This window comes from Comamonas sp. JNW, from assembly GCF_003105075.1.
GTDB lineage: Bacteria > Pseudomonadota > Gammaproteobacteria > Burkholderiales > Burkholderiaceae_C > Comamonas > Comamonas squillarum.
This window is the reverse complement of the sequence record NZ_QETI01000001.1, coordinates 281,162-338,011: the sequence shown is the minus strand read 5'-3', so window position 1 is coordinate 338,011 and position 56,850 is coordinate 281,162. Positions and strand designations below refer to the sequence as shown.

Here is a 56,850-nt window from a genome sequence, read left to right as displayed (position 1 = left end):
AGGCGCAGTCCCAGCTGCCGGGCACAAAATGGTGGGCTGCTTCTTCCATCACCGCCTGGGCGGCGATCTGCGCGGTTTTCAGCGCCGATTTGCTGAACTCACCCTGGGGGAAATAGCGCAGCGACCAGGCCACGCTGCCCACGGGGAAGGAGGCCACGCGCTGCGAGCTGTAGCGCTGGCCCAGGATCAGCTCGGTGGAGCGGCCGCCGATATCGACCACCAGGCGGCGCTCGTCCGATGGGGGCAGCGAGTGGGCCGCGCCCTGGTAGATCAGGCGCGCTTCTTCCGGCCCGGAGATGATGCTGATCGGGTAACCCAGAATCTGGTTGGCGCGCTGGATGAAGACATCGCTGTTGCGCGCTTCGCGCAAGGTCTGGGTGGCTACGGCGCGCACATGGGCGGCAGGAAAGCCCTGCAGGCGCTCGGCAAAGCGCGCCAGGCAATCCCAGCCGCGCTGCATGGCCTCGGCCGTCAGCAGGCCTTGCTCATCGAGACCGGCGCCCTGGCGGACCATCTCCTTGAAATATTGCACGCGTTCAATATGGCCCGCGGCATAGCGGCCAACTTCCAGGCGGAAACTATTGGATCCCAGATCCACCGCGGCAAGCAAGGTGCCATCAAGCATAAGTGTCGTCATCTATCGGTTCTGCAGTCTAGGCAGGCAGCATAGCACCTGAGCACCCTGTGCAAAGCTCCCTGCCGTGGGCTGTGCGCGGTCTTAGACTGTCCGCGTTCTTCCGCTTGGCGAGGGCTTTGCACAGGATCCCTCGTCTCCTGTGTACGTCCGCTATACAGCGGCATGCTGACAAAACTTAAAAGTAAGTCTTTCCCGTGAATCTAATATGACAATCTTATGCGCTGTTGTTGTGTGACATCGATCCCCTTCAGAGGCAAATGGGGTGAAAAATGTCATGCCAGTGTCATATACATTTTTTACAGTTCACTCCATTGCGTTTCATCACCAACAGGAGTTTTCATGAAAGTGTCCGCGATTCGAGTGCTGGTTGCTGGTCTGGTTGCCGCCGGTGCGTTTGCCCAGGTGCAGGCCGAAGAGGCTACGGGTGCCGGTGCAAGCTTCCCAGCTCCACTGTATTCCAAGTGGGCTGCCGACTACAACAAGGCCACTGGCGTCAAGATCAACTACCAATCGGTGGGTTCGAGCGCCGGCATCAAGCAAATCGATGCCAAGACCGTGGACTTCGGTGCCTCCGACATGCCTTTGAAGGATGAAGAGCTGGCACAAAAGGGTCTGGTGCAGTTCCCCACCGTGATCGGTGGCATTGTGCCCGTGGTCAACATCAAGGGCATCACCCCCGGTCAACTCAAGCTCAACGGCCAAGTGCTGGGCGACATTTACCTGGGCAAGATCACCAAGTGGAATGACCCAGCGATCACCAAGCTGAACCCCGGCGTGTCGCTGCCAGATGCCACCATCGCTCCGGTGCGCCGCGCTGACGGCTCGGGCACGACCTTCGGCTTCACCAACTACCTCTCCAAGGTCAATACCGAGTGGAAGGAAAAAGTGGGTGAGGGCGCTGCCGTGAACTGGCCTACCGGTGCCGGTGGCAAGGGCAACGAAGGCGTGGCCGCCTATGTGGGCCGCCTGCCCAACTCCATCGGCTACGTGGAATACGCCTACGTCAAGCAAAACAAGATGGTCTTCGCCCAGCTGCAAAACGCCGATGGCAACTTTGTCAGCCCGGAAAGCGCCAACTTCAAGGCCGCTGCTGCCGGTGCCGACTGGAACAAGAGCTTCTACCAGATCCTGAACAACCAGCCTGGCAAGGATGCATGGCCTATCACCTCGGCCACCTTCATCCTGATGCGCAAGCTGCAGGAAAAGCCAGCCCAGGGCACCACCTCGCTGAAGTTCTTCGAGTGGGCTTACACCTCTGGTGATGGCACTGCTGACGGCCTGGACTATGTGCCCATGCCAGCCAGCGTCAAGGACATCATCTACAAGTCCTGGGGCGAGATCAAGGACGGCAGCGGCAAGGCTGTGTTCGCCAAGTAAGTCGAAAATGATGGGTCGCTCGGGTAGCGGCCCTTTTCCACACTGAATGGAATCAAACGTGTCGACATCCTTTCCTGTTCAAAACAAAACGGTTGCCGCCGGCAAAGCGCAGATGCAATCCAGCCAACCGCCAACGCGCAAGCCTTGGCTCTCCAACTCCGTCGCTGACGGCTTTTTTGCGTTCCTCGCCCGTGGCGCTGCGGTGCTGACGCTGGCCCTGCTGTTGGCCATCATGGGCTCGCTGATCGTCGGCGCCTGGCCTGCCATCCGTGAATACGGCATCGGATTTTTCTTCAACAGCGAATGGGATCCCGTCCAGAACCGCTACGGCGGTCTGGTGATGATCTATGGCACCTTGGCCACCTCGTTCATCGCGATGCTGATCGCCGTGCCCGTGAGCTTTGGCATTGCGCTGTTCCTCACCGAACTCTCCCCCGTCTGGCTCAAGCGTCCGCTGGGTACCGCCGTGGAACTGCTCGCTGCCGTGCCTTCCATCGTCTACGGTATGTGGGGCTTGATGGTGTTTGGCCCCTTGCTGGCCACCTATGTGCAGCAGCCGCTGCAGAACCTGTTCCAAGGCGTTCCTTATATGGAAGCCTTCTTCTCCGGCCCACCCGTGGGTATCGGTATTTTCTCGGCCGGCGTGATCCTGGCCATCATGGTCATCCCCTTCATCGCATCGGTGATGCGCGATGTGTTCGAAGTCACCCCCGCTCTTCTCAAGGAATCGGCGTACGGCCTGGGCTCGACCACCTGGGAAGTGATGTGGAAAGTCGTGCTGCCCTACACCAAGACCGGCGTGTTCGGTGGCGTGATGCTGGGTCTGGGCCGTGCACTGGGCGAGACCATGGCCGTCACCTTCGTGATCGGTAATATGAACCAGCTCAACTCGCTGTCCATCTTTGAAGCGGCCAACAGCATTACCTCGGCGCTGGCCAATGAGTTCGCCGAAGCCGGTGAAGGCCTGCACCAGGCATCGCTGATCTACCTGGGCCTGGCCTTGTTTTTCATCACGTTCATCGTCCTGGCCTGCTCCAAATTTATGCTGAGCCGCCTGCAAAAGAATGAAGGAGCCCGTTCATGACCACCGGAGAAAGCTTGATCCAGGCATCCGATCTGGCCAGCCAGCGCGCTGCCAAGTACCGAGCACGCAACCGCGTCAACCAGGTCGCGATTGCCCTGTCCCTCGCAGCCATGGCCTTTGGCGTGTTCTGGCTGATCTGGATTCTGTGGGAAACCCTGCGCCTGGGCGTGGGCGGTCTGAGTGTGGCCCTGGTCACCCAGATGACCCCGGCTCCCAATGAAATTGGCGGTATCGCCAACGCCATCTGGGGCTCGCTGGTGATGGTGACCCTGGCCACCTTCGTGGGCACGCCCATCGGTGTGATGGCCGGTGTCTACCTGGCCGAGTACAACAAGACCGGCTGGCTCGCATCGGTGACCCGCTTTGTCAACGACATTCTGCTGTCGGCTCCGTCGATCGTGATCGGTCTGTTCGTCTACTCGATGATCGTGATCCGCTTCAAGAGCTTCTCGGGCTATGCCGGTGTGGTTGCGCTGGCGCTGATCGTGATTCCGGTGGTCATCCGTACCACCGAGAACATGCTGATCCTGGTGCCTTCGAGCCTGCGTGAAGCGGCCTACGCACTGGGCACGCCCAAGTGGAAGGTGATCAGCATGGTGACCTTGCGTGCCGCCCGTGCCGGTGTCATCACCGGTGTGCTGCTGGCCGTGGCCCGTATCGCTGGCGAAACCGCTCCGCTGCTTTTCACCGCACTGAACAACCAGTTCTGGAACACCGACTTGTCCAAGCCGATGGCGAGCCTGCCGGTCACCATCTTCAAGTTTGCGATGAGCCCTTATGAAAACTGGCAGCAACTGGCCTGGGCAGGTGTCTTCCTGATCACGCTGGCCGTGCTGGGTCTGAACATTCTTGCGCGCAGCATGGCGCGCCAAAAATAAGTATTCACAGGTGAACCCTATGTTGACAAAAACCAATGCGGCTAACGCCAGTGCACTGAACTCCAAGATCTCGGTGCGCGACCTGAACTTCTACTACGGCAAGTTCCATGCGCTCAAGAACATCAACCTGGAAATCCCGGAAAACAAGGTCACGGCCTTCATCGGTCCCTCGGGCTGCGGCAAGTCCACCTTGCTGCGCACCTTCAACCGCATGTACGAGCTCTATCCCGAGCAGCGCGCCGAAGGCCATATTGGTCTGGATGGTGAAAACCTGCTGACCAGCAAGCAGGATGTGGCCCTGATCCGCGCCAAGGTCGGCATGGTCTTCCAAAAGCCCACGCCGTTCCCGATGTCCATCTACGACAACATCGCCTTTGGTGTGAAGCTGTTCGAGGACCTGAGCAAGAGCGACATGGAAGAGCGCGTGGAATGGGCGCTGCGCAAGGCTGCGCTGTGGACCGAAGTCAAGGACAAGCTGGGCCAAAGCGGCTCGGGCCTGTCCGGTGGTCAGCAGCAGCGCCTGTGCATTGCCCGCGGTATCGCGATCAAGCCCGAAGTGCTGCTGCTCGACGAGCCTTGCTCTGCGCTGGACCCCATCTCCACGGCCAAGATCGAAGAGCTGATCGCTGAGCTGAAAGACGACTACACCGTGGTGATCGTGACCCACAACATGCAGCAGGCCGCGCGCTGCAGCGATTTCACCGCCTACATGTACCTGGGCAGCCTGATGGAGTTCGGTGCCACTGAGCAGATGTTCTTCAAGCCCCAGCGCAAAGAGACCGAAGACTACATCACCGGTCGTTTCGGCTAAGCCGGCGCGGTCACGCCCTCCACTACAACGAAAAGAGCCTGATATGACGGAAAAACATCTCTCATCACAGTTCGACAGCGAGCTCAACAGCATCTCCTCCCGGGTGATGGAGTTGGGCGGCCTGGTCGAATCCCAGATCCAGCAGGCCATCTACGCGCTGTCGCAGTTCAGCACCGAGGCCGTCGCCAGGGTCGAAGAGCAGGAAAAGCGCGTCAACCAGCTGGAAGTGGACATCGACTACGAACTCTCGACCATCATTGCGCGCCGCCAGCCCACGGCCCGTGATCTGCGCCTGCTGATCGCGTTCTCCAAGGCCACGGCGAACCTGGAGCGCATGGGTGACGAGGCGCACAAGATGGCCCGCATGGTCGGCTCCATCATCGACAGCGGCGCCGCCCGCTCGCTGCCCACGTCGGACCTGCGTGTGGCTGCCGAGCTCGCCTCGGGCCTGCTGCGCAAGACTTTGGACGCCTTTGCCCGCCTGGACACCACGGCGGCCGTGTCGATCCTCAAGGAAGACGACCTGATCGATGCCGAGTTCGACGGTTTTGTGCGCAAGCTCATCACCTACATGATGGAAGATCCGCGCAAGATCTCCCCGAGCCTGGACCTGCTGTTCCTGGCCAAGGCGATCGAGCGCATCGGTGACCACTCGAAAAACGTTGCCGAGCTCATCATTTACCTGGTCAAGGGTATCGATGTGCGCCACACCACCATGCAAGAAATCGAATCGAGTGTTTTGTAGAGTCTGAGTTATGAAAAAACTGCCACGCGTACTCATTGTCGAAGACGAGCCCGCGATTGCCGAGCTGATCGCGGTAAACCTGCGACACAACGGCTGCCTGCCGATCTGGGCAGAGGATGGTGATGCCGCACAGCGCGAATTGGACGCGGTGCTGCCCGATGTGATCTTGCTGGACTGGATGCTGCCGGGCCAAAGCGGCCTGTCGCTTGCGCGCAAATGGCGTGCGGATGCCCGCGTCAAGGGCATTCCCATCATCATGCTGACCGCCCGCGGCGACGAGCCTGACAAGATCGCCGGGCTCGATGCCGGTGCCGATGACTACATCACCAAGCCTTTTTCCACGCAGGAATTGCTGGCCCGCATCCGTGCGGTGCTGCGCCGGCGCATTCCCGAGCAGGTCAACGACAGTGTGACGATTGGTGAGCTGGTGCTGGACGCGGCCACGCACCGTGTCACGTTCCAGGGTGAGCTGCTCAAGCTCGGCCCCACCGAGTTCAAGCTGCTGCACTTTTTGATGAAGCATGCCGAGCGTGTGCACTCGCGCTCGCAGCTGCTCGACAAGGTCTGGGGCGACCATGTGTTCATCGAGGAGCGCACCGTGGACGTCCATGTCAAGCGTCTGCGCGAGGCCTTGGGCGCTGCCAATGTGATGGTGGAGACCGTACGTGGGGCCGGCTACCGCATCACCGGCCAGCCCCAGGCGCTGCAGCGCGCTTAGCTTGCAGCCTGCCTGTGATGCGGGGATACTTCCGCATTCGGGCAGCTTGCTCTTTTTTGTAGGCTGCGCTGGTCGCAGCTTTTTTTGTTTTTGAGCGTTAGGCCTGCATGCTGTTTCGCATTGTCAGTTTTTTGTTTTTTCAGGCCCTGGGCGCGGCCCTGGGCTGGTGGCTGGGGCAGTTGCCCGGCGCACTGTTGGCGGCCATCTTAGGCGCCTGGTGCTGGTTTGTGGTGGATGTGTGGCGCGGCAACAAGGTGGTGGGCTGGCTGCGGCATGGCGACGCGGACAGCGCCCCGCAGCTGATGGGCATGTGGGGCGAGGCGGCCGACCGGGCGCGGCGCCTGGTGCGCCAGCTGCAAAAGAACGAGGCGCAGTCCGATGACCGGCTGCACCAGGTGCTGACGGCCATCCAGGCCTCGCCCAATGGCGTGGTGCTGCTCGACGAGCACAGCCATATCGAGTGGTGCAACCAGACCGCGTGCGACCACTTCGGCTTCAACCTCGAGCGCGACCATATGCAGGTCATCACCAACTTGGTGCGCGCGCCGGAGTTCATCGGCTATTTCAACGCCAACAACTTCAGCAAGGATGTGGTGATGGTCAGCCCGGTAATGCGCGCGGCCAGCCCGATGCGCATGTCGGTGCAGATGTTCCCCTATGGCGGCAACCGCAAGCTGCTGCTCTCGCGCGATGTCACCTCGCTGGAGCTGGCCGATGCGATGCGGCGCGACTTTGTGGCCAACGTCTCGCACGAGATCCGCACGCCGCTGACGGTGCTGACCGGCTTCATTGAAACGCTGCAGACCCTGCCGCTGAGCGCAGAGGAGCGCACCCAGTACTTGGCGCTGATGTCCAACCAGGCCCACCGCATGCAGGGGCTGGTGGTCGATCTGCTGACCTTGTCGCGCCTGGAGGGCAACCCGCCGCCCAGCCTCAACGAATGGGTCAGTGTGGGCAGCCTGCTCAAGCGCTGCGAAGAAGATGCGCATGGCCTGGCACGCATGATCGCCAAGGATGGCGACAAGCCCTTGCAGCTGTTCTTTCCGCAAGAAGATGCCGATGCCGGCCACTACGAGCTCGCCGGTGCCGGCAATGAGCTGCAAAGCGCGCTGTCCAACCTGGTCAACAACGCCGTGCGCTACACGCCGGCGGGCGGCGAAATCCGTGTGCAGTTCACGCGCCAGCCCGATGGCTCGGGGCGGGTCAGTGTGACCGACACCGGCCCGGGCATTGCGCCCGAGCATATCCCGCGCCTGACCGAACGTTTCTACCGCCTCGACCGCAGCCGCTCGCGCGATACCGGCGGCACGGGCCTGGGCCTGGCCATCGTCAAGCATGTGCTGCAGCGCCACGGCGCGCAGCTGCAGATTCGCAGCACGATCGGCAAGGGGTCGGAGTTCAGCGTGGTGTTTCCACCATCGCGCGTGCGCCAGCAGCTGACCGAGGAGCTCGTTTAGGCGCTTTGCCGCACCGCGTTTTTGGTGACGCGCTGCAGCAAGACCAAAAAGCAGGCCGCTGCCAGTACCAGCGCATAGGCCGCACACATCCAAAAAGCGATGGGGGAGTCCATCGCCGGGCGGCCGGCGATGCCGTGGTAGGCCAGCTGAAATCCACCCCACAGGCCTACGCCCCAGAGCAGGCTGCAGTACACCAGCAAGGGCATCACGGTGATGCGGTAGCTGCGCAGCACAAAGATGGACACGGTCTGGCTGGCATCGGCCAGGTGGTAGAGGCTGACCCAGCCCAGCAGGCCCAGCGCGATGGCCGCGACCTCGGGCGTTGCGGTGTAGATGGGCACAATCCAGCCCTTGGCGAGCCAGACCAGCAGCGCCAGTGTGGTGGCCAAGCCCATCGCGGCAAACAGGCCCAGAAACACCACCTGGCGCGCCCGCGCCTCATCGCCCGCACCCCGCCAATAGCTGGCGCGCGCGCTGGTCGCAATGGCGAGTGACAGCGGCACCATGTACATCAGCGCCGTGACATTGGCCGCAATCTGGTGCGCGGCCGACGAAGCCGTGCCCATGCGTGCCACGTAGAGCGCCATCAGCGTGAACGAGGTGATCTCGACCAGGATCGACAGGCTGGCCGGCACGCCCAGCTGCGCAAACTGCGCCAAGGTGGGCCAGTGCGGGCGCTCCAGTGGGCGCCAGATATCGGCAGGCGCATAGACGGACTGGCTGCGCAGCAGCCACCAGCCCAGGCCGCAGAGCAGGAAATTGACCAAGAACGTGGCCCAGGCGCAGCCCAGCACGCCCATCGGTGCCAGGCCCAGGCCGCCAAAGGTGAACCAGATGGACAGCGGCAGCTTGACGAGCAGGGACATGGCCTGCAGCCAGGTGACCATCTTGGGTTTGCCCAGCGACTGGCTCAAGGTGCTGAAAATGCGGAACAGCAGCGCGGCAGGCAGGCTCCAGCCGATGATGGCCAGGTAGCTTTTGACCAGCGACTGCAACTCCTGCGGCACCTCGGTCCAGCGCAGGATGGGCGCGGGATTGAACAGCACGGCCCAGCCCAGCAAGGTGGCGGCCAGGCAGATGTAGAGAGACTGGCGCAGCGATGCGCCAATGTCGCCGTGGCGGCGCGCGCCGTGCATCTCCGACCAGATCGGCATCAGTGCCTGCAAAAGGCCCATCAAAGAGACATAGACCGTCACAAAGATCGCCGAGCCCACCGACAGCGCGGCCAAAGACGCCTCGGCATGGCGGCCGGCAACGATGGTGTCGACCACGCCAAAGCCCATCACGGCGATCTGGCCGACAAACACCGTGCCCGCATGTTTGGCCAGCACCCGCATATCGCGGCCTGCCAGCAGGCGCGTCAACATCTCCCGCATACGCGCCTTCAACCCGGTTGACGACGGTAGATGACGATCTCCGCGTTCTTGTCGGTCGGGCGGGCAACGGCCGCCAGCCGCGTCCACTCAGGGCCCAGCACCTCGTTGCTCGGGGTGCGCTGTGATTCGAGCGGCATGGCCAGCCAGTTGCACGATGCGCTGGTGGGGTCGGTCAAGGTCTTGAGCTGCCAGCCGCCCTGGGCCTGCATGGCCACAATCTGCGAGCGGCTCAGGCCCCAGGCGGCCACGCAGCCGGCCGATGCGGGGGCGGGAAGCACCTTGCCCAGCGCCTGCACCTGGGCGGTGTAGCTGCGGCCATAGTCCAGCATCGGCATCCAGATGCTCATCAGCAAGATCCAGCTGAGCACGGTGCCGCCCGCAGGCAGCACCAGGCTGCGCCAGATCTCGGGCCGGTTGCGGCGCGCGCGCCAGAAGGCCAGTGCGCACCAGGCCAAGGTCGCCAGCACGGCAATGACAAACTGCGGCAGCGAGAACTGCGCGACAAAATCAGGGGCAATGCGGGCCACATTGGCCGCTGGCTTGGCTGGGGTGCCGGTGTAGACCGCCAGCCAGATCACCCAGATGGTGATGGCCGCAGCGCTGAAAAAAAGCAGGGTGAACCAGTCGATCAGCGCCGCCATGGCGCGGCGGAAGGTGGGCAGCGCAAAAGCGGCCAACGCGGCAAACGCGGGCAGGCCCAGCAGCAACGCGCGATCGGACGGGGTGGTGATGACGGTGTTGACCAGCGCCAAGGCGCCCAGCAGGATGGGCAGCCACAGATGGCGGTGCACAAAGCGCCAGTCGGCCACCTGGCGGCGCCAGATCCACAGCGACCACAGCGCCAGCGGCCAGGCCGGCCACACATACCAGACCACCAGCTCAAACAGCGGGCGCAACTGGCGGAAATGCTCGGCCGGCAGGATGCGCCATTGCCACTGGTGCAGGTAGACGGCTAGCAGCAAGGCGGCCACGCCCAAAATGGCAAAGACGCCTGCGGCCTGCAGGCTGCGCGCGCGCAGCTTGGCATCGACGGGGGTGAGCGCCAGGATCAAGGCCACGCCCAGACCCAGGCAGACCGCATAGGTGGGCGCGCCGCTCAGCGCCAGCATCACCAAGCCTACCGCGCCTATGCACAGCGGCGTGCCAAAGCGGATGGGAATACAGGCAGCCGCATAGAACACAAAGCACACGCCCGACAGCTGCACCACGTAGCTGCTGGCCTCGTGCGAGGGCTGGGCCAGGCCCAGGCAGGCAATCAGCGCCAGCAGGCCACCATCGGCCATCGCGCGCGCATAGTCAATCTCGTTGGCTTCGCCGCCAAAGGCAAAGGCCACGGGGCCCGCTCCAGGGCTGCGCGCCAGGTAGTACACGGCATACCAGGTGGCCATCAAGGCCAGCCAGAGCAGGGCGGCAAATGGCAGGCGGCTGGCCAGCTCAGGCGAGATGAAGTCGCCAAAGGCCTGGATGGCCCAGGCGCCCAGCCAGTAGGGGATCAGACCCTCGGTGTCCGGGCTCAGGCCCAGAATCTCCGGCGCCAGCCAGGGGGTCCGGCCTTCTGCCAGCGCCAAGGCGTAGCCATAGCTGGTGATGTCCAAGGTCTTCCAGGGTGCGCGGGCGATAAAGCCGGGCACCACATAGGCCAGGCACAGCAGCAGCAGGAGTGCACGCGGCAGAGGGCGTACAGCGGCTTGGGAGACGATGGCTGGGGTCGGAAAATTCACACGGGCTTACCAAAGGGAGCAAGGCTCAGCAGCTTATCAGGCCCTGCACCAGAAATGTAGGAGAACCGCGCATTGTCTGCGGGTCCGCCAAGCGGGTCAATAAAAAAAAGGCAGTACGGTGTCGCACTGCCTTTGGATTGCACAGACAAAAAGGGCGCCAGGCCTTGCGGCCCGCAGCCCTTTTGCCAAGCAAATTACTTCTTGCCGAAACGGTTGCGGAAACGCTCCACACGGCCGCCCATGTTGTCCACCGACTTTTGGGTGCCGGTGTAGAAAGGGTGCGACTCAGACGAGGTATCCAGCTTGAACAGCGGGTATTCCTTGCCTTCGAAGGTGTCGGTTTCCTTGGTGTTCACGCACGAGCGGGTCACAAACTTGAAGCCGTTGGACAGGTCCACGAACAACACTTCGCGGTAGTCTGGGTGAATGCCTTCTTTCATGATTCTTCCTTAGGTCAAGTGCGGGAGCCGTGCCAAGCCGGATGCAACCTTTGCATCCCAGTAAACTGGGCGTACTTTCCGCAATAAAAGCCCTCCATTATTGCATAGGATGGGTTTTTTTTCAGCAAAACCTGGGGTTTCAGTCGGCTGATGTCCATTTGCGGGATACGCGACGCCATGGCAAAGCCTTGATGGGAAGGCCTTTAGCCCGGCTTGCGCCCCGCATGCAGCCAGACGGGCGCCATCGGGAAATCCAGCCGTCCCAGCGCCTGGGCCTCCTGGCCTGGTGTGATCGAGCCTGCCCGTGCAACCGGGCCGTGGTGTGACCTGGACGGTAGCGGGCACGCACAGGCCAGCGCAGGCATGAAAAAACCCTCCGTGTTGAGCGGAGGGTTGGCAGGCCGGTGGGCGCAGGGCGGGGTTTAGCCGCCGCGGCGCATCATGTCGAAGAACTCGACATTGCTCTTGGTCTGCTTCATGTTCTTGATCATCAGTTCCATGGACTCGATCTCGTCCATGTTGTACATGAACTGGCGCAGGATGCGGGTCTTTTGCAGGATCTCGGGAGCGAGCAGCATCTCTTCGCGGCGCGTGCCGCTCTTGTTGAGCTCGATGGCCGGGAAGACGCGCTTTTCATACAGACGGCGGCTCAGGTGCAGCTCGCTGTTGCCCGTGCCCTTGAATTCTTCAAAGATCACTTCGTCCATGCGGCTGCCGGTGTCGACCAGTGCGGTGGCGATGATGGTGAGCGAGCCACCTTCTTCGACATTGCGGGCCGCACCAAAGAAGCGCTTGGGGCGCTGCAGCGCATTGGCGTCCACACCGCCGGAGAGCACCTTGCCCGACGAAGGCACTACGTTGTTGTAGGCGCGGGCCAGGCGGGTGATGGAGTCGAGCATGATGACGACATCCTGGCCCATTTCCACCAGGCGCTTGGCGCGCTCGATGACCATCTCGGCCACGTGCACGTGGCGGGCGGCGGGCTCGTCAAAGGTCGATGCAATGATCTCGCCCTTGACCGAGCGCTGCATTTCCGTCACTTCTTCCGGACGCTCGTCGATCAGCAGCACCATCATGTGCACATCGGGGTAGTTGGCGGTGATGGCGTGTGCAATGCTTTGCATCATCATCGTCTTGCCGCTCTTGGGGGCCGCGACGATCAGTGCGCGCTGACCACGGCCAATCGGCGCGATGATGTCGATCAGGCGGCCGGTGATGTTTTCCTCGGCCTTGATGTCGCGCTCCAGACGCATCTGTTCCTTGGGGAACAGCGGCGTCAGATTCTCGAACATCATCTTGTGCTTGTTTTGCTCGGGAGGCAGGCCGTTGACCTTGTCGAGCTTGGTCAAGGCAAAGTAACGCTCGCCATCCTTGGGGGTGCGCACTTCGCCTTCGATCATGTCGCCGGTGTGCAGATTGAAGCGGCGCACCTGGCTGGGGGAGATGTAGATATCGTCGGTGCTGGCGGTAAAGCTGGTGTCGAGGCTTCGCAGAAAGCCAAATCCGTCGGGCAGGATTTCCAGAACGCCATCGGCAAAAACCTGTTCACCGGCCTTGGCTCGCTTCTTGATGATCGCAAACATCAACTCCTGTTTGCGCATGCGGCCAGTATTTTCAATTTCAAGCTCTTCTGCCAGCTTGAGGACTTCAGACACATGCAGTGCCTTGAGCTCATTTAAGTGCATGGATAGACTCCAGAACGGAGTAACTGTTAGAGGTAGGGGGGATGCAGAGCCGGTGCAATAAGCGGGAGACCGCGAAGCCGGAGACCATGCTTGATCTATTCTTGGTCGGAATACGATCGGTGATCTAAATGTCGATTATAGACAGGTTGCTGCAGGATCATCCTGCCTGAATTATCAACTATATGTATCAGGCGGGACAGAGAGCGGCTAGGATTTTTGATTTTTTTATAAAAATACAGAAAAATCAAATGCTTGAAAAATGCAAAAAGCACGGCCAAAACCGTGCTTTGTAGGCGATGGCCGCTAGATCTGGCCAGCCATGCCGGGATGCAGACGCGCTGGCTGCGCATCCAGCGGTTCGATTTAGGCCAGTTGCTCGTCCAGGAAGGCCGTCAATTGGGCCTTGTTCAGTGCGCCCACCTTGGTGGCAGCCAGTTCGCCGTTCTTGAACAGCATCAGCGTGGGGATGCCACGGATGCCGAACTTGGCCGAGATGGCGCGGTTTTCATCGACATTGACCTTGGCAATCTGCAGCTTGTCCTTGTAGCTGACCGACACTTCTTCCAGCACGGGAGCGATCTGCTTGCAAGGGCCGCACCATTCGGCCCAGAAGTCCACCAGAACATTGGTGTTGGGTTGCAGAACATCGCCTTCAAAGCTGGCTTCGTTGGTGTGCTTGATCAGGGATTCCGACATGGCAGGTTCCTCGTTAAATTTTGGGTTTTTTGGCGCCAGGGGTTGCGCCATGGACAAAAGTTGAGGCCATTGTGACAGAAAGCAAGGCCGGGTGCAGGCAGCGCGCGCCGCATCTGACGCGTTGTGGGGGCGCCAGATGTCAAGCACAATGCACTCTCAGAGGGACGAGAGGGTCCAGGCATGCACAGCTGCTATGCCGGAGTTTGAAACTATCAATCGCTGCTGCCGCTTGCAAGCGACGGCGGCAAGAGGAGAGGCCATTGGCACTGCTGAACAGGGACAGCGCGTCTGTCTATGACACACCACCGCACGGCGACTTTGTGCGCTATGTGGACCAGCTCATCGCCCGGCAGAACTCCGGTGCCGCTCATACCATGGGCAGCATGCAGCGCCCGGCGCGGCCAGGCCACGGCCAGGCGCCATTGCCATCGGCTGCATCCAGCCACGCGAGCAGCAACCCGATCGCCGACCAGGCCCAGGAGCTGCTCGACCGCATCCGCCAGATGGACCAGACGCGCAAGGGCAGGCGCCAGGGCGCGGCGCAGACGCTGACCACCACAACGCGCAGCAGTTCAGGCGCATCTACCACATCGATTTTTACCTCTGCCGGCAGTGGTACGGCCAGCAAGAAGTCGTTCAGCGGCTTCAAGCTCATCGGGGTGCTGATTGCCGCGATCCTGGGCATCATGTTTCCGCCGCTGGGCATCGTGATGCTGATTGCGGCCTTCAAAAAGGGCTGGTCCCAGAAAGACTAAGCGGCATCCCAGGGCCCGCCAGAATGCGGTCACGGTCTGGGGCGGCGGGTTGCTTGGCGGCTGTGGCTGCAAATCCTTGCATTTGTATGCATACGGTAAATGGCTGTAGGCCGGTGCACCAACTGCGCTGGCGGGCGTTGTGTATATGCTAGCCTTCGCTGCATTGATAGCTGAACCACCACCATGATTGTTGACCTGAAGATTCTCGACCCCCGCATGCAAGCGCAGCTGCCCCAGTACGCCACCCCTGGTAGCGCCGGCCTGGACTTGCGCGCCTGCCTCGATGCCCCCCTGACCCTGCAGCCCAACGCCTGGCAACTGGTGCCCACCGGCCTGGCCATCCATCTGCGCGACCCTGGTTACGCGGCGATGATCCTGCCGCGATCGGGCCTGGGCCACAAGCATGGCATCGTGCTGGGCAACCTGGTTGGCCTGATCGACAGCGACTACCAAGGCCAGCTGATGGTCAGCGCCTGGAATCGCAGCAGCCAGCCCTTTGTGCTGGAGCCGATGGAGCGCCTCGCGCAAATGGTGATCGTGCCCGTGGTGCAGGCGAGCTTTCAGGTAGTGGAAGATTTTGGCGATGTGTCCGAGCGTGGCGCCGGGGGCTATGGCTCCACCGGCACCAAATAGGCCGCCCCACCGTATTGAGACTGGCAGGGCCACGATGGCCTTGACCGCAACGTCATTTTTGTGATCTGAAAGGAGAGCGCAATGTCCCCATCGAATTCAAGCTCGCGCAGCTTGCTGCAACGCGCCAGCAAGCTGGGCCTGGCCCTGGCGGCCACCTCGGTGCTCGCCGCCTGCGTCCAGGCACCGCCCCGTTATGACAACCGCTACCCGCAAGGCCCGGCGCCCCAGCAACAGGGCAGCTACCCGCAGCAGGGCGGCTATCCGCAGCAAGCGCCTTACGGCATGGAATATGGCACCGTAGGCAATATTGAAGAGCTGCGCTCGCAGTCGCGCAGCACCTCCGGCGTAGGCGCCATCTTGGGTGCCGTGGTTGGCGGCGTGCTGGGCAACCAGGTGGGCGGCGGCTTTGGCCGCATGGCCGCCACCGCAGCGGGTGTGGCCGGTGGTGCAGCGGCCGGCAATGCGCTGGAGCAGTCGTCGAGCAGCGGCCGCAGCACCGTCAGCGGCTACCGCATCCATATCAACTTGCAAAACGGCGGCCAGCGCATTTTTGATGTGCCCAACCCCGGCGATCTGCGCCCGGGCGACCGCGTGCAGATCAACCAGGGCCAGATCTCGCGCTATTGATCGGCGCAGCGCCTGCCAGGCTTGGGTGAACCCCGATGGGCAGGCGGCTGGCGCTGGGACACAATGGCGCCGCGTGTCTCAAAAAGCGTGTACACCGCAACGGTGTGCACGCTTTTTTTGCGTGATCTTCCCTCCCGATAGTTGACCCCACCAAGGTGCCACCATGTTCCAGAAGACAACCAACACTCTTGCCGCCATGGCCGTCAGTGCGACGGCGCTTGCGGCCCTGTCGCTGCCTGCCCAGGCGGGCCCCCGGCTCGATGCCATCATGCAGGCCAAGGTGCTGCGCGTGGGCACCCCGGGCGACTACCGCCCCTTTGCAATGAAGGCCGATGGCAAATACGCCGGCCATGACATCGAGGTGGTCGAGGCCATGGCCAAGGAGCTGGGAGTCAAGGTCGAGTATGTGGACACCAGCTGGCCCAAGCTGATGCAGGACCTGCAGGACAACAAGTTCGATGTGGCCGTGGGCGGCATCACGCGCAATGTGGCGCGCCTGAGCAAGGTGCAGATGCTGCCGGGCTACGCGCCGTTTGGCAAGGTGGCCCTGGTGCGTGCGGCTGACAAGGACAAATTCACCACGCCCGAAAGCCTGAACCAGGCCAGCGTGCGCGTGATCAAGAACCCTGGCGGCACCAACGAAGCCTATGTGCTGCAGAACCTGAAGAACGCCCAGGTCAGCACGCATGACAAGAACGCCGAGATTCCGGGCCTGATCGCCGAGGGCAAGGGCGATGCGATGATCACCGAGACCTATGAGGCGCTGCACTACAGCAAGGCCGACCCGCGCCTCTACGCCGCCTACCTGGACAAGCCGCTGACCCCCGTCAACCAACTGGGCTTTATGCTGCCGGTGGACGATGCCGACTACCAGCGCGTGATGCAGTTCACCTGGGATGTGCTGGCACTGCGCGGCGTGCTGCAGCAAGAGGCGCAGAAGTGGCTGAAGTAATCAGCTAGGTGACCTCCACGCTAGCCGACAAGGCACCATAGGGCAGGGCCTGGCCGCTGTTGGTATGAAACCGAGTGGGCCAAGGCCCACTGATTCTTTGGCGGTTGGGTTGGGCCTATTCCAGCGGCTCGTCTTCGGGCGTGCACTGGCGCTTCAAGCTCTGCGCCTCATAGTCCAGCGTCTGCTTCATCGCGCCGCCCAGCAGTGCTGCATCGATGTGCAGATGAAAGTTGTCACCGGTATTGGTTTGCTTGGCCTGGGCGGTCAGCATCTTGCCGCAGGTCACCGTCCAGCTCTTGTTGTTCTTGTCCAAGAGCTTGCTGTCCTTGATGCGGCACTGGCTGAAATGCTTGGACAGGATCAGATCGGGGTAGAGAAAGCCGTCCTTGTCCACCAGTTCGGGGCCGATGCAGCGGTCCTTGGTGCGCGGGGCCTTGGCGGGTTTGTTACCGATGGCCGATTTGGTCTCGGTCACGGAAAAAGCGCCCGGCTGGGCGGCTTGGGCGGACAGGGTGGCCAGCAGCGCGGCACAGAGGCCGGCGCTGGCGATCCAGGTCAATGTTGTGTTCATGCTTGAACTCCTGAGCGGCGGCCCATCCACACGGGGCCGTGATCGCTTGGTTATAGCAGGCGCGCATGCGGCCTGCTGTAAAGCTGTGCGAAGCAAGGGTAACGTTGCGCATCCCTGACGCGCAGCGTTAGGCAATAGCCAGGGGCCATGATGGGCAGCGATTTGCAGCGATCGGCAGCGCGCCGCTCACTCGTCCTGCTTCAGTCCCTGCATCACCACGGCGGCAATCTCCTCGATGGACTTGTGCGTGGTCGACAGCCACTGGATGCCGGCGCGGCGCATCATCGACTCGGCCTCGGCCACTTCCATGCGGCAGTTTTGCAGGCTGGCGTAGCGTGAGTCGGGGCGGCGCTCATTGCGGATCTGGGACAGGCGCTCGGGTGCAATGGTCAGGCCAAAGATCTTCTTTTTATAGGGCAGCAGGGCCGGGGGCAGCTGCTGGCGGTCAAAATCCTCGGGGATCAGCGGGTAGTTGGCGACCTTGAGGCCAAACTGCATTGCCAGGTACAGGCTGGTAGGGGTCTTGCCGCTGCGGCTGACCCCGACCAAAATCACATCGGCACCGGCCAGGTCATGGTTGGTTTGGCCATCATCGTGCGCCAGGCTGAAATTGATCGCCTCCATGCGGTCGAAGTATTCCTTGCTCTCGCTGATGTCGGTAAAGCGGCCGATGCGGTGGTGCGACTTGGCGCCCAGCTCGTCTTCGAGCGGCTGCACAAAGGTGGCAAACATGTCCATCACCAGGCCTTTGCAGTGCTCATGCACTACTTTGACGGTCTCCGGTTCGACCAAGGTGGTGAACACAATGGGCTTTTTGCCCTCTTTCTCGGCTGTGTGGTTGATCTGGTGCACGGCCTGGTGGGCCTTGTCGACCGTGTCCACAAAGGGCAGGCGCACCGCACGGGTGGTGATGTCGAACTGCTTCATGATGGCGCGGCCAAAGGTCTCGGCTGTCACGCCGGTGCCATCAGAGATAAAGAAAATGGTGCGTTGGTGCATGGTGGTACATCGGCGGTAACGGGCGAATTCTGGCGCAGGCTGCGCACAGCTGCGTGCGGGGTTTGTCATTGTTGACCACGGTGTTCAGCAAGTCGCAAGCAAAATGGCAGCAGCACGCCTACAATGACGCCCATTATTCACATTTCCCGCATGTACTCCGGCCTACCAGTACAAATACAAAGCCAGATGTCCGAGCCCGCAGCGGCCCGGCAGGAGTCTATGCGTGCGTGCCATTGCCCCCACTGCGGCCATGGGCGCCCGAGCCAGTTTTTAACTTCCGGAGCTTCACCATGTCCAACCTCTACAGCGCGACCGCCCTGGTCGTACCGTTTGAGAACCTGAGAATGACCGACGTCGAGGTCGTAGGCGGCAAGAACGCCTCGCTCGGCGAAATGATCTCGCAACTGCCGCAAGGCGTGCGCGTGCCGACCGGCTTTGCCACGACGGCCCATGCGTTTCGCGAGTTCCTGGCCCACGAAGGCCTGGCTGACAAGATCAGCGCCAAGCTCGCGGCGCTGGATGTGGACGATGTGCGCGCGCTGGCTCAGGTCGGCGCCGAGATCCGTGCCATGGTCGAGGCCCAGCCTTTCCCGCTCGATTTGCAACAAGCCATTGCCGAGGCCTTTGTAACCTTGCAAGCGGGCAATACCGAGGCCTCCTTTGCCGTGCGCTCGTCGGCCACCGCAGAAGACCTGCCCGACGCTTCGTTCGCTGGCCAGCAAGAAACCTTCCTGAACGTGGTGGGCATCGACGATGTGCTGCACAAGATGAAGGAGGTGTTTGCCTCGCTCTACAACGACCGCGCCATTTCCTACCGCGTGCACAAGGGCTTTGCCCACGACGTGGTGGCGCTGTCGGCCGGTGTGCAGCGCATGGTGCGCTCGGATAAAGGCGCTGCTGGCGTGATGTTCACCATCGACACCGAGTCGGGCTTTGACCAGGTGGTCTTCATCACCTCCAGCTACGGCCTGGGCGAGACCGTGGTGCAAGGCGCCGTGAACCCGGACGAGTTCTATGTGCACAAGCCCATGCTCGAAGCGGGCAAGCAGGCCCTGATCCGCCGCAACCTGGGCTCCAAGCTGGTGCAGATGGTATTTGCCACGCCCGAAGAAAAGGCGGCATCGGGCAAGCTGGTGGCCACCACCGATGTGAGCCCCGAGCTGCGCAACCGCTATTCGCTCACCGATGCCGAAGTGCAAGAGCTGGCGCAGTACGCGCTGGTGATCGAGAAGCACTATGGCCGCCCGATGGATATCGAGTGGGGCAAGGACGGCACCGACGGCAAGCTCTACATCCTGCAGGCACGCCCTGAGACGGTGAAGAGCCAGTCCAAGGGCCAGGCCGAGCAGCGCTACAAGCTCAAGGGCAGCGGCACCGTGCTGGCCGAAGGCCGCGCGATTGGCCAGAAGATCGGCACCGGCCGCGTGCGCCTGGTCTCCGACATCTCGCAGATGGACCAGGTTGAAGCCGGCGATGTGCTGGTGACCGACATGACCGACCCGAATTGGGAGCCGGTGATGAAGAAGGCAGCTGCCATCGTCACCAACCGCGGTGGCCGTACCTGCCACGCCGCGATCATTGCGCGCGAGCTGGGCATCCCTGCCGTCGTGGGCTGCGGCAATGCCACCGAGCTACTCAAGAACGGCACCCTGGTGACGGTGAGCTGCGCAGAAGGCGACACCGGCCGCATCTATGACGGTCTGCTGGAAACCGAGATCACCGAGGTCAAGCGCGGCGAGATGCCACCCATCAAGACCAAGATCATGATGAACGTGGGCAACCCCCAGCTGGCCTTTGATTTTGCCCAACTGCCCAACGATGGCGTGGGTCTGGCACGTCTGGAATTCATCATCAACAACAACATCGGCGTGCACCCCAAGGCCATCCTGGACTACCCCGCCGTCGATGCCGATCTGAAGAAGGCCGTCGAATCCGTCGCCCGGGGCCATGCCTCGCCGCGCGCTTTCTACGTCGACAAGATCACCGAAGGTGTGGCCACGATTGCGGCGGCTTTCTACCCCAAGCCCGTCATCGTGCGCATGTCGGACTTCAAGTCCAACGAGTACCGCAAGCTGATCGGCGGCAGCCGCTACGAGCCCGATGAAGAAAACCCGATGCTGGGCTTCCGGGGTGCGGCGCGCTACATCTCCAAGGATTTTGGCGAAGCCTTCAAGATGGAGTGCGAAGCGCTCAAGCGCGTGCGTAACGACATGGGCCTGACCAATGTCAAGATCATGATCCCCTTCGTGCGCACCCTGGACCAGGCCAAGCGCGTGACCGAGCTGCTGGCGGCCAATGGCCTCCAGCGCGGCGAGAACGGCCTGGAAGTCATCATGATGTGCGAAGTGCCGTCGAACGCCATCCTGGCCGATGAGTTCCTGGAGTACTTCGATGGCTTCTCGATCGGCTCGAACGACCTGACCCAGCTGACGCTGGGCCTGGACCGTGACTCCGGTCTGGAGCTGCTGGCTGCCGACTTTGACGAGCGCGACCCTGCCGTCAAGAAGATGCTCGAATGCGCCATCACGGCCTGCCTGGCCCAGAACAAGTACGTCGGTATCTGCGGCCAGGGCCCTTCGGACCATCCGGACTTTGCGCAGTGGCTGGCGGACAAGGGCATTGCCTCGATCTCGCTGAACCCCGACAGTGTGATCGACACCTGGCAGCGCCTGGCCGCCAAGTAAGCGGCATTGCCCTGCCGCCACTCCGGTGGCAGACGCCCCAAGGCATAAAAGCGGAAAAGCCAGTCAGAACATCTGACTGGCTTTTTTACGTTCTAGGACGGTTGCCGCCGGGCGGGCCGGCAGCGGTTCATGCGCTCAGCTTGGCAGCAAGTGCAGCAACCTTGGCGCCCTGGGCAAAGGCCAGTTCCAGCTCGGGGGCGGAGGGCTGGCGCGAGCCATCGGCACCGGCCAGGGTGGCTGCGCCGTAGGGCGAGCCGCCCTTGGCCTGCGACAGGTCAAACTGCGAAGGCAGGCCAAAACCGGCGGGCACGATCACCATGCCGTGGTGGGCCAGGGTGTTCCAGAACGAGGTCACGGTGGTTTCCTGGCCGCCCAAGGTGCCCGTCGACGTGAACACGCTGCCGACCTTGCCCGACAGCGCGCCCTTGGCCCACAGGCCCCCAGTCTGGTCGAGGAAGCTGCGCATCTGGCCGCTCATATTGCCAAAACGGGTGGGGGTGCCAAAGATGATGGCGTCGTACTCTGCGAGCTCGGCTGGCGTGGCCACAGCGGCTGCCTGGTCCACCTTGCCGCCAGCGGCCTGGAAAGCCTCTTGCGGCATGGTCTCGGGTACGCGCTTGATGACCACCTCGGTGCCGGCGACACTGCGTGCGCCTTCGGCGATCTTGCCGGCCATGGTCTCGATGTGACCGTACATGGAATGGTAGAGAACCAGAACTTTAGCCATGGTGAATATTTCCTTTGTCGATGAAGAGGGACCGCTACAGCGGTGGGAGCGTCTCCAGAACCGGTATGCGATCCGTTCTTGGCGCCTGGATCTACTGTAGGGCGTCTGCGCCTGTTTGGGGTGCCCCGGGTTTGAACGCAGCGTTGCATGGATTTGAACAATCGCCGCCAGCCGGCATGGCGCGCCAGAGCCTTCCTGGGCTGGTGCGATCACCAGGCGCTGCGCGCCAAGAGCAGCTGGCACAGCGCCTGCACCTTGGGTGAGGCATGGCGCGTGCGCGGGTAGACCACGGAGAGCGCGCGGCTGCGGCCTTCCAGCGCGGGCAGCAGCCGCTCCAGCCGGCCATCGGCCAGCGCATCGCGCACCGCAAACCCCATCACCTGGGCCACGCCCAGGCCGGCAATCGCGCCTTCGATCAACGGGTCACCACTGTCGAACCTGATCGCGTGGGGCGCGGGCCAGTCGATGGTGCTGCCGTCGGGGTGGCGAAACTGCCAGGGAACGGCAAAACCCCGGTAGTGGTTGTAGACCGACAGGCAGCGGTGCGTGGCCAGCTCTTGCAGGTTTTGCGGCCGGCCGTGGCGGGCGGTATAGGCCGGTGAGGCGACCGTCACCCAGTGCAGCGGCGGCAGCGGCCGGCCGATCATCCGGCTGTCGAGCAAGGGGCCGATTCGCACCGCAGCGTCAAAACCCTCGTCCACCATGTCCACCAGGCGGTCGGTGAAGCTGGCCTCGATCTGCAGGCCCGGGTGCTGCTGCAGCAGCTGGCCCAGCAAGGGTGTCAGCACCATGCGGCCGAGCACCGAAGGCGCCGTCATGCGCAGCACACCGGTGGGCTCGCAGCGCCGGTCCAGCAGCTGCTGCTTGGCATCGTCCAGCCCGGCGATCAGCGCGGCACTGCGGTCGACCAGCAGGCAGCCATCGGGGGTCAGCGACACATTGCGGGTATTGCGGTGCAGCAGGCGCGTGCCCAGGTCGGCCTCCAGCTGCGCAATGGCGCGGGAGATGCGCGACTGCGTGGTGCCCAGGCTGTGCGCGGCCTGGGTAAAGCTCTTGTGCTCGGCCACCTTGATCAGCATCTGTACCGCGTTCAAATCCATGGATGGCTCCGGCAAAGGTATTGATTCATTTTTGCATAAGTAAAAGATATTTTTGCTATTTATCTTCGTTATTGATTTAAATACCATGGCGCCATGACCGGTCATCACCCGCCTGCAGGCACCCAGTGCTGCAGGTTTTCTGCGCGCAGACCGCGCCGCATGCTTTTTCCCTTGTCGGAGTGATGACGTGACCCTTGAAGAACCCCTGCGCCAGCCTGCTTTGCTGCGCCATCCGCGCGCCGCGCTGGCCTTGCTGTCGTTTGCGCAACTGCTGATTGCGCTCGACGCGACGATTGTCTTTGTCGCGCTGGATGCCATGGGCCAGCAGCTGCAGCTCGATGCCCGCCACCTGCAATGGGTCATCAGCGGCTACAGCGTGACCTTTGGCGGCTGCCTGCTGCTGGGCGGGCGCTGCGCTGATCTGCTGGGCCAGCGCCGCATGTATGTGGCAGCGATGGCGCTGTTTGGCCTGGCCTCCTTGGCTGGCGGCTTTGCGCATCTGCCCTGGCAGTTGGTGGCGGCGCGTGCCGGGCAGGGGGTGGCAGCGGCGCTGCTGTTCCCAGCTACCTTGTCGATGATCAATACCTTGTATGCCGCAGGCGCTGCGCGCAACCGTGCGCTGGCCGTGTGGAGCATGGCCAGTGCCGGCGGGCTGGCGGCTGGCGCCTTGCTGGGTGGCCTGCTGACCCAGACCCTGGGCTGGAACTGGGTGCTCTGGGTGCTGGTGCCGATTGCCTGGCCCTGCGCGCTCGCCGCTGGCCGCTACCTGCCTGCGATGCCAGCAGTGCCGGCTGCACAGCGCCGCTTTGACCTGCTGGGCTGCATCAGCGTGACCGTCGGTGCCAGCGCCTGGGTGGCGCTGCTGGTGCAGGGCCCGCAATGGGGCTGGGCTGACGGGCGCACACTGGGCCTGCTGCTGCTGGCGCTGGCCGCGCTCGGTCTATTCTGGCGCACCGAAGCGCGGGTGGCGGCGCCCCTGATGCCGCTGGCCATGCTGCGGGTGGGCAGCTTGCAGACCAGCATGCTGCTGGCCATGCTGTTCATGAGCAGCTACGGCGTGCAGTATTACTTTCTGGGTCTGTATTTTCAGCAGGTGCTGGGCTGGAGCCCGCTGCAGGCCGGCCTGGCCTTTGTGCTGCCGACGGCGGTGTGCACCTGGGGCATACGCCTGGCCGAGCGCGGCCTGGCGCAGCAGGGCACCCGCAGCGTGCTGCTGCGGGGCTGGGCCGCCGGTGTGCTGGGCATGGTCTGGATAGCTGCGGTGCTGCCGCTGGCCGGCAACTATGCCTGGCTGGTACCCGGCTTTGTGGTGATGAGCCTGGGCCAGGGTGCGAGCTGGACCGGCATGTGGGTGCTCGTGGGCCAGGGTATTGCGCCGGCGCGCCAAGGCGTGGCGTCCGGTGTGGCTGCCACCGCGCAGCAGGTGGGCGCGGCGCTGGGCCTGGCGCTGCTAGTGATGCTGGCGGCCGCGCCGCTGGCTGGGCTGGAAGGGGCTGGCGCTGAGACCATCCGCCAGGCCAATGCCCGGGGCCTGCAGCATGCGCTCTGGGGTGCCGCGGGCCTGGCCTTGCTGGCCTGGCTGGTATGTCTGCGCATGGCCAAGCCGCAGACCCAGTCCCGCAGTGCATCCCAGGAGGATGGCGAAGCAGCGGCTTGCGCCTGAGCCAGCTGCGCTGCGTCAGGCGGCGGCCTTACAGCGGCTGCACCAGGTAGACGCAGCGCTGGCCGCCGTCGAGCAGGTATTCGCTGCGCTCCAACGTAGCCAAGCCTGCGACCACCTCCTGGAACAGCGCCTGCTCCGAACGGCAAAAGCCCCGGCAGCTCTGTGCCGCAGCGCAGATGGGGCAGTGGTGCTCCACCAGCAGCCAGCCTTGCGGGTGGGGCTCGACATGGGCCATATAGCCCTCCTGGGTGCGGACCTCGGCCAACTGGGCCAGGCGCTCAGGCAGGCCGGGGGCGGTGCAGGCCTGGCGGTAGCGGCTGCGTGATTGCGCTTCGCGCTCGCTGATCAGGCCGTCCATGCCCTGCTGGCCAAAGAGCTTTTCGATGGCGCCAATGAGTTGCACCGTCAGCTGGGCATGGGCATCGGGGAAGTAACGCTGGCCCGCTGCCGTCAAGGTCCACAACTGGCGCGGCCGGCCCGCGCCCGCCGGTTTTTGCAGATCGGCCTGCACGAGGCCTTGGTCAGCCAGCTTGTTGACCTGCTGGCGGGCGGCCTCGGCCGTCATCTGCAGCGTGCGCGCCAAGTCGGCGGTGCTGGCCGGGGCCTGGCGCTTCAAGGCTTCGAGCATGCGCATGGTAGACGAGGGGTCGATGGGGAGCGATGGCATTTATTTATACAAGTCATAGCTTGTTTTATTGCTGAGAGCGGGGAATTATCAAAGACAATACTTGCATTATTTCACAACCAGGAATGGCATGGCATCCTCAACTTCATCACCCCTCACCACAGGCGCCGCGCCCGTGCCCGAAGCGCCTGCCGGCTGGGCCCAGCTGCTGGGCCGGCCCCATGGCCTCAAGGCGCTGGCGCTGACGGGCGCAGTCGCCATGCATGCGATCAATGTGCATATCGTCACCACCATCCTGCCCTCGGTGGTGCAGGAGATTGGCGGCCTGGCCTGGTATGCCTGGAGCACCACCTTGTTTGTTGTGGCCTCGATCATTGGCGCGGCACTGGCGGTGCGCATGCTGGCCCGCTGGGGCGCACGCGGCGCCATGCTGGCAGGCCTGCTGGTGTTTGGCCTGGGCAGCTTGCTGTGTGCAACGGCGCCATCCATGCCGATGCTGCTGCTGGGCCGCGCGGTGCAGGGCCTGGGGGGCGGCGCGGTGGGGGCGCTGAGCTATACCTTGATCCGGCTGGTGTTTCCGCCCGCGCTGTGGCCGCGCGCGATTGGGCTGATCTCGGCCATGTGGGGTGTGGCGACGCTCAGCGGCCCAGCCGTGGGCGGCCTGTTTGCCCAGGCTGGCCAATGGCGCCTGGCCTTTGGCGCCTTGTTGCCCTTGCTGGTGCTGCAAATGCTGCTGGTGCAGCGCCAACTGGCCCCGCAGCGCCTGCTGCGCAGCACACCCGCGCAGGACGGCCGCATTGCCGGGCTGCAGATTGTGCTGCTGGCGCTGTCGGTGCTGTTGGTGGCGGCGGCCAGTGTGGTGACTGCACCGCTCTGGCAATGGCTGCTGGGCGCGGCAGGCTTGCTGGCCGGTGCGGCCGCGATCTGGCATGAGCGCCGCGCCAGCCGCCGCCTGCTGCCCCAGGGCAGCACGGCGCTCGGCCAGCCGCTGGGCATGCTGTACGCCGCCGTCGCCCTGCTGCTGGTGGGCACGATGACCGAGGTGTTTGTGCCCTATCTGCTGCAGCACTTGCATGGCTTGCAACCGTTGACGGCGGGCTATGTGACGGCTTTGCTCGCCGGCGGCTGGTCGGTGGCGTCGGTGTTGTTCTCGGGCAAAAGTGGCCGGGCCGGCAGGGCACTGATGCTGATCGGCCCGGTGCTGTGCACGTTGGCCCTGGTGGCCTTGGCGCTGACCATGCCCTGGCAGGGGATGGCGGCGCTGGTGGTCTGCGGCCTGGCGCTGGCTGTGCTCGGTCTGGGGGTGGGCATGGCCTGGCCCCATGTGCTCAATGCCATCATGCACAGCGCCAGTGCCCAGGAGGCCGACAGCGCCGCATCGGGCATCACGACGGTGCAGCTCTATGGCATGGCGGTCGGTGCGGCGCTGGTGGGCCTGGTGGCCAATGCGCTGGGGTTGACCGCGCTGGGCGACCCGGCAGCGCTGGGCCGCTCGGCGCTCTGGTTGTTTGCCGTGTTTGCGCTGTTCCCTGCATTAGCGGCCTGGTCGCTGCGGCGATTTTTGCGCCGTGCTGCAGCGCTCTGAGGCATAAAAAAACAGCGGAGCCACCTGCGTGGTCTCCGCTGTTGTGGCGGTGCAGGAGCGGCTGTTTAGCCCAGCAGCAGCGCATCATCGGCGAGTTTTTCGCCGCGCACCTTCTCGAACATCTGCAGCAGATCGGGCACGTCCATCTTGGCGCGTTCCTCGCCGCTGACATCGAGCACCACCTGGCCCTGGTGCAGCATCACGGTGCGGTCGCCCACATCGAGCGCCTGGCGCATGCTGTGGGTGACCATCATCGTGGTCAGTTGGCCTTCTTCGACGATGCGGGCGGTGAGTTTGAGCACAAAGTCGGCGGTGCGCGGATCGAGCGCAGCGGTGTGCTCGTCGAGCAGCAAAATGCGCGAAGGCTGGAGCGCTGCCATCAGCAGGCTTACGGCCTGGCGCTGGCCTCCCGAGAGCAGGCCGATGCGGTCGGTCAAACGGTTTTCCAGGCCCAGGCCCAGGGTGGCGAGCTTTTCGCGGTAGAGCGCACGGTTGGCTTGCTTGACGGCCTTGGACAGGCCGCGAAAGTTGCCGCGCTCATGCGCCAGGGCCATGTTCTCTTCGATCGACAGGTCTTCGCAGGTGCCGGCCATCGGGTCCTGGAACACGCGGGCCACCTTGTGCGCGCGGTCCCAGACGGGCTTGCGCGTCATGTCTTCGCCGTCAATGACGATGCTGCCCGAGTCGACCATCAGGTCGCCGGAGATGGCGTTCAAAAAGGTCGATTTGCCCGCGCCGTTGGAGCCGATGACGGTGACGAACTGGCCGGCGGGAATATCCAGCGCCATGCCGCGCAGCGCGCGGGTTTCGATCGGGGTGCCGGGGTTGAAGGTGATCTTGAGGTCTTTTGCGCTCAGCATGTCTCTCTCCTTGTCAGTGCTTTTTCGCAAAACGACGTTTGAGCTGGGGGATGACCAGCGCGATCGTGACCAGCAAGGCGGTGACCAGGTTCAGATCCTGGGCCTTGAGGCCGATGAAGTCGCTGTTGAGCGCCAGCGCAATGAAGAAGCGGTAGACGATGGCGCCGAGGACCACGGCCAAGGTGGCCCAAATCAGCTTGCGCGAAGGCAGGATGGACTCGCCCACGATCACTGCTGCCAGACCGATCACGATGGTGCCGATGCCCATCGAGCTGTCGGCGCCGCCCTGGGTCTGCGCAAACAGCGCGCCGGCCAGGCCGACCAGGCCGTTGGAGACCGCCATGCCCAGCAAGATCATGCCGCCGGTGTTGACGCCTTGCGCGCGGGCCATGCGGGCATTGGTGCCGGTGGCACGAATGGCCAGGCCCCGCTCAGTCAGGAAGAACCAGTCCATCGCCAGCTTGGCGAGCACCACAATCGCGCACATCAGCAGCGGACGGAACACATAGTCTTCAATGCCGGCCGGTTGCAGCTGGTTGAAGAGCGTGGGGTCGTTGATCAGCGGCACATTGGGGCCACCCATGATGCGCAGGTTGATGGAGTACAGCGCGATCATCATCAGGATCGAGGCGAGCAGGTCCATGATCTTGAGCTTGACGTTGAGCCAGCCGGTGATCAGGCCAGCGACCGCACCAGCCAAGGTGGCACCGATGGTGGCCAGAAAGGGGCTGTAGCCGCCGGTGATCATCACCGCGCAGACGGCGGCGCCCAAGGGAAAGCTGCCATCGACCGTCAGGTCAGGAAAGCGCAGCAGGCGAAAGGAGATGAACACACCGAGCGCGACCAGCGCAAAGATCAGGCCGATCTCGATGGCTCCCAAAAATGAAAATAAGGTCATGGAGTTTTCTTATCAGAGCTAGTCCGGATAACAAACAAGCCCCGCTTCTGGCGGGGCTGCGTCTTGTCACCCCCTGCGCTGTGCGGGTTGCACAGCCACAGGTGAGGCGGCATCCATCACTGAATGACTTTGGCAGCCGACTTGACCAGCTCGTCGGACAGCTTGATGCCTTGCTTTTCGGCGGCACCGGGGTTCACATGCAGCTCCATCTTGCTCGAGACTTCGGTCTTGATGTCGCCGGGCTTTTCACCCTTGAGGATGCGGGCCACCATGCGGCCGGTCTGCTCGCCCAGATCGCGGTAGTTGATACCCAGGGCTGCTACGGCGCCACGGGCGACGGAATCGGTGTCCGAGGCGACCAGCGGCAGCTTGGAGTCCTGGCCGACCTTGACCAGCGCTTCATAGGACGACACCACGTTGTTGTCGGTGTTGGTGTAGATCACATCGGCCTTGCCCACCAGCGAGCGCGCTGCGCTGGAGACATCGACGGAGCGGGGCGCTGCGGCTTCGACCAAGGTCATGCCCATCTTGGGCAGCAGCTCCTTGAGTTCCTTGACCACCACGGCAGAGTTGGCCTCACCGGGGTTGTAGACCATGCCCACGCGCTTGGCGTTGGGCACCACTTTCTTGAGCAGTTCCATCTGCTTGTCCAGCGCCAGCAGGTCGGAGACACCGGTCACGTTGTTCTTCGATGGCTCCCAGCTGGGCACCAGCTTGGCGGCCACGGGGTCGGTCACCGCGGAGAACACCACGGGCACGGTCTTGGTGGCAGCCACCACGGCTTGTGCCGAAGGCGTTGCGATGGCCACGATGGCATCGGGCTTGTCACCGACAAACTTGCGGGCGATCTGCGCGGCGGTGCCAGGATTGCCCTGGGCGCTTTGGTACTGCCACTTGAGGTTCTTGCCTTCTTCAAAGCCCTCGGCCTTGAGTGCCGCCTTGACGCCGTCGCGCACTGCGTCCAGCGCAGGGTGCTCCACGATGGCCGTCACAGCTACAGATTTCTGGTCTGCTGCCTGTGCGGGCGCGATGGCCGCGATTGCCAGTGCCACTGCGCCCAAGGGGGCCCAAGCCAATTTCTTCATGCGTATATCTCCGCCAGGTTTGTTGAATAGCCTGCGGTAGTGCCCCAGAGCCACTACCACTTCATCTGCCCCAGTAACAACAGGTGGCAAACAGGTAGCAGCAGTCTACACTCCAGCACCCATGGGATGACACATTTGTGATCTATGGGATTGCCCTAGTTGCAGCCCTGCCTGAAAAGCTGTGCTGGCTTGCGCAAGTGGCCATGTGCTCACAGTAATATTTCTCAAAATAGTATTTTTGATCAATAAAAATGTGTTTGGCTGAGAAATATGCAGCGCCGTGGCAATAAAACTGTGCGTGGAATTTGGCCTGCCGCAAAGCCAGCATGCGGCGATTTCGCGCACTGCGGGTAATCACCGAGGCGCAGATTCCTGATCGGGGCCGGCCCACTGCAAGGCGGCCTTGAGCAGGTTTTGGCGCGTCGCCAGCTGCTCGAGCGACGTGCGCATCTCCGGCTCGAGCTCACTGCGGCGGCTCAAGATCGAAAAGGATTTGGGGCCGGGTCCGGCCACCATCGCCCATTGGTAGTAAGGGTCGAGCGCCACGACGTAGTAGCTGACACCAAAGGGCCCAAAGCGGCTGATGCTGAAATGCACGGGTATCGGCAACTGGTAATGGCTGCTCAGCGCCGCGCCCTTGGCATCGACCGGCGCCATGTAATCCTGCCGGCGGTCCCAGCGGTTGGACAGGGGATCGTACGAGGTCGCGATCACCCGCACGCCACCGTCGTAGCGCTGCAGAAACTCATAGCGCTCCCGGGTGCGCAGCGCGTCCTGCGGCTCCTCGACCTTGGCGACCTTGTACCACAGGCCCATGAAGCGCTCCAGATCGAGGTTGGCAGCCGATACCAGGGGGGCAGGGGCAGGGGCCACCGCCGCAGCATGCGATGGCGCGGCAGCCTTGGGTGCCGCAGCGGGAGGGGGGCGCTTGGCGCGTTTGCTGGATGCAGCGGGCGCCGCATCCGCCGCGGGGGCGGCCATGCTGCCACCGGCCCAGAGCACGCCGGCCAGCAGTGCGCTTACCAGCTGGAGCCAAGGATGGGTCCGAGCATTGCCCGCCGGCACCCGGCCCTGGCAGGGGCTGGGTTGAACTGAAAGGCGTGGGAAGCGTGACCAGACAAACATAGGACCATTGTCTGCACGCCCGTCAGGGCGCGCTTGTCGGCCAAATTCGGCAATCGATCGCGGGCCGGCCCGTGTTTGCCCTGCCATGGAAACCCGCAAGAAGGAGTGCTAACGGCGGTGTTTACATGCCCGTGTAGTTGGGGCCGCCGCCGCCTTCGGGCGTGACCCAGACAATGTTCTGGGTCGGGTCCTTGATGTCGCAGGTCTTGCAGTGCACGCAGTTTTGCGCATTGATCTGCAGGCGCTGGGCGTTGCCGCCCTGGCTTTCATCTGCCACGAACTCATAGACCCCTGCCGGGCAGTAGCGCTGCTCGGGGCCGGCGTACTGGGCCAGGTTGATCTGCACCGGCACGCTGGCATCTTTCAAGGTCAGGTGGGCGGGCTGGTCCTCGGCGTGGTTGGTGCCGCTGATGAAGACGCTCGAGAGCCGGTCAAAGGTCAGCTTGCCATCGGGTTTGGGGTAGACGATGGGCTTGCATTCCGACGCGGGCTTGAGGTAGGCGTGGTCGGGCTTGTCGCGGTGCAGGGTCCAGGGCATGTTGCCACGCAGCACAAACTGCTCGAGGCCATTCATGATGGAGGCGGTGACCAGGCCCTTCTTGAACCAGCTCTTGAAGTTGCGGCTCTTGTTGAGCTCGTCGTACAGCCAGCTCTTTTCAAAAGCGGCAGGGTAGGCGCTCAGCTCATCGCCCTGGCGGCCCGCGGCAATCGCCTCAAAGGCCGCTTCTGCGGCCAGCATGCCGGTCTTGATCGCGGCGTGGCTGCCCTTGATGCGGCTGACGTTCAGGAAACCGGCATCGCAGCCCACCAGCGCGCCACCGGGGAACACGGTCTTGGGCAGGCTCATCAGGCCGCCGGCGGTGATGGCACGCGCGCCATAGCCAATGCGCTTGGCCGGCTTGATGCCCTTGGACTCGTCGCCTTCGAGGTAGTAGCGGATGTTGGGATGGGTCTTCCAGCGCTGCATCTCCTCGAACGGAGACAGGTAGGGGTTAGAATAATCCAGACCGGTGATGAAGCCCAAGGTGACCTTGTTGTCGTCCAGGTGGTAGAGGAAGGCGCCACCATAGGTGTCGTTGTTCATCGGCCAGCCGGCGGTGTGCATCACAAAGCCGGGCTGGTGGCGCTGGGGATCGATCTCCCACAATTCCTTGACGCCCAGGCCATAGGTCTGCGGGTCCTTGCCTTCGTCGAGCTTGAACTTGGCGATCAGTTGCTTGCCCAGGTTGCCGCGCGAGCCTTCGGCAAAGATGGTGTATTTGCCATGCAGCTCCATGCCCAGCTGGAACTCGCCGGTGGGCTCGCCGTTCTTGCCGACGCCCATGTTGCCGGTGGCCACACCCTTGACCGAGCCGTCGTCGTTATAGACCACTTCAGCGGCGGCAAAGCCGGGGAAAATCTCGACGCCCAAGGCCTCGGCCTGCTCGGCCAGCCATTTGACGACAAAGCCCAGCTGCACGATGTAGTTGCCTTCGTTGTGAAAGCAAGGGGGCAGCAGCCAGTTGGGGGTGCGCAGACCGGATTTTTCGCTGAGGAAAATCATCGCGTCTTCGGTCACCGGCTGGGTCAAAGGCGCGCCCTTGGCTTTCCAGTCGGGGATCAGCTCGGTCAGCGCGCGCGGATCCATGATGGCGCCCGACAAGGTGTGCGCGCCAGGCTCCGAACCTTTTTCCAGCACGACGACGGAGACATCGCTGCCTTTTTCCGCTGCCAGCTGCTTCAAACGGATGGCTGTGGCCAGGCCGCCTGGGCCGCCGCCGACGATGACGACGTCGTACTCCATCGACTCGCGGGGGCCATATTGGGCCAGTATTTCTTCGTTGGTCATCGGGGCTCCGTACAAATTCTTTTCAAGCGGGTGGCAGGCATGCGGCAGATCTGAGCCTGAGTTGCATGCAGTGCCATGGATTTTATGAGGATGTTGCAGTGCGGTAACCGCCCTGATCCTAGGGTTAGCCCTAGATTTGGGCGCTTCTCCGCTCTGATTTCTGAGACAGGGGCTTTGTGCCTGTGAAAGTCGGCGACAAGGCTGGGGCGCGGACGCCTGCCACCTCACCGTAAGATGACAGTCTATGAAAATCTTGCTGCCTGACCACAAACGCTGGGTTCATGACTCGGTGATGGACGTTCGCTGGGGGGATATGGACAGTCTGGGCCATGTCAACAACACCGTGTATTTTCGCTACATGGAAAGCGCGCGCGTGGAGTGGCTGCGCTCTTCGCGCGACACGCCCCATGGCGAGGGGCAGGGCCCGGTGGTCGTCAACTGCTTTTGCAACTACCTGCGGCAGATCGAGTACCCGGCCCAGCTCGTCGTCAAGATGTATGTCAGCGATGCGGCGCGCACCGCCTTTGAGACCTGGTACCACATCGAAAGGCAGGATGCGCCCGGCGAGGTCTACGCCAGCGGTGGTGCCACCGTGCTGTGGGTGGATTTTGCGCGCCAGAAGGCGGTGGATCTGCCCGGCTGGATGCGCGGCATGGTGGAAGGCTGATAACACCGGATTTTGCTGCGGTTTGTTGATTTGCGATGCAATGTTGCTATGCAATGTATAGCAAATCAAAACCTGTGGCAGTTTTGGGGTTGGCCGGTACCTGGCGTCATGCGATGCATCGCGCGCAGACATGAAAAAGCCCGGTGAAAGCCTTCCCTGGCGGGAAGTCTTGCACCGGGCTGAACACCTCAGGGCGAATCCGCGCGGGTCAGCGCAGATCAGTGGCGCGGCAGCGCGTAGGCGATCACATAGTCGCCTCGGTCGGGCGAGTTGCGTGCGCCACCGGCCGAGACCAGCACAAACTGCTGGCCCGTCACCGGCGACTGGTAGCTGATGGGCGTGCCCTGGCTGCCCACGGGCAGGCGTGCTTTCCACACTTCCTGGCCGGTGCCGGTTTCATAGGCGCGCAGGTAGTAATCCTGCGTGGCAGCGATAAAGACCAGGCCGCCTTGCGTGGCCATGGTGCCACCGATGGTGGGCATGCCAATGGGGATGGGCAGGCCCATCTTGATGCCAAAAGGCCCCGTGTCCTTGACGGTGCCCACCGGCACTTGCCAGGCGATCTGCTGGGTCTTGAGGTCCACGGCGGTCAGCGTGCCAAAAGGCGGCTTCTGGCAAGGGATCTCCAGCGGCGACATGAAGCGCACCTTGGCGTTGATCGCGTAGGGCGTGCCATCGAGCGGCACCGGCTTGGTGATCGCAGCGGCCTCGTTGCCGTCGGACTTGGCGCCGGCGTCGGCCGGGTCGGCCTTGATCAGCTGCACTTCCAGGCCCACGCGCATGTCATTGATGAACAGGTAGTTGTTGGTCGGGTCGACCGAGATGCCCCCCCAGTTCATGCCGCCCAGCGAGCCGGGCAGGTTCAGCGAGGCATCGGTGCCCGGTGGCGTGAACAGGCCGGTGTAGCGCTTGGACTTGAACTTCAGGCGGCATAGCAGCTGGTCAAACGGGGTCGCACCCCACATGTCGGATTCGCGCATGTCATCGGCACCGATATTGGGCATGCCCACCGAGAAGGGCTGCGTGGGCGAGTAGGTCTCGCCGTCGATCTTGCCAGCGGGCACGCGGCGCTCTTCAACGGCGGTCAGGGGTTGGCCGGTCGCGCGGTCCAGCACAAAGATCTGGCCGGCCTTGGTGCCGAACACCAGCGCGGGCGTGGTCTTGCCGCCAGCACCGGGGAAGTCCACAAACGAGGGCTGCATCGGCACATCGAAGTCCCAGAGGTCATCGTGCACGGTCTGGTAGACCCATTTTTCCTTGCCGGTGCTGGCATCGACGGCCAGCATCGATGCGCCGTACTTGCGGTCCAGCGCGGTGTGCTTCACACCCCAGAGGTCGACTGCTGCGCTGCCCACGGGCATGAACACGGTGTTGGACTGCGGGTCGTAGGACATCGGTGCCCAGACATTGGGGGTCGAGCGCACATAGGTCTTGCCGTCGGCAGGGGCGGCCTGGTCCTCGGGGTTGCCCGGGTCAAAGGCCCAGCGCAGCGCGCCCGTCACCACGTCAAAGCCACGCACCACGCCACCAGGCATGTCGGTGCTGACGTTGTCGGCCACGCGGCCACCAATCACGATGGTGGTGCCCGCCAGGGTCGGGGCGGAGGTGGGGTAGTACTCGCCCTTGTCGGCGCCCTTGCCCATGCCGTTGCGCAGGTCCACGCGGCCATGGGTGCCAAAGTCTTCGCAGAAGGCGCCGGTGTCGGCGTCAAGCGCGATCAGCTCGGGCGCGACGCTGTTCATCAGAATGCGGCGCTGGCAAGCGGCGCCGGGCGCCACACTCACGGCCTGCACTGGCGTTGCGCCGGCCATGCTGGGCTGGCCGAGCGGCTGGGCCGCATCAAAATAGGCCAGGCCACGGCAGCGCATCCACTTTTTCTGCTTGGCATTGATCTCGGTCTTCCATAGCTCTTTGCCGGTGGTGGCGTCCAGCGCAATCACATTGTTGTGCGGGGTGCAGACAAAGACCTGGTTGCCAATCTGCAGCGGGGTCAGCTGGTCTTCAGCGCCGCCGCCGCCAGGGCTCACCGGCACATCGCCGGTCTGGTAGCGCCAGGCCTCTTGCAGATCCTTGACATTGCTGCGCGTGATCTGGTCCAGCGCCGCAAAGCGGGTGCCCCCTGGCGTGCTGCCATAGTGCGCCCAGTCGGCAGCTGCCTGGCCCTTGGCCACCGGTTGGAGCACGGTCGCATCCGATTTGGCCGACACCGAGGCGTGGGGCAGGAACATGCCGCCCACGGTAGCGAGGCAGGTCAGCAGCAGCAGGCCTGCGACCACGGTGGAGCCAGACTTGCCAGGCGCCTGGCCGCGCGCGCGGCGCAGCAGCGGGAAGGACAGTGCCACCAGAATGCCGATACCGGCGAGCAGCAGCAGGCGCGAGACCAGGGGCCAGAAATCCAGGCCCACATCGGCCAGCGCCCAGACGGCGGTGGCCAGCAAGGTCAGCGCATAGAGCCAGGCGCCGCCAGGGCGCGCAGCGGCAATCAGCAGGCCCGAGAGGATCAGTGCAATACCGCTGATCAAAAAGTACCAACTACCCTGCAGTGCCACCAACTGGTAGCCATAGATAGCAAAGAACAGGCCTGAGGCCAGCAGGCACAGGCCCAGGAAAAGCAGCCAGGCCTTGGAAGCCAGGCTGGGTCGCTTGTTATGTTTATCCATTGTCACTATTAGGTTATGCGAATCGCCGCATCGCCGTGGGTAGGCGGATGGCGGGCCTGGGCCGCAAAGCCTCGCAGGCCCATCGCATGGGCTGGAGAGAGGCGCGGCTTGATCTATGTCATGTCCGCGACAGCGCATTATCGGCGCGGAGCAAAGCCGGGGAGGGCGGTAGGTGCAATTTTTGCCGGCGAGCTAAGTCCCAGCACTTGCAAGCAAACACCAGTGCAGCGTGGTGTGACCCAGCGACCGGTATCCGGTCGGCCCGATTAGGCTCAAGAAGCGTCGGCCTTGGGCAGCGGCGCCTGCCAGCGCGCGATAAACCAGAAATAAAAGCCCGCTGCTGCAAAGATGGCCGCCATCACGCCCAGCAGCAGCTGCATGTCGGGGTTGTGGGCATAGGGCCCCCAGATGACCCGGCCCAGCAGCACAGCCACGACCACGGCCGAAATCACCGCGCAACGCCGGTTGCGTGCCAGCACCCGTTTCTCGGCCTGCGCAATGAACAGCTCGGCGTGCTCGCCGCTAAAGCCCGCCGCGTCGAGTTTGGCCAACAAATCTTCGCGCGACTTGCCTTTGAGGATGTCGCGTGCCAGCAGAAAACGAAGAAATTTGTTGGATGCGGAATCGGCCATGGTGTGAGGAGAAAACAGCAGGAAGGAGCGTAGAGCGCGCGCAGGCGCAGGCCGCCCATTGTGCCTGCCTTGGCGAGGCCCTGGATATAGCGGGCTTGAACCTAGGGTAAACCATATATTTCGTCAATAGATATGTAATTTATGACTAAATGACTAGCTAAAAGGAATAATATGACGCTTTAATATATTCATTTTGACAATGCTTGATTGTAACATTTGTCCATCATCCACCCTGATCAGAGAGCCTGACATGAGCGACAAATCCAGCAAAAAGACCGCCCAAACCTCCTCCTCCAGCGCCGCCAAGGCCGGTGCCGGCGACAAGAAAGTCACGATTTTGGGTGCCGGCAAAATCGGCTTTGCGATGGCCGTGCTGCTGCAGGCCGCCGGCGGCTACCAGCTGCGCATTGCCGACCAGTCCAAGGCGCAGCTCAAGGCCGCTGCGGCGCTGGGCCTGGAGACCGTGCATATCGGCAAGGGTGGTGACCTGTTGCCTGCGGTGCAGGGTCAGTTTGCCGTGCTCAATGCGCTGCCTTTCCACATGGCCACCGAGGTGGCCGGCATCGCTGCCGCCCATGGCGTGCATTACTTCGATTTGACCGAGGATGTGCAGTCCACCCACGCAATCCGCAAAATCGCCGCCAAGGCCGGCAGCGTGCTGATGCCCCAGTGCGGCCTGGCTCCCGGCTTTATCGGCATTGTCGGCAACGACGTGGCCAAGCATTTCGACACCTTGCACGACCTCAAGATGCGCGTGGGTGCGCTGCCGCGCTACCCGCAGGGCAGCCTGCGCTACAACCTGACCTGGAGCACCGAAGGCCTGATCAACGAGTACATCAACCCCTGCGAAGCGCTGGTGGATGGCCAGCCGCTGACGGTGCATGCGCTCGAAGGTCTGGAGACCTTTGCGCTGGACGGCATCGAGTACGAGGCCTTCAACACCAGCGGCGGTCTGGGCACCTTGACAGAGACCTGGGCGGGCAAGGCGCGCAATGTGGACTACAAGTCCATCCGCTACCCCGGCCACTGCGCCATCTTGAAGATCTTGCTCAACGAGCTCAAGCTGCGTGACAAGCGCGAGCTGCTCAACGAGATCTTCGACAACGCCATTGCCGCCACGCGCCAGGATGTGATCGTGGTCTTTGCCAGCGCCACCGGCTACAAGGGTGAGCGCCTGATGCAGGAGTCCTACTCGGCCCGAATCGTGGGCACCACCGTCGCTGGCCATGCACTCACTGCCATCCAGCTGACCACCGCTGCTGGCATCTGCTGCGCGCTGGACCTGGTGGCCAGCGGTGTGCTGCCGCAAAAGGGCTTTATCGCGCAAGAGTCGATCGAGCTGGCGGACTTCATGGCCAACCGCTTTGGCCAGTACTACCGCGTGCAGGATCTGAATGCATCGCTGGCAGCCTGAGCACTGAGGGCAGGGCCGCGCCCCTCGCAGCTCGCCCGGCGAGCGGCTGCCAACTCCTGCGCAAAGGCCTGGCGACAGGCCCGGCGACCGGGCGCTCTCCGGTGTGGGGTGCATACATCTATCCGCTAAAAAATGGCTGCTTTCGTCGCTGCAAGGGGACGAAAGCAGCTATTATTTTTGTAGTTTCAGAAAGTATGTGCTGTGACTAAATGCTAGTCATCGCCCACTTCTGTACTGCGCGATAGATGACTTGTATCAAGCAATGTCTCTGCGGTGATCGATAGCGATTGCTTTGTTGCGCAAGCCAAGATAGATTGCGTCGGCTCCTCACACAAGTTGTGACGTTAGTGACCAAATAAATCGAATGGCACGGTTGCTGAAAGCGCCGCATGGTTTGTCATGCGGCTGCGTGCAGCGTTTTGCTCTTTGTGGGGCTTTTCAGTACACATGCGGCCTGCAGTACCCTGGGGAATGGGAATGCCTGGCTCAGATACCAAGGAATCGTCATATGGCAGATCACAACTCCAACGAAACGCTTGCCAGTCCGTCCCGGCGCAAAGTGCTGGCCCGCATGGGCCTGGCGGCAGGCTCGGGAATGGTCTTGTCGCTGCCGCATATCGCCAGCGCGGCAGCGACGCCGCTCAAGTGCGCCGGCGCCTATACCGACACGCTGTTCCACACCCGCAATCTGACGCAGTTTGCGCGTGAAGCCAATGGCCTGAGCCAGGGTGGTCTGCAGATCGAGGTGGTCTCCAATGCCAAGCTGATGCCGATGAACCAGGTCATGCCTGCGCTCAGCAAGGGTGATCTGGCGATCGGCGAGATCTTCATGTCGAACTTCAGCGACCAGTACCCCGCCTTTGCCATCGACTCGCTGCCCTTTATCGTGCGCAGCTTTGACGATGCCAAGCGCCTGTGGGCGGCCACGCGCGAGCCGATCGAGGCGCTGCTGAAAAAGCAAGGCATTCGCCTGCTCTACACCGCACCTTGGCCGGGTCAGGGCCTGTTCTCGCGCACGGCGGTGAACAAGCTCGACGACGTCAAGGGCCAGAAATTCCGCGTCAACAACGTCGCCTCCAAGTACATTGCCGAGGTCGCCGGTGCGACCCCGGTCGACACCCCGGCCAATGACCTGGCCAAGGCTATCCAGGCGGGCAAGGTTGATGTGATGCTGACATCGAGCACCACCGGCGTGGACAGCCAGTCCTGGAACGCGATGGGCATCTTCATCGACATGCGCGCCTGGATTCCGAAGAACCTGATCCTGATGAGCGAGAAGAGCTGGTCGGGCCTGACCGACGGCGCCAAGACGGCGCTGGACACTGCCGCCAAGCAGGCCGAGGCGCGCGGCTGGCAGTTGGCCAAGGATGCCGACGATGCCGCGCAGAAGGTGCTGGTCGAGCATGGCACCAAGATCAGCCAGCCGTCCTACGAGCTGCGCCGTGCGCTGGACTTGATGGGCGAGAAGTTCGCCCGCGAGTGGTCGTCCAAGGCCGGTGTCGATGGTGCTGCCGCCTTGCTGAACTACTACTTCCCCAAGAAGTAAACCCTTGGCATGTGCCTGCGGGCCTGCATGCCTGCCCCGGTGCACCAGAGATCAAAAAACCGCCGATGCGCCTGTCAAGGGCAGCGGCGGTTTTTGCATGCTGGCGCTGCGATTTACTTGGCGTAGATATGCGCAATCTCGGTGGCGAACTTCTGCATGAGCTGCGGGCGGCGCAGCTTGAGCGTAGGCGTCATCAAGCCGTTGTCGATGGTCCAGGGTTCGGTGACCAGGTAGACGGCGCGCGGCACCGCATACTTGGCAAGGCCCTGGCACTGCGCGGCGATGCGCTCCAGCGCGATCTTGCGCACGGCGCTGGCCTGCAGGCTGACGCTGTTGTCCGGGTCCAGACCCAGGCTGGTGGCCAGCTGCTTCCATTCTTCGCGGTTGACGACGGTGACGCAGGCGATAAAGGGCTGGTGCTCACCGACGACAAAGCTTTGCTCGAACAGCGGATCGGCGCAGAGCGCCTGCTCGATATCCGAGGGCGGCACCTTCTCGCCGGTGGCGGTGACGATGATCTCCTTGATGCGGCCCACGATGCGCACTTCGCCACCTACCAGCTCGGCCTGGTCGCCGGTGCGCAGCCAGCCGTCGTCAGTAAAGGCCTGGCGCGTGTCTTCCGGGCGGCCCCAGTAACCCATCATGATATTGGGGCCGCGTGCCTGCAGTTCCTTGTTCTCGCCAATGCGCACTTCCATGCCATCGAGGGGCTTGCCCACCGTGGATGGGTCGTTGTGCTGCAGCGAGTTGGCGGTCAGCACCGGCGAAGTCTCGGTCATGCCAAAGCCCTGCAGCACATTCAGGCCCAGGCCCAGAAAGCTGTGCGACACCACCGAGGGAATGGCCGCGCCGCCGGTCACGGCAATGCGCAGCCGGCCGCCAAACAAATCCAAAATGGGCTGGGCCACTTTTTTCTGCAGCAGCGACCAGGGCAGCCAGCGCGCCCAGCCGCCTTGCGGTGCATCGGTATTGGCCAGGCCATGGGCCTGGCAGTGGCGCGCCCAGCCTTTGGAGACGGCTGCGGCAAAGAGCGCGCGCTTGAGGGCCGACCTGGTGAGCTTTTCCTGGATCTTGGCGTAGATGCGCTCGTAGATGCGGGGCACGGACACCAGGATGGTGGGGCGGATGCTGAGCATGTCCTCGGCCAGCAGCGCGACCGAGCGGGCATAGACCACCGTGCTGGCGACTGCCATCGGCAGGTAGTAGCCGCAGCTGCGCTCAAAGGTGTGCGATACCGGCAGAAAGGACAGAAAGACATCGTCCTGCGTTGGCACGACACGGCCGAGCACCGCCTTGACGTCGCTCAGCACATTGTGGTGGCTCAGCATCACGCCCTTGGGCTTGCCGGTGGTGCCGCTGGTGTAGACGATGGCGGCCATATCCTGCGCTTCTGGCGCCTGGTGGGTCTGTGATGGGGTGCTGTTGCCATCGGCCTCGGCCAGCCAGTCCTGCAGACGGACCAGGCGCGGCAGACCTTCGCTGCTGGCCAATACCGGGATCGCTGCTTGCTGCGGGTCATCGATCACCACGCAGCGCAGCGCGGGCAGCGGCGTGCCAGTCGCCACGATCTGCTCCCAGGTCTCCAGGCGGTTGATGAGCAGCAGCGAGGCGGCCGCATCGGCCAGGATAAAGGCGATATTGCCGGGGTTGTCATTGGCATGCAGCGGCACGGTGGCGCAGGCCTGGGCCATGCCGGCCTGGTCGATACAGATGGCGTGCACGCTGTGCGTCAGCAAGGTGGCAATGCGTGCGCCTCGCGCCAGCTGCAGGCCTTGCAGCGCCTGGCCCCAGCGTGCGACCTGGGCCTGCATATCGGCCCAGCTGAACGATTGCCAGGCATCCGTTGCGCTATCAAACCAGCGGTAGGCTTCGCGCTCAGGGCTGTGGTTGCAGCGGTAGGCAAACAGCGCGGGCAGGGTGGTCAGGGCGCTAAGCTCAGGGGCCAGCGGCGCTGGAAGTTGGGCGTTCATATCTCTGTCGTTCTCCTCGGGTGTCATCATCGCATTGGCGCGCCGTGGTTTGGGCCATTTGCGGGCCGGATGGCCTGCGGGCTTGCTGCGATTTGCAACGAGGCGATTGTCTGCAGCGCGCGGCGGCAGACGCTGAAATTTGGATGCGTATGCGATTTTTATACCTCAGGGGTATCAATATTTGATACTTCTATCGCGTGCAGAGCTTGGAATGCGCTCGTACAGGCACGGTGCAGCGGTCGCCGTTCAGCGGCTGCTGGATGGCGCTGCCCGCTGGCCTTCGCTGCTGGCAGATGCGGCATCCGGCGCCTGCTGTGACTGGTCTGCAGCGCCGGTACTGCCCGCAGAATCGGCTTGGGGCACGCCACCGAGCAGGTAGTGCAGGCACAGGGCCAGCAGTGCTGCGCCAGCGGCCCACCAGCAGGGGTACCAGCGCGCGGCGTCGCTGTAGCCGTCGGGGTTGCTATCCCGGCGGGCGTTGGCGCCTTCGCGTGGATCGCAGGCCAGGTCAAAGCGCGGGTCATGGGCGGGCCCAGGCTGCGGCTGCTCGGGCAGGCTGGGGTCGGCCCGGGCCAGCTCGGCATCGTCGATCAGTGGCGCGCGCTCCCATTCCTCCAGCGCGCGGCGTGCGGCGGCCCAGTCGGCATCGTCCACCAGCAGACGCACCAGGCTGCCGGCGGGCAGCTCGCCGATCGCGCCTTGCAAATGCTCGCCACTGACAAAGCTGGTGATGCCGTGCTGGCGCAGCACGTCTTGCAGAACATGGGCTTGTACGGCACTGGCCGGTTCATAAACAGTGCGCATCTTGGGTCTCCTGTTGCGGCTAGGGATCCTCTGCAAAATCCTCGCCCAATGGGATGGACGCGGATCGCCCGAGTCCGCGTCTACACCACGGCAGGGAGTTTTGCAGAGGGTCTCTTGGTCATGCAAATACTATAGCGTCTGTTGCTTTGTGGCTATGGCGGCATGACCTGCATCAAGCAAAAGTAGGCCGATCGGCAACCGGCCTGGTGGGCTGCGCGCTTTCCCTAGTCAGGGTGGGCAAAGCGGGTGGTATGTTGGTGCCTGGGGCGGTTTTTTTGGCCGCATTCAGAACCCGTTTTTGGAACAGGAGACTTTGGATGATGCACCCTGCTTGGCGTTTTCGTCTCTCCCCCCTCTGGCTGGCCGCTGGCCTGGCTGCTGGCAGTGGCATGGCCCAGGCCGCTTGCCTCGATGACGCCCAGGTCGCGCAGTGGCTGCAGGCCTATGAGGCCAAGCAGCCCGTGCCTTCGGCCGCCGCGATGACCGAGGCCGATGGCAAATGCAGCCGCAACAAGCTCAACGCCGCCTGGCTGGCCCAGGGCAAAAAGCCCATTGGCTACAAGGCGGGGCTGACCAGCGCGGCGATGCAAAAGCGCTTTCAAACCGACAAGCCGGTATGGGGTGTGCTCTACGAGGGCGCGCTGCTGCCCAACCGCAGCACCGTGCCTGCCGCCTTTGGCGCACGCCCGATGTTTGAGGCGGATATGCTGGTGCGCGTCTCCAGCAGTGCCATCAACCGCGCGACTACGCCGCTGCAGGTGCTTAACAACATCGACCGCATCGTCCCCTTTATCGAGTTGCCCGACCTGGTCGTGGAGAACCCCGCACAGCTCGATGGCGCGGCCGTCGAGGCGATGAATGTAGGCGCGCGCATGGGCGTGATGGGCAACGCCATGCCCGTGCCACAGTTCCGCGCCGAGCGCTATGCGCTGTTGAATGCACTGCAGAGCATGCAGGTCGATATCACCGACCAGAGCGGCGCGCGGCTGGGTGGCGGGCGCGGCGGCGACCTGATGGGCCAGCCGCTCAATGCCGTGGTCTGGCTCGCGCAAGCCCTGCAGGCCGAAGGCCAGCGCCTCAAGGTGGGCGACTGGATCAGCCTGGGTTCGTACTCGGCCTTGATGCCGCCCCAACCCGGGCAGCAGATCCGCGTGGATTACAAGGGCTTGGTCGGGGCGCAGCCGGTAGAGTTGCGCTTTGAGTAACCAAGCTCGGCATCAGGCCTATGCGAAGGAAGGCTCTGCCAAGTTGGCAGGGCCTTTTTTCCTCGGGATGCTCTGCAAAACCCTCGCCAAGCGGGATGGACGCGGATCGGGATGAGCAGCAAGGCGTCTTTTGCAGTCAATAGCGAGCTATTGACAAGGAGGACAACGTAGCGGATCGCCCGAGCCCGCGTTCAGACCACGGCAGGGAGTTTTGCAGAGGGTCCCTAGGTGACCGACATGCCCCGTTGTGAATGGGCAATGGCTGATAATCAGCCGGCCCTGTTCCCCAATTGCGCCCATGCCGGCTGGCTGGGCAACGATGTATGTCTGACGCCTCACCCCGCTCCAAAGCCCATCTCCCCGCCGAATTGTCCATGCCTGCCGATGTGATCGCCGAGCTGACTCCCACGATGCGCAGCGTGGTTGAGCGCATGGCCCGCGCCCAGCACACCCCCATGTGGGAGATGACGGTGCAAGAGGCGCGCCAAGCCTACGGCATTGGCGCCGGGGTGCTGGAGATTGCCAAGCCCGCACTCGCACGCGTTGAGGACTTGCACATCCCGGCGCGCGATGGTTTTCAGATCCCGGCGCGGCTCTACGCCGCCAGCTGGGACCCGCTGCAGCCGATGTTACTCTTTACCCATGGCGGGGGCTTTACGATCGGCAGCGTGGACACGCATGACACGCTGTGCCGCGAGCTGGCCCACCTGGCTGGCTGCATGGTCGTCTCGGTGGACTACCGCCTGGCGCCCGAGCACCGCTTTCCGACTGCCAGCAATGATGCCTGGGATGCCTTGCAGTGGCTGGCGGCCGAAGGCATGGCGCTGGGGGCCGATACCGGCCGCCTGGCCGTGGGTGGCGACAGCGCAGGCGGCACCTTGGCAGCAGTCAATGCGATTCTCGCGCGCGATGCCGGTATCGACCTGGCCTTGCAGCTGCTGATCTACCCCGGTTGCGCGGCGCACCAAGATACGCCCTCGCATGCGCGCTACAGCCAGGGGCCCATTCTGACCAAGCCGATGATCAGCTGGATGTTCAGCAACTACCTGCGCACGCTGACCGACCGCGACGACTGGCGCTTTGCGCCCTTGCTGGCGCCGGATCTGCGCGGCCTCGCGCCTGCCAGCATCCATCTGGCGCAATGCGATTCACTGGTCGATGAGGGCGTGATGTATGCCGAGCGCCTGCGTGCTGCCGGTGTCGACGTGGACCTGCACACCTATGCCGGCGTGGCGCATGAATTTGTCAAGATGGGCCGCGCGCTCAAGGAAGCGCGGGCCTGCCATGCGCAGATGGCCCAGGCGCTGCGTGCGGCCTTTGACTGAGGGCGGCCCTGCTGCCGAACCGCCTCTAGATTGACCATATTGTGAGTACAGAAAAGACCATGAGCACCTCTTCCCAGACCCTGTTTGACACCCCCGCCCGCAGCCTGGCCGATTTCCGCTGCCGCAGCCGCCAGCGCGTGCGCTGGTCCGAGGTCGATCTGCAGAAAGTGGTCTTCAACGCCCATTACCTGAGCTATGTGGATATTGCCATGTCCGAATACTGGCGCCAGCTGGCCGTGCCTTACGAGGAGGGCATGCAGCGCCTGGGCGGCGAGCTGTTCCTGCGCGCCTCGCAGCTGGAGTTCCATGCCTCGGCACGCCTGGACGATGTGATCGACATCGGCCTGCGCGTGGCCAAGCTGGGCAATACCTCGGTGCAGTACGAGGCGGCGATCTACTGCGCTGGCACTTTGCTGGCCACGGCCACCATGGTCTATGTGTTTGCCGACAGCGCCCAGCAGCCCCAGCCGCTGCCCGAGGCCTACCGCCGCATGGTGCAGCGCTTTGAAGCGGGCGAAGAGATGGTGGAACTGAAGACCGGCAGCTGGAATGTACTGGGCCAGGAGGCGATGCGCCTGCGCATGCAGGTCTTTGTGCGCGAGCAGGGCATTCCTGCCGAGATCGAGGCCGATGCCTTTGATGTGAGTGCGCTGCATGCGGTCGCGCTCAACGGCCTGGGCATGTGCGTGGCCACCGGCCGCATGCTGCCCAGCGCGCAGGAAAAAAACCGGGCCGATGCGATGCGCATTGGCCGCATGGCCGTCGCCAAGCCGCTGCGCGGTGGCAGTCTGGGCCGCCAGGTGCTCGATGCCTTGGTCGATGCCGCTGCGCGCCAGGGCAAGCGGCAGGTGGAGCTGCATGCGCAGCGCACAGCGGAGAACTTCTACCGCCGCGCTGGCTTCAGCGTTGTGGGCGAGCCCTATGAGGAAGCAGGCATTGCCCATATCTCGATGCAAAAAACGCTGCGCTGATCAATGGCGGGCCGCTTGTCTTGCCAATGGGGCTATGCAGCGGTTTGATAACTTGACCAATAAAAAGCCGGGTCTGGTTTCCCAGACCCGGCAAGTGTGATGGTCAAGATGCGCTTGAGTAGTTGTTCCGTCATGCTTGCAGGGGCTGCTTGAAAGGCTCCTGCTTGCAAAGTCCCGCAATTTTAGCAAATTGCAGCGCAAATGCCATAAAAATTCTGTAACGGCTGCCGGGGGGCCTTTTTTGACTGAGAAATTGTCGTATTTGTGATGAAGCAGACAGTTACCACTGTCGTGGAACATCACAAATAGGCGATCAGATGTCTTCCTTGAGCGTATAGGGCAGGCTCAGTAGCTGCAAGGCCGCGCCGGTGCTGCTGCCCAGGTGCAACGGCTCGCTGGCGGCCGTAATCTGCATCGAGACCAGGGCCTCAAAGCCCGATGCGCTGGCAGCGGCCTGCACCACGGTGCCCACTGGCTGGCTGTCGTCGCTGGCGGCAAAGACCTCCTGGCCCGGCTGGGGCTGCGCGGCCGAGGCGAGCCGGTACATGCGGCGCTTGAGCGTGCCGCGGAACTGGCTGCGTGCGACGACCTCCTGGCCGGGGTAGCAGCCTTTTTTGAAGCTCACGCCATCGACCGATTCAAAGTTCAGCATCTGGGGCACAAAGGCATCGACCACCGGCGTGGTGATCAGCGGCACGCCCGCCTGCACCATCGACAGCTGCCAAGCCTGCGGCGCAATGGCCGGGCTGCCTGAGATTTGCGTGGGCAGGGCGCTGGCGGCGGGGGCGGCGAGCAGTGCGCGGCTCTCGCCTTCGGCGGCATAGAGGCGCACCATCGACGCATCGCCCAGCGCCAGCACCTGCCAGGGCGCCAGGCTGCGGGCCTCGGCGGGCACAGCATCACCGGCCAGGCCCAGCAGTTGCACGGCCTCGGTGGCGTCGCTCAGCTTGCACTTGGCGCGCAGCACAAACATCGACAGACGCTTGAGCGTGGCGGGCAGCACATCGCGGCTGGTGATGAGCCAGAACTCGTCTGCGCTGCGTTTGATCACGATAAAGCTGGCCTGCATGCGGCCCTTGGCCGACAGAAAAGCCGCCAGCCTGGCCTGGCCCACGGGCAGCAACTGCACATCATGGCTGAGCTGGCCCTGCAAGAAGCTGGCGGCATCGGCGCCCTCGGCGCGGATCACGCCCAAATGCTGGAGCGAAAGGTGTCCCTGTAATGCTTGAGTCATGGGGTGAATTATGATGCTCGCTCCATTGCACGGAGGCGGTAGGGTTGTGAAGCGTTTATTCAAGTTGATTGTTGTGCTGGCACTGGCCGCTGCCGGTGCGGGCTATGTCTGGCTGAACCAGCCACTGGTCCTGGGCAAAGGCGGCGCCACCGTGGAGCTGGAGATTGAGCCGGGCACCTCGCCGCGTGCCGTCGCCCAGGCGGTGCGGGCCGTGGGCATCGAGGTGAACCCCGATCTGCTGTACTGGTGGTTCCGCCTCTCGGGCCAGGACCGCAAGATCCGCGCGGGCAACTACGAGATACCCGCCGGCACGTCGCCGCGCAGCCTGCTGGCGCGCCTGGTGCGCGGTGAAGACAGCCAGCGCGTGCTGACCATTGTCGAAGGCTGGAACCTGCGCCAGATGCGTGCGGCCATGGCCAGGGAAGAGCACCTGCGCCACGACACGGCAGCGATGACGCCCGAAGAGATCATGGCAGCGCTGGGCCGGCCCGATATGCCGGCCGAAGGCCGGTTTTTCCCCGACACCTATGCATTTTCCAAGGGCAGCAGCGACCTGGCCTTGATGCGCCGCGCGATGCTGGCGATGGACAAGCGGCTCGAAGCGGTCTGGTCGCTCAACCCCTCGGACAGCCCGCTCAAGAGCCCGCAGGATTTGCTGACGCTGGCCAGCATTGTTGAGAAGGAAACCGGTAAGGCAGAGGACCGGGCGATGGTGGCGGGGGTTTTCATCAACCGCCTGCGCATCGGCATGCTGCTGCAGACGGACCCGACCGTCATCTACGGCCTGGGTGAAAAATTCGATGGCAATCTGCGCAAGCGCGACCTGCAGACCGATACGCCCTGGAACACCTATACCCGCGCTGGCTTGCCACCCACACCGATCGCCATGCCCGGCAAGGCCTCGCTGATGGCCGCCATCCAGCCTGAGAACACCAAGGCGCTGTACTTTGTCGCCAAGGGCGATGGCAGCAGCCATTTCAGCCAGAGCCTGGACGAGCACAACCGTGCGGTAAACACCTATATCCGCGGCAAGTAGTCGCGGGCACTGGCGAAAGCCGGACTGTTGAGCAAAGCCAGCCATAGCGCTGGCTTTTTCGTTTCAGCGCGGGCAGGGGGGCCGGCGTGTTATGGGCTGCCGCTGCCCAACGCCTCGGTGTAGAACGCGTAGCGCCCCCGGCCCTGCTGCTTGGCCTGGTAGAGCGCCCTGTCGGCCTTGCGCAGCAGGCCGTCCGGGTCTTGCGTGTCAGAGGGCTGGGTCAACAGGGCAATACCCACGGACACGCCGATGCTGACGCGCTGGCCTTCGATCACATAGTCGGCGCTGAGCTTGTCGATCACCCGCTGGGCCAGGCTGGCAGCGGCTTGCGCCGAGGAGGCGTTTTGCACGATGCAAAATTCGTCACCGCCCATGCGCACCACCAGGTCGGTGTCGCGCAGCAGCTCACGCAAGCGCTCGGCCACCGCGCACAACAGCGCGTCGCCAGTGGCGTGGCCGAGGGTGTCATTGACCTGTTTGAAGCGGTCCAGGTCCAGATACAGCAAGGCGCCTGCGGTGCCGCCCGGCGAGCAGATCGGCTTTTGCAGCAGACTGCGGTTGGGCAGGCCGGTGAGCGGGTCATGCAGCGCCAGGTAGGCGACCTCGGCCTGCGCACGCTTGCGGTCATCCACATCTTCGAGCACGCCCAGCCATTCGCTGATGCGCTGCTGCTCGTCCACAATGGCGGCGCCCCGGGCGCGCATCCAGCGCCAGGCGCCGTCCTGGGTGCGCAGGCGCAACTCCACATCCAAGGTGTGGCGGGGGTCCGTCAACAGCGGCACCGCCTGGTTTTGCAGCTGCGCGGCGTCCTCGGGGTGCACATGGCGCAGCCAGCCCAGCTGCAGCGCCTGCGCATCGGGCGTGCCACCCAGGGCCTGCCAACCGACGATGGACAGCGCGCGGCCTTTGGCATCGAGGCTCCACTGCACCGACGCACCGGCATGGGCCAGGGTGCGCGCGCGCTGCTCGCTGGCGGCCAGCGCAGCGGCTGCCTGCTTTTGCGCAGCCAAGGTCGACTCGATGCGCGCGCGTGCGCGGCTGAGGCTCTGGCGCAGGATCTCGTACTCCTGCACCACCAGCACCTGGCCGCCACCGGTGGCCGCGGCATAGGAGGCGCCGGTGCGCGTGCTGATGGTCAGCTGGCGGATGGGGCGCAGCAACTGGCGTGAGACCCAGGCGCACAGCAGGCCCGCAATGGCCAGCGCAAAAAGGCTGGCCAGCACGATATGGGTGACCGGTGTTTGCCAGCGGGCGTTGAAGGCTTCCAGTGGCTCACCGGCCACCACCACCCAGCCGGGCGTCTTGGGCAGCTGGTAGAAGCTGAAGATCACCTGGCCGCCATCGGCCCGCAGGGCCTCGAAGCTGCCCCGGTTGGCACCCACGGCCTGCAGCCTGGCCCAGTCGGGCACGGTGGTGCCGATAAAGCGCTCGGCCTGGGCCGAGCGCGCCAGTATCCGGCCCTCGCCATCGGTGATGGCTATCAGCACACTGTCGCTGGCCTGGCTGGGCGCGATGCTCACCATCTCAGCCGGTGGTGTGGTCAGCACCAGCACCTGGGGCGATGCAGCGCCCAGGCGCACGGCCATCGCCACTGCGGCCTGGCCGTCCTGGAAAAAAAGCTGTGAAAAAGCCGGCGCACTGCTGCGCAGCGCCTCCTGGGCCAGTGCCAGCTGCACGGGCAGCAACGCAGGCGCTGCCGTCGAGGCCATGTCCGCTTGGGTCTGGCCGGGGCGCAGCAGCACCAGGCTGCTGGGCGCGGCCATGCCGGTCAGCCGCAGCCAGCGGTCCAGCGTGCGGGGCGATGAGAAGTCGCCGTCCGCCGCAAAGGACTGCAGCATGCCGGCGCGGTTGAGCAGATCAGACTCGGCCGCCTGGCCCAGGTTGCTGGTGATGTCCAGCATGCGGTTGAGGCTGCTGTCTCGGTAGGACTGGGCCACATGCTGCACCGTGTAGATGCCCGCGGCCAAGATGGGCAGCGCTGCTGCCAGCATCAGCAGCACCAGGTAGGTGCTCAGCGAGCGCGCACCGGCCACCATGGGCTCCAAGGCAGGGCCATTGGTGTCCATTCCTTCAGCGGGCAAAAGGGTCTGGGCAGATGATGCGGGCATGGGTGGGGCTGGACCCTTTCCCACGGCGCTGGGCCGGAGGCGGACACGGGTGCAGCTGGGGGCTGGAAAGAGGCCGACTGGATTATCGGGGGTGGTCCGGGGCTTTTTCAGCGACAGCGAGTGACTCTGACAATTGTTATAGGAGTGGTTTGCCTCTGCCTCAGCAGCCTCACGAGGGCGATGCCGGGTCTGTCACTTATTCACAACGGTCCAAGCCAAGTCAAGCCCAGTTGGAGGCCAGCATGGCCAAGCCCGCCAGGGTCAGCAGGCCCAGCACCACGCGCTTGAAGGCCACATCGCTGATGCGTTCATACAGGCGCGCTCCCCACAGCGAGGGCAGCACCATGGCCGGCAGCGCCACCGCCAGCTGCGGTAGTATGCGCTGGCTCACCAGCCCGGTGGCCACATAGCTGGCAAAGGTGACGGCCAGCATCGTGAGGTTGAAGTTCTGGATCACCTGGCGCTGGGTGTCGCGCGCCATGCCGGTGATCTGGCACCACAGGGTGGGCACCACGCCCGAAAAACCACCCAGCGCCGCCATGGCCCCACCGGCCAGCCCCGCCAGCCCATTGGCCAGCGCACGCCCAGGGCCTCGGCTGAGCCGCCCCGATGCGATGCCGCCCAGCCGGTGGGAGAAGGCCATCAGCGGGCAGAAGATGACCAGCAGCGCGCCCAGCACGGTCTTGAACAGCTGGGCATCGAGCATGGGCAATAGCTTCAATCCCAGCGGCAGGCCGCACAGCCCACCCAGCACAAACGGCCACAGCATGCGCCCGTCAAAGCCGCGCCGCACCTTGAGCGCCTGGATGATCTGCCCGCACAGGCCGCCAAACACCGCCAGCACCGCCGCGAGCGCGGGCTCCAGGGTCCAGGCCCACAGGGCCATGGCCGTCATGCTGTAGCCAAAGCCCGAGAGGCCCTGCACAAAGCCGGCGAGCGCTGCGCCCATGGCGATGACGAGGATGCTGTCCATGCCGAGAAGTCTCCGCGCTCGGGTGCAGTCCCGGGCTGATTTTTGCTGATGGAGGAAGAGGCGTAAAAAAGCGACCCGGTGGGTCGCTTCGGAAGAAGCCCGAGGGCTATCTTAAGACTTAAGCCGAGGTGCCGTAGCTGTCCAGCGGCACGCAGCTGCAAAACAGGTTGCGGTCGCCATAGACGTTGTCGACGCGGCCCACGGGGCTCCAGTACTTGGCGCGGCGCAGCGCAGGCACGGGGTAGGCGGCGGCTTCACGGCTGTAGCTGTGGCTCCATTCGCTCGCCAGCAAGGTCTCGGCGGTGTGGGGCGCGTTCTTGAGCAGGTTGTCATCCTGCGCGGCACGGCCCGCTTCAATGTCGGCGATCTCGCCACGGATGGCGATCATCGCTGCGATGAAACGGTCCAGCTCGTACAGGCTCTCGCTCTCGGTGGGCTCGACCATCAAGGTGTTGGGCACCGGGAACGACAGGGTCGGCGCGTGGAAGCCGTAGTCGATCAGGCGCTTGGCGACGTCCTCGGCCATCACGCCGCAGCTGTCCTTGAAGTGGCGCAGATCCAGAATGCATTCATGGGCCACATGGCCGTGCTCACCGGCGTACAGCGTTGGGAAGTGGGCTTCGAGGCGCTTGCTGATGTAGTTGGCGTTCAGAATCGCCGTCTCGGTGGCGCGCTTGAGGCCGGGCTCGCCCATCATGCGGATGTACATCCAGCTGATCGGCAGCACGGCGGCATTGCCCAGCGGCGCGGCGCTCACGGCCCCCACCTTGCCGGGCACGCCCGCCGTGGCATGGCCGGGCAGGAAGGGCACCAGGTCTTCGACCACGCAGACGGGGCCGACGCCGGGGCCGCCACCGCCGTGGGGGATGCAGAAGGTCTTGTGCAGGTTCAGGTGGCTGACATCGCCGCCGAACTCGCCCGGTGCGGCCAGGCCGACCTGGGCGTTCATGTTGGCGCCATCCACATAGACGCGGCCGCCATGGCTGTGCACCAGCTGGCACAGCTCCTTCACCTGGGTCTCGAACACGCCGTGCGTGCTGGGGTAGGTGATCATGATGCAGGCCAGGTTGGCGCTGTGCTTTTCGCAGGCCAGTTGCAGGTCTGCCATGTCCACATTGCCGTTCTCATCGCACTTGGTGACCACCACCTGCAGGCCCACCATCTGCGCGCTGGCCGGGTTGGTGCCGTGGGCGCTGCTGGGGATCAGGCAGATATTGCGGTGCGCCTGGCCCTTGGAGGCGTGGTAGGCCTTGATGGCCAGCAGGCCGGCATACTCGCCTTGCGATCCGGCATTGGGCTGCAGGCTGATGCCGGCGTAGCCGGTGGCCTGGCACAGCCATTCGCGCAGCTGGGCATCGAGCAGCGCATAGCCTTGCAGTTGCTCGGCCGGTGCAAACGGGTGCATGTTGGCAAACTCGGGCCAGGTGATGGGGATCATCTCGCTGGTCGCGTTGAGCTTCATCGTGCAGCTGCCCAGCGGAATCATGCTGCGGTCGAGCGCCAGGTCCTTGTCCGACAGGCTGCGGATGTAGCGCAGCATCGCGGTCTCGGAGTGGTGGGTGTTGAAGACCGGGTGGGTCAGGTAGGCGCTCGTGCGCTGCAGGCCTTCGGGGATCAGCGAGGTGCTGCCTTCGTCCATCGCCTCGATATTGGGCAGGGCCTGGCCGGGCTGGGCGAAGATGCTCCAGATCAGTTCCACATCGGCGCGGCTGGAGGTTTCATCCAGGCTGATGCACAGGTACTCGCCCCAGGCCTTGCGCAGGTTGGCGCCCTGGGCCAGCGCGCGCGCCAGGATGGCGTCGGTGGCGTCCTTGGTGTGCAGCGACAGGGTGTCGAAAGCGCTGTCATGGTGCCGGGCGCTGAAGCCCAGCGCCGCCAGGCCACGGCTCAAGATGGCGGTGAGGCGTGCCACGCGCTGGGCAATGCGCTTGAGGCCGGCCGGGCCGTGGTAGACCGCGTACATGCTGGCGATCACCGCCGGCAGCACCTGGGCGGTGCAGATGTTGGAGGTGGCTTTTTCGCGGCGGATGTGCTGCTCGCGCGTTTGCAGCGCCAGGCGGTAGGCCGGGTTGCCATGCACATCGACGCTGACGCCGACCAGGCGGCCTGGCAGCGAGCGCTTGTAGTCGTCGCGGCAGGCCATGAAGGCGGCGTGCGGGCCGCCGGCGCCCATGGGCATGCCAAAGCGCTGGCTGTTGCCCACGACGATGTCGGCACCCCATTCACCGGGCGGGGTGATCAGCGTCAGCGCCAGCAGGTCGGTAGCCACAATCGCGGCAGCCTGCTTGGCGTGGATGGCATCAACGTCGGCCTTCCAGTCGACGATCCAGCCGCTCGAGGCCGGGTACTGGATGACGGCGGCAAACAGCTCACCGGCCAGCGCAGATTCCCATTCGTCCTTGCTGTTGGCCACCAGCACCTCCAGGCCCAGCGGCTGGGCGCGCGTCTGGATGACCTCGATGGTCTGGGGATGCAGATCGCCTGCCAGCACGATGCGGTTGCTCTTGGACTTGACCGAGCGCTTGGCCAGGGTCATGGCCTCGGCAGCGGCCGTGGCTTCGTCGAGCATCGAGGCGTTGGCGATGGGCATGCCGGTCAGGTCGCAGACCATGGTCTGGAAGTTGACCAGTGCTTCCATGCGGCCTTGCGAGATTTCGGCCTGGTAGGGCGTGTAGGCGGTGTACCAGGCGGGGTTCTCCAGGATGTTGCGCAAAATCACGCCGGGCGTGAAGGTGCCGTAGTAGCCCTGACCGATAAAGCTCTTGAGCACCTGGTTCTTGCTGGCCAGGGCCTTGAGCTCGGCCAGCGCATCCGCTTCGGTCACGGGCTCGGGCAGGTCCATGGGCTTGCTGCGCACGATGGAGGCGGGCAGCACCTTGTCGATCAGCGCATCGAGCGAGGGCAGGCCCAGTGCTGCCAGCATGCTGGCCTCGTCGGCGCTGCCGGGGCCAATGTGGCGGGCGATGAATTCACTGGCGTTTTCCAGCGCGGCGAGGGGCTCTTTGGAGGGCATCAGCATGGTCCGAAGCGGTGTAGTGGGAGAGGGTGATGGCTGGCGCCGTATCAAAGAGCGCTGGCAGCGAGGAAAAAAGTGGGTCAGCCCGAGGGCTGGCCTGCTGGTGGCCTGCAAAATGTTCAGTGGCAGACCAGCAGCAGGGCCAGGTCGTCAGGCGTTGGCGGCGAAGTCGTTGTAGGCGGTCTCGTCGAGCAGCGCGTCGAGCTGGGACACATCGCTCAGCTTGACCTTGAAGAACCAGCCGCTGTTGAGCGGGTCGGAGTTGGCAAGCGAAGGGTCATTGCGCAGTGCTTCGTTGACTTCGACGATCTCACCGGTCACGGGCATGAAGACGTCGGCAGCGGCCTTGACGGACTCGACCACACCGGCCACATCGCCCTGGTTGAACGAGGCGCCGACTTCCGGCAGGTCGACAAACACCACATCGCCCAGCGCGTCTTGCGCATGGACGGTGATGCCGACGATGGCGGCGTTGGTGTCGGCGCTGTTGATCCATTCGTGGTCGCGGGAGAACTTGATCGTCATAGGAATACTCCAGTTTTGTAGGCGTGAATTGTGCTCGGGCGGGTGCAGAAAGCCGCACCCAGCAGCTACTTTAGCCGCGGAAATAGCGGGGAGGGACAAAAGGCATGGCTGCCACCTCGACCGGGACGGGTTTGCCGCGCACCATTGCATGCAGCTGGGTGCCGATGGCCGCCAAAGCGGGCTCCACATAGGCCATCGCAATGGGCTTGTCGATGGTCGGGGCCAGCAGGCCGCTGGTGGTCACACCCACGACCTGGCCAGCCAGGCTGCGAATCTCGACCTGCTCGCGCACGGGGATGCGTTCTTGCGCGACCAGGCCGACGCGCTTGCGCGTCAAGGTGGCCGGGTTGTCGATCTGGGCGAGCACCTTGTCAGCACCGGGAAAGCCGCCTGCGCGGGCACCGCCCGTGCGGCGCACTTTCTGGATCGCCCAGTTGAGGCCGGCTTCGGGTGGGGTGGTGGTGGCATCGAGGTCGCTGCCGTAGAGGCACAGGCCCGCTTCCAGGCGCAGCGAGTTGCGCGCGCCCAGGCCAATGGGCTGCACCTCGGGCTGGGCCAGCAGCTTGCGCGCCAGCGCCTCGGCCTCATGGCCGGCCACCGAAATCTCGAAACCGTCCTCGCCGGTGTAGCCGCTGCGGGTGATAAAGCAGGCAATGCCGTCCACGTCGAAGTCGCCACCGGTCATGAACACCAGTTGCTCGACGCCGGGCGCCAGACGGGCGAGGGCCGTGGCCGCCTGGGGGCCTTGCAGCGCCAGCAGGCCCTGGTCGGGCAGTGGCAGCACCTGGCAGCGCTGGCCGATGCGTTCGCGGATCAGCGCCATATCTGCCACCTTGCAGGCGCCGTTGACGATGACGAACAGCTCTTGCTCCGAGACACGAAAGAACATCAGGTCATCGACAATGCCGCCTTCGTCATTGAGCAGCAGGCCGTAGCGCTGCTTGCCAATGGCCAGGTCGATCACATCGACAGGCACCAGGGTCTCGAAGGCAGCGGCCGCGTCGGGGCCGATCAGGCGCAGCTGGCCCATGTGCGAGACATCAAACAGGCCCGCTGCCGCGCGGGTGTGCTTGTGCTCGGCGATCAGGCCTTGCGGGTACTGCACGGGCATGGAATAGCCGGCAAAGGGCACCATGCGGGCACCCAGCTCGATATGCAGGGCGTTCAAAGGGGTGGACAGCAGGGCGGATGCGTTGGCGGACATGGACTCTCCAGGGCAAATAACAGGGCATGCAGCCGTTGCCGGTTGCACGCTGTTTGCCCTGCTGTCCGCTTTACCTGAGAGATTCACCCGCCGCTTTGAGGCCTGGGGGCTTGCTCCTTCGGTGGATGGCGTCCAGGCGCCATCTCTCTCCAGCTGGGAACGCCGGCAGGCTCATGCTGCGCGGCGGGCGCCAGTCCTTTTGCCTGAGCGTTCAGCAGCTGCATCTGCAGTAGCCTGCGCCTTCGGCGGCCGCGCTGCGCGTTGGGAACCAACGGGGGCGACTCTCTCCTGACTGCCGCGATTCTAGCGGGAACTGACCGCCCGTGCCTGTAAAAGGCTGCGCCAACCCACAAAAAAGCCACCGGCAGGCGGTGGCTCAGCGTTGGCAGCAAGCCCGATCAGCGGTAGACCAGATCGCGCAGCCCCAGCGATATGCCCGGCACATAGGTGATCACCATCAGGCACAGCAAGATCACCGCGACAAAGGGCAGCAGGTGTTTGATGATCTGGTCCAGCGATATGCGGGCTACGGTGCAGGCGGCAAACAGGTTGACGCCAAAGGGCGGCGTGATCATGCCCAGCGCCAGGTTGACGACCATGATGAGGCCGAAATGCACCGGATCAATGCCAAAGTGCATGGCCACGGGCGCCAGAATCGGCGCCAGCACGATGATGGCCGCGCTGGTCTCGATGAACATGCCGATGATGAACAGCGCCGCGTTCACGCCCAGCAGGAACATGGCCGGGCTTTGCAGCACTTCTTCGAGCCAGTGGCCAATCGCATCGGGCACGCCTGCACGGGTGATCAAAAAGGCGAACAGGCCGGCATTGGCGATGATGAACATGATGATCGACGAGGAGATGGCCGATTTGCGAAGAATCGCGTACAGGTCCCGGATCTTGATCTCGCGGTAGATCAGCACGCCCACGACCAATGCATAAAACACGGCCACAGCCGACGCCTCGGTAGGGGTAAAGACGCCGCCATAGATGCCGCCCAGGATGATCACCGGCATCAACAGCGCCCAGCCTGCTTGCAACAAGGCCTTGCCAAAGCCCAGCCGGCCTTCGCCATCGGTCTTGCCCCAGCCCTTATATTTGCAGTAGGCCCAGACAAAGAACATCAATGCGGCGCTGATCAGCAGGCCCGGGCCAAAGCCGGCGATGAACAGCTCACCAATGGACACCTCGGCGCTCACGCCATAGAGAATCATCGGA

At 63.7% G+C, this 56,850-nt stretch carries 48 protein-coding genes and 2 riboswitches (2 of these 50 only partly in view); of the genes, 21 read left to right on the top strand and 27 right to left on the bottom strand.

Annotated elements, in window-relative coordinates; genetic code table 11:
- Positions 1-637 carry the beginning of a Ppx/GppA phosphatase family protein gene (locus DCO45_RS01570; RefSeq protein ID WP_313900087.1) on the bottom strand. Its footprint begins 884 nt before the window's first position, so the window shows 637 of its 1,521 coding nt (coding positions 1-637); its start codon is at positions 635-637; its stop codon lies off the left edge, out of view.
- Positions 638-976: 339 nt separating this feature from the next.
- Here DCO45_RS01570 and pstS point away from each other — a divergent pair, with 339 nt between their 5' ends.
- The 7 genes from pstS to phoR all read left to right on the top strand — a co-directional run bounded on the left by pstS (position 977) and on the right by phoR (position 7,707).
- Positions 977-2,014, top strand: coding sequence for a phosphate ABC transporter substrate-binding protein PstS (gene pstS, locus DCO45_RS01565; protein WP_116924181.1), 1,038 nt, complete (start codon positions 977-979; stop codon positions 2,012-2,014).
- A gap of 112 nt (positions 2,015-2,126) precedes the next feature.
- Positions 2,127-3,098 carry a phosphate ABC transporter permease subunit PstC gene (gene pstC / locus DCO45_RS01560; RefSeq protein WP_043339725.1) on the top strand — a complete coding sequence of 324 codons (972 nt, stop codon included), beginning with the start codon at positions 2,127-2,129 and terminating at the stop codon, positions 3,096-3,098.
- A complete protein-coding gene (gene pstA, locus DCO45_RS01555) occupies positions 3,095-3,976 on the top strand; it encodes a phosphate ABC transporter permease PstA (RefSeq protein ID WP_116924180.1) in 882 nt (293 codons plus the stop codon). The genes pstC and pstA overlap by 4 nt, the downstream gene beginning before the upstream one ends.
- 19 nt (positions 3,977-3,995) lie before the next feature.
- Positions 3,996-4,787 carry a phosphate ABC transporter ATP-binding protein PstB gene (gene pstB, locus DCO45_RS01550; protein ID WP_116924179.1) on the top strand — a complete coding sequence of 264 codons (792 nt, stop codon included), beginning with the start codon at positions 3,996-3,998 and terminating at the stop codon, positions 4,785-4,787.
- Positions 4,788-4,830: 43 nt separating this feature from the next.
- A complete protein-coding gene (phoU, locus tag DCO45_RS01545; RefSeq protein WP_116924178.1) occupies positions 4,831-5,532 on the top strand; it encodes a phosphate signaling complex protein PhoU in 702 nt (233 codons plus the stop codon).
- Between the two features lie 10 nt (positions 5,533-5,542).
- Positions 5,543-6,250: a phosphate regulon transcriptional regulator PhoB gene (phoB, locus tag DCO45_RS01540; protein ID WP_021026591.1), complete on the top strand. Its 708-nt coding sequence runs from the start codon at positions 5,543-5,545 to the stop codon at positions 6,248-6,250.
- Between the two features lie 107 nt (positions 6,251-6,357).
- Positions 6,358-7,707: a phosphate regulon sensor histidine kinase PhoR gene (gene phoR / locus DCO45_RS01535; RefSeq protein WP_116924177.1), complete on the top strand. Its 1,350-nt coding sequence runs from the start codon at positions 6,358-6,360 to the stop codon at positions 7,705-7,707.
- Here the strand turns inward: phoR and DCO45_RS01530 are convergent.
- The 5 genes from DCO45_RS01530 to trxA all read right to left on the bottom strand — a co-directional run bounded on the left by DCO45_RS01530 (position 7,704) and on the right by trxA (position 13,625).
- Positions 7,704-9,074: an MATE family efflux transporter gene (locus tag DCO45_RS01530; protein ID WP_116924176.1), complete on the bottom strand. Its 1,371-nt coding sequence runs from the start codon at positions 9,072-9,074 to the stop codon at positions 7,704-7,706. The two genes, phoR and DCO45_RS01530, sit on opposite strands and share 4 nt — an antisense overlap.
- 17 nt (positions 9,075-9,091) lie before the next feature.
- Positions 9,092-10,804 carry a hypothetical protein gene (locus tag DCO45_RS01525; protein ID WP_116924175.1) on the bottom strand — a complete coding sequence of 571 codons (1,713 nt, stop codon included), beginning with the start codon at positions 10,802-10,804 and terminating at the stop codon, positions 9,092-9,094.
- 194 nt (positions 10,805-10,998) lie between these two features.
- A complete protein-coding gene (locus DCO45_RS01520; protein WP_116924174.1) occupies positions 10,999-11,244 on the bottom strand; it encodes a type B 50S ribosomal protein L31 in 246 nt (81 codons plus the stop codon).
- A gap of 422 nt (positions 11,245-11,666) precedes the next feature.
- Positions 11,667-12,929, bottom strand: a complete 1,263-nt coding sequence (gene rho / locus DCO45_RS01515; RefSeq protein WP_021026598.1) for a transcription termination factor Rho — start codon at positions 12,927-12,929, stop codon at positions 11,667-11,669.
- A 363-nt stretch (positions 12,930-13,292) separates the two neighbouring features.
- Positions 13,293-13,625: a thioredoxin TrxA gene (gene trxA, locus DCO45_RS01510; protein WP_027010832.1), complete on the bottom strand. Its 333-nt coding sequence runs from the start codon at positions 13,623-13,625 to the stop codon at positions 13,293-13,295.
- 260 nt (positions 13,626-13,885) lie between these two features.
- Between trxA and DCO45_RS01505 the strand changes: the two genes are divergently transcribed.
- The 4 genes from DCO45_RS01505 (at position 13,886) to DCO45_RS01490 (ending at position 16,592) form a co-directional block, all read left to right on the top strand.
- Entirely contained in the window at positions 13,886-14,380 is a 495-nt protein-coding gene (locus tag DCO45_RS01505; RefSeq protein ID WP_116924173.1) for a hypothetical protein, read from the top strand.
- 183 nt (positions 14,381-14,563) lie between these two features.
- Positions 14,564-15,013, top strand: coding sequence for a dUTP diphosphatase (gene dut, locus DCO45_RS01500; RefSeq protein WP_116924172.1), 450 nt, complete (start codon positions 14,564-14,566; stop codon positions 15,011-15,013).
- An 81-nt stretch (positions 15,014-15,094) separates the two neighbouring features.
- Positions 15,095-15,640 (top strand): glycine zipper 2TM domain-containing protein, encoded by a 546-nt coding sequence (locus DCO45_RS01495; protein WP_116924171.1) that lies wholly within the window; start codon positions 15,095-15,097, stop codon positions 15,638-15,640.
- Positions 15,641-15,803: 163 nt separating this feature from the next.
- Positions 15,804-16,592 carry a transporter substrate-binding domain-containing protein gene (locus tag DCO45_RS01490; RefSeq protein ID WP_116924170.1) on the top strand — a complete coding sequence of 263 codons (789 nt, stop codon included), beginning with the start codon at positions 15,804-15,806 and terminating at the stop codon, positions 16,590-16,592.
- A gap of 115 nt (positions 16,593-16,707) precedes the next feature.
- Here DCO45_RS01490 and DCO45_RS01485 read toward each other — a convergent pair whose 3' ends face one another.
- Positions 16,708-17,163 (bottom strand): hypothetical protein, encoded by a 456-nt coding sequence (locus tag DCO45_RS01485; RefSeq protein ID WP_133247973.1) that lies wholly within the window; start codon positions 17,161-17,163, stop codon positions 16,708-16,710.
- 186 nt (positions 17,164-17,349) lie between these two features.
- Positions 17,350-18,162, bottom strand: a complete 813-nt coding sequence (locus tag DCO45_RS01480; RefSeq protein WP_116924168.1) for a pyruvate, water dikinase regulatory protein — start codon at positions 18,160-18,162, stop codon at positions 17,350-17,352.
- A gap of 290 nt (positions 18,163-18,452) precedes the next feature.
- Between DCO45_RS01480 and ppsA the strand changes: the two genes are divergently transcribed.
- Positions 18,453-20,846 carry a phosphoenolpyruvate synthase gene (ppsA, locus tag DCO45_RS01475; protein WP_116924167.1) on the top strand — a complete coding sequence of 798 codons (2,394 nt, stop codon included), beginning with the start codon at positions 18,453-18,455 and terminating at the stop codon, positions 20,844-20,846.
- A 127-nt stretch (positions 20,847-20,973) separates the two neighbouring features.
- Here the strand turns inward: ppsA and wrbA are convergent, their stop codons facing one another.
- Positions 20,974-21,573 (bottom strand): NAD(P)H:quinone oxidoreductase, encoded by a 600-nt coding sequence (gene wrbA, locus DCO45_RS01470; RefSeq protein ID WP_116924166.1) that lies wholly within the window; start codon positions 21,571-21,573, stop codon positions 20,974-20,976.
- Positions 21,574-21,782: 209 nt separating this feature from the next.
- On the bottom strand, positions 21,783-22,673 hold the full coding sequence (locus DCO45_RS01465; RefSeq protein WP_116924165.1) for a LysR family transcriptional regulator: 891 nt from the start codon (positions 22,671-22,673) through the stop codon (positions 21,783-21,785).
- 187 nt (positions 22,674-22,860) lie between these two features.
- Between DCO45_RS01465 and DCO45_RS01460 the strand changes: the two genes are divergently transcribed.
- Complete coding sequence (locus tag DCO45_RS01460) at positions 22,861-24,336, top strand: MFS transporter (protein ID WP_207788034.1); 1,476 nt, start codon at positions 22,861-22,863, stop codon at positions 24,334-24,336.
- 28 nt (positions 24,337-24,364) lie between these two features.
- Here the strand turns inward: DCO45_RS01460 and DCO45_RS01455 are convergent, their stop codons facing one another.
- A complete protein-coding gene (locus DCO45_RS01455) occupies positions 24,365-25,003 on the bottom strand; it encodes a MarR family transcriptional regulator (RefSeq protein WP_116924164.1) in 639 nt (212 codons plus the stop codon).
- Positions 25,004-25,091: 88 nt separating this feature from the next.
- On the opposite strand from DCO45_RS01455, the gene DCO45_RS01450 reads away from it, so the two are divergent.
- Positions 25,092-26,546, top strand: a complete 1,455-nt coding sequence (locus DCO45_RS01450) for an MFS transporter (RefSeq protein WP_116924163.1) — start codon at positions 25,092-25,094, stop codon at positions 26,544-26,546.
- Between the two features lie 65 nt (positions 26,547-26,611).
- Here the strand turns inward: DCO45_RS01450 and DCO45_RS01445 are convergent, their stop codons facing one another.
- From DCO45_RS01445 to DCO45_RS01420, 5 genes are all read right to left on the bottom strand, one after another.
- Entirely contained in the window at positions 26,612-27,406 is a 795-nt protein-coding gene (locus DCO45_RS01445; RefSeq protein WP_116924162.1) for an ABC transporter ATP-binding protein, read from the bottom strand.
- Positions 27,407-27,419: 13 nt separating this feature from the next.
- Positions 27,420-28,304: an ABC transporter permease gene (locus DCO45_RS01440; RefSeq protein WP_021025995.1), complete on the bottom strand. Its 885-nt coding sequence runs from the start codon at positions 28,302-28,304 to the stop codon at positions 27,420-27,422.
- A gap of 116 nt (positions 28,305-28,420) precedes the next feature.
- Entirely contained in the window at positions 28,421-29,389 is a 969-nt protein-coding gene (locus tag DCO45_RS01435; RefSeq protein ID WP_116924161.1) for an ABC transporter substrate-binding protein, read from the bottom strand.
- 354 nt (positions 29,390-29,743) lie between these two features.
- Positions 29,744-30,370 carry a lipocalin family protein gene (locus DCO45_RS01430; protein WP_165841092.1) on the bottom strand — a complete coding sequence of 209 codons (627 nt, stop codon included), beginning with the start codon at positions 30,368-30,370 and terminating at the stop codon, positions 29,744-29,746.
- Positions 30,371-30,635: 265 nt separating this feature from the next.
- Entirely contained in the window at positions 30,636-32,342 is a 1,707-nt protein-coding gene (locus DCO45_RS01420; RefSeq protein WP_116924158.1) for an electron transfer flavoprotein-ubiquinone oxidoreductase, read from the bottom strand.
- Between the two features lie 244 nt (positions 32,343-32,586).
- Here DCO45_RS01420 and DCO45_RS01415 point away from each other — a divergent pair, with 244 nt between their 5' ends.
- A complete protein-coding gene (locus DCO45_RS01415; RefSeq protein WP_116924157.1) occupies positions 32,587-33,009 on the top strand; it encodes an acyl-CoA thioesterase in 423 nt (140 codons plus the stop codon).
- A 218-nt stretch (positions 33,010-33,227) separates the two neighbouring features.
- Here DCO45_RS01415 and DCO45_RS01410 read toward each other — a convergent pair whose 3' ends face one another.
- Positions 33,228-35,669 (bottom strand): membrane-bound PQQ-dependent dehydrogenase, glucose/quinate/shikimate family, encoded by a 2,442-nt coding sequence (locus DCO45_RS01410; RefSeq protein WP_116924156.1) that lies wholly within the window; start codon positions 35,667-35,669, stop codon positions 33,228-33,230.
- Positions 35,670-35,941: 272 nt separating this feature from the next.
- The gene (locus tag DCO45_RS01405) at positions 35,942-36,301 is read right to left on the bottom strand and encodes a hypothetical protein (protein ID WP_116924155.1); all 360 of its coding nucleotides are present in this window, start codon (positions 36,299-36,301) and stop codon (positions 35,942-35,944) included.
- A gap of 250 nt (positions 36,302-36,551) precedes the next feature.
- Here DCO45_RS01405 and DCO45_RS01400 point away from each other — a divergent pair, with 250 nt between their 5' ends.
- Together DCO45_RS01400 and DCO45_RS01395 are read left to right on the top strand one after the other, a co-directional pair.
- Positions 36,552-37,715: a saccharopine dehydrogenase C-terminal domain-containing protein gene (locus tag DCO45_RS01400; RefSeq protein WP_116924154.1), complete on the top strand. Its 1,164-nt coding sequence runs from the start codon at positions 36,552-36,554 to the stop codon at positions 37,713-37,715.
- A gap of 508 nt (positions 37,716-38,223) precedes the next feature.
- Positions 38,224-39,261 carry a TRAP transporter substrate-binding protein gene (locus DCO45_RS01395; RefSeq protein ID WP_116924153.1) on the top strand — a complete coding sequence of 346 codons (1,038 nt, stop codon included), beginning with the start codon at positions 38,224-38,226 and terminating at the stop codon, positions 39,259-39,261.
- A 113-nt stretch (positions 39,262-39,374) separates the two neighbouring features.
- On the opposite strand, the gene DCO45_RS01390 is transcribed toward DCO45_RS01395, so the two are convergent.
- Complete coding sequence (locus tag DCO45_RS01390) at positions 39,375-41,231, bottom strand: AMP-binding protein (RefSeq protein ID WP_116924152.1); 1,857 nt, start codon at positions 41,229-41,231, stop codon at positions 39,375-39,377.
- Positions 41,232-41,477: 246 nt separating this feature from the next.
- Positions 41,478-42,035, bottom strand: a complete 558-nt coding sequence (locus tag DCO45_RS01385; protein ID WP_116924151.1) for a DUF2007 domain-containing protein — start codon at positions 42,033-42,035, stop codon at positions 41,478-41,480.
- A 317-nt stretch (positions 42,036-42,352) separates the two neighbouring features.
- Between DCO45_RS01385 and DCO45_RS01380 the strand changes: the two genes are divergently transcribed.
- From DCO45_RS01380 to DCO45_RS01370, 3 genes are all read left to right on the top strand, one after another.
- The gene (locus tag DCO45_RS01380; protein WP_232539369.1) at positions 42,353-43,240 is read left to right on the top strand and encodes a fumarylacetoacetate hydrolase; all 888 of its coding nucleotides are present in this window, start codon (positions 42,353-42,355) and stop codon (positions 43,238-43,240) included.
- Positions 43,241-43,650: 410 nt separating this feature from the next.
- A complete protein-coding gene (locus DCO45_RS01375) occupies positions 43,651-44,565 on the top strand; it encodes an alpha/beta hydrolase (RefSeq protein WP_116924475.1) in 915 nt (304 codons plus the stop codon).
- Positions 44,566-44,624: 59 nt separating this feature from the next.
- Positions 44,625-45,536 carry a YbgC/FadM family acyl-CoA thioesterase gene (locus DCO45_RS01370; protein WP_116924150.1) on the top strand — a complete coding sequence of 304 codons (912 nt, stop codon included), beginning with the start codon at positions 44,625-44,627 and terminating at the stop codon, positions 45,534-45,536.
- Between the two features lie 313 nt (positions 45,537-45,849).
- Here DCO45_RS01370 and DCO45_RS01365 read toward each other — a convergent pair whose 3' ends face one another.
- Positions 45,850-46,770 (bottom strand): folate-binding protein YgfZ, encoded by a 921-nt coding sequence (locus DCO45_RS01365; protein ID WP_116924149.1) that lies wholly within the window; start codon positions 46,768-46,770, stop codon positions 45,850-45,852.
- A 10-nt stretch (positions 46,771-46,780) separates the two neighbouring features.
- On the opposite strand from DCO45_RS01365, the gene mltG reads away from it, so the two are divergent.
- Positions 46,781-47,806, top strand: coding sequence for an endolytic transglycosylase MltG (mltG, locus tag DCO45_RS01360; RefSeq protein ID WP_165841091.1), 1,026 nt, complete (start codon positions 46,781-46,783; stop codon positions 47,804-47,806).
- A gap of 89 nt (positions 47,807-47,895) precedes the next feature.
- Here the strand turns inward: mltG and DCO45_RS01355 are convergent, their stop codons facing one another.
- From DCO45_RS01355 to DCO45_RS01330, 6 genes are all read right to left on the bottom strand, one after another.
- Positions 47,896-49,914 carry a diguanylate cyclase gene (locus DCO45_RS01355; RefSeq protein ID WP_116924148.1) on the bottom strand — a complete coding sequence of 673 codons (2,019 nt, stop codon included), beginning with the start codon at positions 49,912-49,914 and terminating at the stop codon, positions 47,896-47,898.
- 220 nt (positions 49,915-50,134) lie between these two features.
- Positions 50,135-50,887, bottom strand: coding sequence for a sulfite exporter TauE/SafE family protein (locus tag DCO45_RS01350; protein WP_116924147.1), 753 nt, complete (start codon positions 50,885-50,887; stop codon positions 50,135-50,137).
- A gap of 118 nt (positions 50,888-51,005) precedes the next feature.
- The gene (gene gcvP / locus DCO45_RS01345; protein WP_116924146.1) at positions 51,006-53,906 is read right to left on the bottom strand and encodes an aminomethyl-transferring glycine dehydrogenase; all 2,901 of its coding nucleotides are present in this window, start codon (positions 53,904-53,906) and stop codon (positions 51,006-51,008) included.
- Positions 53,907-54,053: 147 nt separating this feature from the next.
- A complete protein-coding gene (gene gcvH / locus DCO45_RS01340; RefSeq protein ID WP_021028599.1) occupies positions 54,054-54,428 on the bottom strand; it encodes a glycine cleavage system protein GcvH in 375 nt (124 codons plus the stop codon).
- 70 nt (positions 54,429-54,498) lie between these two features.
- Complete coding sequence (gcvT, locus tag DCO45_RS01335; RefSeq protein ID WP_116924145.1) at positions 54,499-55,632, bottom strand: glycine cleavage system aminomethyltransferase GcvT; 1,134 nt, start codon at positions 55,630-55,632, stop codon at positions 54,499-54,501.
- Positions 55,633-55,683: 51 nt separating this feature from the next.
- Positions 55,684-55,795, bottom strand: a riboswitch (glycine riboswitch).
- Positions 55,796-55,813: 18 nt separating this feature from the next.
- Positions 55,814-55,933: riboswitch (glycine riboswitch) on the bottom strand.
- A 97-nt stretch (positions 55,934-56,030) separates the two neighbouring features.
- Positions 56,031-56,850, bottom strand: the 3' portion of a protein-coding gene (locus DCO45_RS01330) for a TRAP transporter large permease (protein ID WP_116924144.1). It continues 455 nt past the right edge of the window; only the last 820 of its 1,275 coding nucleotides appear in the window; the start codon falls outside the window, past its right edge; it ends in the stop codon at positions 56,031-56,033.

What these genes read in the sequence shown, in the direction of transcription:
- pstS (WP_116924181.1), top strand. Translation starts at nt 977, where the DNA reads ATGAAAGTGTCCGCGATTCGAGTGCTGGTTGCTGGTCTGGTTGCCGCC.
- pstC (WP_043339725.1), top strand. Translation starts at nt 2,127, where the DNA reads ATGCAATCCAGCCAACCGCCAACGCGCAAGCCTTGGCTCTCCAACTCC.
- pstA (WP_116924180.1), top strand. Translation starts at nt 3,095, where the DNA reads ATGACCACCGGAGAAAGCTTGATCCAGGCATCCGATCTGGCCAGCCAG.
- pstB (WP_116924179.1), top strand. Translation starts at nt 3,996, where the DNA reads ATGTTGACAAAAACCAATGCGGCTAACGCCAGTGCACTGAACTCCAAG.
- phoU (WP_116924178.1), top strand. Translation starts at nt 4,831, where the DNA reads ATGACGGAAAAACATCTCTCATCACAGTTCGACAGCGAGCTCAACAGC.
- phoB (WP_021026591.1), top strand. Translation starts at nt 5,543, where the DNA reads ATGAAAAAACTGCCACGCGTACTCATTGTCGAAGACGAGCCCGCGATT.
- phoR (WP_116924177.1), top strand. Translation starts at nt 6,358, where the DNA reads ATGCTGTTTCGCATTGTCAGTTTTTTGTTTTTTCAGGCCCTGGGCGCG.
- DCO45_RS01530 (WP_116924176.1), bottom strand. Translation starts at nt 9,074, where the DNA reads ATGTTGACGCGCCTGCTGGCAGGCCGCGATATGCGGGTGCTGGCCAAA.
- DCO45_RS01520 (WP_116924174.1), bottom strand. Translation starts at nt 11,244, where the DNA reads ATGAAAGAAGGCATTCACCCAGACTACCGCGAAGTGTTGTTCGTGGAC.
- rho (WP_021026598.1), bottom strand. Translation starts at nt 12,929, where the DNA reads ATGCACTTAAATGAGCTCAAGGCACTGCATGTGTCTGAAGTCCTCAAG.
- trxA (WP_027010832.1), bottom strand. Translation starts at nt 13,625, where the DNA reads ATGTCGGAATCCCTGATCAAGCACACCAACGAAGCCAGCTTTGAAGGC.
- dut (WP_116924172.1), top strand. Translation starts at nt 14,564, where the DNA reads ATGATTGTTGACCTGAAGATTCTCGACCCCCGCATGCAAGCGCAGCTG.
- DCO45_RS01495 (WP_116924171.1), top strand. Translation starts at nt 15,095, where the DNA reads ATGTCCCCATCGAATTCAAGCTCGCGCAGCTTGCTGCAACGCGCCAGC.
- DCO45_RS01490 (WP_116924170.1), top strand. Translation starts at nt 15,804, where the DNA reads ATGTTCCAGAAGACAACCAACACTCTTGCCGCCATGGCCGTCAGTGCG.
- DCO45_RS01485 (WP_133247973.1), bottom strand. Translation starts at nt 17,163, where the DNA reads ATGAACACAACATTGACCTGGATCGCCAGCGCCGGCCTCTGTGCCGCG.
- DCO45_RS01480 (WP_116924168.1), bottom strand. Translation starts at nt 18,162, where the DNA reads ATGCACCAACGCACCATTTTCTTTATCTCTGATGGCACCGGCGTGACA.
- ppsA (WP_116924167.1), top strand. Translation starts at nt 18,453, where the DNA reads ATGTCCAACCTCTACAGCGCGACCGCCCTGGTCGTACCGTTTGAGAAC.
- wrbA (WP_116924166.1), bottom strand. Translation starts at nt 21,573, where the DNA reads ATGGCTAAAGTTCTGGTTCTCTACCATTCCATGTACGGTCACATCGAG.
- DCO45_RS01465 (WP_116924165.1), bottom strand. Translation starts at nt 22,673, where the DNA reads ATGGATTTGAACGCGGTACAGATGCTGATCAAGGTGGCCGAGCACAAG.
- DCO45_RS01455 (WP_116924164.1), bottom strand. Translation starts at nt 25,003, where the DNA reads ATGCCATCGCTCCCCATCGACCCCTCGTCTACCATGCGCATGCTCGAA.
- DCO45_RS01450 (WP_116924163.1), top strand. Translation starts at nt 25,092, where the DNA reads ATGGCATCCTCAACTTCATCACCCCTCACCACAGGCGCCGCGCCCGTG.
- DCO45_RS01445 (WP_116924162.1), bottom strand. Translation starts at nt 27,406, where the DNA reads ATGCTGAGCGCAAAAGACCTCAAGATCACCTTCAACCCCGGCACCCCG.
- DCO45_RS01440 (WP_021025995.1), bottom strand. Translation starts at nt 28,304, where the DNA reads ATGACCTTATTTTCATTTTTGGGAGCCATCGAGATCGGCCTGATCTTT.
- DCO45_RS01435 (WP_116924161.1), bottom strand. Translation starts at nt 29,389, where the DNA reads ATGAAGAAATTGGCTTGGGCCCCCTTGGGCGCAGTGGCACTGGCAATC.
- DCO45_RS01430 (WP_165841092.1), bottom strand. Translation starts at nt 30,370, where the DNA reads ATGGCCGCCCCCGCGGCGGATGCGGCGCCCGCTGCATCCAGCAAACGC.
- DCO45_RS01420 (WP_116924158.1), bottom strand. Translation starts at nt 32,342, where the DNA reads ATGACCAACGAAGAAATACTGGCCCAATATGGCCCCCGCGAGTCGATG.
- DCO45_RS01415 (WP_116924157.1), top strand. Translation starts at nt 32,587, where the DNA reads ATGAAAATCTTGCTGCCTGACCACAAACGCTGGGTTCATGACTCGGTG.
- DCO45_RS01410 (WP_116924156.1), bottom strand. Translation starts at nt 35,669, where the DNA reads ATGGATAAACATAACAAGCGACCCAGCCTGGCTTCCAAGGCCTGGCTG.
- DCO45_RS01405 (WP_116924155.1), bottom strand. Translation starts at nt 36,301, where the DNA reads ATGGCCGATTCCGCATCCAACAAATTTCTTCGTTTTCTGCTGGCACGC.
- DCO45_RS01400 (WP_116924154.1), top strand. Translation starts at nt 36,552, where the DNA reads ATGAGCGACAAATCCAGCAAAAAGACCGCCCAAACCTCCTCCTCCAGC.
- DCO45_RS01395 (WP_116924153.1), top strand. Translation starts at nt 38,224, where the DNA reads ATGGCAGATCACAACTCCAACGAAACGCTTGCCAGTCCGTCCCGGCGC.
- DCO45_RS01390 (WP_116924152.1), bottom strand. Translation starts at nt 41,231, where the DNA reads ATGAACGCCCAACTTCCAGCGCCGCTGGCCCCTGAGCTTAGCGCCCTG.
- DCO45_RS01385 (WP_116924151.1), bottom strand. Translation starts at nt 42,035, where the DNA reads ATGCGCACTGTTTATGAACCGGCCAGTGCCGTACAAGCCCATGTTCTG.
- DCO45_RS01380 (WP_232539369.1), top strand. Translation starts at nt 42,353, where the DNA reads ATGATGCACCCTGCTTGGCGTTTTCGTCTCTCCCCCCTCTGGCTGGCC.
- DCO45_RS01375 (WP_116924475.1), top strand. Translation starts at nt 43,651, where the DNA reads ATGCGCAGCGTGGTTGAGCGCATGGCCCGCGCCCAGCACACCCCCATG.
- DCO45_RS01370 (WP_116924150.1), top strand. Translation starts at nt 44,625, where the DNA reads ATGAGCACCTCTTCCCAGACCCTGTTTGACACCCCCGCCCGCAGCCTG.
- DCO45_RS01365 (WP_116924149.1), bottom strand. Translation starts at nt 46,770, where the DNA reads ATGACTCAAGCATTACAGGGACACCTTTCGCTCCAGCATTTGGGCGTG.
- mltG (WP_165841091.1), top strand. Translation starts at nt 46,781, where the DNA reads ATGATGCTCGCTCCATTGCACGGAGGCGGTAGGGTTGTGAAGCGTTTA.
- DCO45_RS01355 (WP_116924148.1), bottom strand. Translation starts at nt 49,914, where the DNA reads ATGCCCGCATCATCTGCCCAGACCCTTTTGCCCGCTGAAGGAATGGAC.
- DCO45_RS01350 (WP_116924147.1), bottom strand. Translation starts at nt 50,887, where the DNA reads ATGGACAGCATCCTCGTCATCGCCATGGGCGCAGCGCTCGCCGGCTTT.
- gcvP (WP_116924146.1), bottom strand. Translation starts at nt 53,906, where the DNA reads ATGCTGATGCCCTCCAAAGAGCCCCTCGCCGCGCTGGAAAACGCCAGT.
- gcvH (WP_021028599.1), bottom strand. Translation starts at nt 54,428, where the DNA reads ATGACGATCAAGTTCTCCCGCGACCACGAATGGATCAACAGCGCCGAC.
- gcvT (WP_116924145.1), bottom strand. Translation starts at nt 55,632, where the DNA reads ATGTCCGCCAACGCATCCGCCCTGCTGTCCACCCCTTTGAACGCCCTG.